This window comes from Rossellomorea aquimaris TF-12, assembly GCF_001648555.1.
Taxonomy (GTDB): Bacteria; Bacillota; Bacilli; order Bacillales; family Bacillaceae_B; genus Rossellomorea; species Rossellomorea aquimaris.
On sequence record NZ_LQXM01000025.1, the window covers coordinates 229,949 to 287,619 of the forward strand.

Consider the following 57,671-nt stretch of genomic DNA (forward strand, 5'->3'; position numbering starts at 1 on the left):
AGAGATCGGCCATTTAAGTTAATATGAAAAAAGAACCTTTAATCCATATGCGGATTAAAGGTTCTTTTTTATTGGAAAGAATGCATTAACTATATGCCAACTCTTGCTCTTTATCACTTAAGCCAAGTGTCTTAGCAGTTGATGATTGAATTTCATGAATAAGCTCTGGATTTTCCATTAAAGACAAACCATAAGAAGGAATCATTTCCTTCAGTTTTGGTTCCCACTCCTTCATATGCTGAGGGAAGCATTTATCTAATACCTCTAGCATAACGTGAACGGCCGTGGAAGCACCTGGAGAAGCGCCTAGCAGTGCAGCGACTGAGCCATCTGCAGCGCTCACCACTTCTGTACCAAATTGAAGAGTTCCTTTCCCTGCATCTGTATCTTTAATCACTTGCACACGTTGACCCGCTACAACAATATCCCAATCATCGCTATTGGCGTTCGGGATAAACTCTCTTAATTCTTCCATACGCTTTTCATTCGATAGCAGTACTTGTTGAATCAGATATTTTGTCAATCCCATCTCCTTCAGGCCTGCAGCGAGCATCGTGAAAAGATTATTTGGTTTGACAGAACCGATTAAATCTAAATTCGAACCCGTTTTTAAGAACTTCGGTGAGAAGCCGGCAAATGGGCCAAACAGTAACGATTTTTTGTTATCGATAAACCGTGTATCAAGGTGCGGTACCGACATTGGAGGCGCACCAACCTTGGCTTTCCCATACACTTTGGCGTGATGCTGGGCTACCACTTCTGGATTGTTACATACCATGAATAGTCCGCTTACAGGGAATCCTCCAATTTGTTTGGATTCAGGAATTCCGGTTTTTTGCAGTAATGGCAGACTTCCGCCGCCACCACCGATAAAGACGAATTTCGCCGTATGATATTCGATTCTGCCGTTTTCTATATTATGCACTTTTACTTCCCATGAGCCATCAGAAGTACGTTTAATATCCTCTACACTATGCTTGTAGTTAATCTCAACGTTTTCACTCTTTAAATGGTCAAACAACTTCCGAGTTAACGCACCGAAGTTGACATCGGTTCCAGAGTCAATTTTGGTCGCTGCTATCGGTTCATTCGAAGTACGACCTTCCATAATCAGTGGAATCCATTCCTTCAGCTTTTCAGGATTATCTGAGAATTCCATGCCTTGAAACAAGGGATTGTCTGACAGCGCTTCCAAACGATTTTTTAAAAAAGCTACATTTTCTGTCCCTTGTACTAAGCTCATATGAGGGATAGGCATGATAAAGTCCTTCGGATTGCCAATCAGATTTCGGTTTACAAGATAAGACCAAAACTGTCTTGAAAGCTGAAACTGTTCATTAATTTTTATCGCTTTGCTAATGTCGATGGATCCGTCCGATTTTTCGGATGTATAGTTAAGCTCGCACAGTGCAGAATGACCCGTCCCAGCATTATTCCATTCGTTCGAGCTTTCTTCTCCTGCATTTGCGAGTTTCTCAAACACTTTGATTTCCCATTCGGGTGCTAACTCTTTCAGCAAAGATCCCAAAGTCGCGCTCATGACTCCGGCACCAATTAAGATAACGTCTGTTTTTGTCTGTGAATTACTCATTATAACCTTCCTTATCCCTTATATTTGCAGGTGCTCCTGCTCAGGTGTCACAAAAAGCCAGGCGCGACCTAGGAATACACCTTTTCTGTCTTAATTATAACTATATCATAGTCTATTATAATTATTTATAGATTAAGAAAACTACTATTATCTGATAATTATAAACTATTTTGAGCTAGGAAAAAAGGAAAAGTCCTTTCACTGGCAATAGAAATACGCCCTAATTTTTGATTTACTATATATTTCGTGTCTTCTATCAAATTTTCAAAAATCAGGTTTCTAGTCCACACCCTTTATAAAATTCATGAGTACTTTATAAGGACAAGGAGATGACGAATACTATGAACAAAGAGTACTTGTCCGAAATGATTACTAAAAGGATTAACAAGTATTTTGAAATAAAGAGAGAACACATTCGAAAGAATAGATGGATTAAAATCAAAAAGGTTAAACTATTAAATGATACTACCGTTGTATGTGAGTTTGAATCTTCTGATACTATTGAGGATGTCATTCTGGAAGATTTTTTTGCTGAGTATGATCGAGATATCACACATGTCCCCAAAAGCATTCTTGTAATCCCCGCCTTATCAAACCTTTGCACCATTGCATGGGTGTTAAGGGCTAACATATTGTTGGATGAACTCGATCTGGATTTTTATCAATCCTTAAATACGATAAAAAAATCCTTTCAATCACTTTATCCTACTATTAAATTTGAAGGGGATATCTTCCCAAATAAACTAGTAAGGAATCGAGAATATACAAAGAATAAGAGTTTAGTATTATTTAGTGGAGGAATTGATTCAACAGCCACATTTGTAAGAAACCGTTCTGAACAACCTTTATTGCTAACTGGATGGGGGCCGGATATTAACTTAAAAAAAGAAACAACCTGGGATCATGTAAAAGAAAGAATGATATTCTTTAGTGAGAAGCATCAATTGGAATACAGCTTTGTAAAATCCAATATGAGTGTGTTTTTTCGCCGCTTACCCCTTACCAAAAAGATTAACCGAACGAGTAAAACCATGCTTTACTGGTATCCCCATATTCAACATGGGATTGCACTATTAGGTCTAACTGCTCCACTAACGTATGCAAACGGAATAGAAAAAGTCTATATAGCCTCTAGTAATTCTGCAGAATTTCCCCTTCCATACGGGTCACACCCAACGATTGAAAATAATACCCAATGGGGTGAAACGACTTGCATTTATGATGGATACGAATACAACAGGCAAGAAAAAATCATGATTATAAAAGATTTCATTGATATGGTGGACCCAGACTTACAAATAAGAGTCTGCTTTATTTCACCAACCGGCGAAAACTGCAGCAAATGCTCTAAATGTAAGGACACTATTACAGGAATCGTGTTGGAAGGACTAAACCCTAATAAGCACGGGTTTAGTATGGACGAGCAAATATTTGACTCTATAAGAAACAACTTTGAAAGTGGTCGTCGAAAACTTACATCGGGAATGTACTATCGGTGGATCGATATACAAAGAAGAGCAAAAACTCATTTAGAACAGGTACCAGAAGAATACAAAGGTTTTTTTGAATGGCTTGTAGAAGTTGATTTGGAGGATTTTAGAAGTGGAAATTGAGAAGATTATAGGACGATGGAAGAATACCAGGAAGGATGATCTTTGACCTGGTATTCTTTTTAATGGTTTAATTGTTTACTTTTAGAGTTTCATTCATACGTGTACTAGATAATACGCCTGCAAGAAAAGGTAATAAGGCAACTAGTCCAATTGCCCATGTTACCCCCATTGCATCTGCTATAATACCTGCAATTAGAGCACCAAATGCGTAGCCACTATCTCTCCAAAATCTATATACTCCCATAGAGGATGCGCGCCAATTAGGTGCAGCAACATCACCGATAGCAGCTTGTAATGTTGGATAGACCATGGCAGTTCCTAAACCTAATAGAATTGCTCCAGTAACCCATAAGTAAAAATGATTAACTATTAGAATGAACCAAAGTGCAAGTGCTTGTGTCCACATTCCGTAGGTGATTAATTTCTTTCTACCAATCTTATCACTTAGGACCCCTGTAAATAATTGAAACAATCCCCATGCAGCAGGATACAGCGCCACTATTGCACCTATTTCGCTAACACTTAACCCTACAGTAGTAAAATAGATGGGAAAAAGCCCCCATGCCATTCCATCTTTTAAATTGGTAGATAGTCCTGAGAAACTGATGATGGAGAGATTTTTATTTTTCCATGTTGTGAAATGAAAGACCTCCATCGAGGATAAGCCTTTTTCACTTTTTATACTTGTTGAATCTCTTTGAATTTGAATTTTAAGATGATGCCCTGTATCTTTTACGATCAACGTTAATACGATTCCAACAATGACAATACCAATACCTATATAAAATGGTTCCGGTCTTAATGAATAAGACGAAGCTACATACCCTGATACTGCTGCTAATATTGCCACACCAGAATACCCTGCAAATTCATTTAATCCTACCGCTGTTCCTCTTTGATTTGCCTTAGAGATATCTATTTTCATATTGACAGTCATAGACCACGTTAATCCCTGATTAATCCCTAAAAGAATATTGGCAAAAACGATAATCCACCATGCCTGTGCAAATATAATCAATATAGGAACAAATAAACCTATGATCCAACCTATTAACAGCACTTTTTTTCGACCAAATCTATCGGCTATCTGTCCTGCAAAATAATTTACAATCGCTTTAGAAAAACCAAAACTAATAATAAATGATAGTGCAGCACTAGTTGAAGCTAATCCAAACTGCTCTTCACCTAATATCGGCAGAACGGTTCGTTCGATTCCTACCATCGAACCGACAAATAGGTTCGTTACTACGAGCAAAAGAAACTGAAATAGATTCTCTCTTATTCCAATCTTAGGTTGCTCCATTCTATTCACCTCCACAATCCACTCAACCATTATGACTATTTCTACTCTTTGTTTTACCACTATTCGTAGTAAGGTTCAACAAAGTACACCTTAAAAAGAAATTTTTTCCATTAGTGTGTATAATTAAAATATATACTACATTTTTGTGCGGACGGTATCATGAATGAGAATGCTTCCGCTAACTTACTAAACTAGTGAATACTAAAGAAATTGGTTTATTGAAGGGAGAAATAAAATGGACACTACATTGCTTCAGAAAATCGGACAAATCGGCGTACCTGTTAAAGACTTGAATAGAGCACTAGATTTTTATCAAGAGAAACTAAGTCTCTCTCTTTTATTTAACACGGACAGCATGGCATTCTTTGAAAGTAACGGGGTGAGACTTATGTTAACACTCCCGGAAAAAGAGGAGTTTTCTCACTCTAGCTCAGTGATTTATTTTCAAGTAGACAATATTAAAGATGCCTATCATACCTTATTAGAAAAAGAAGTAACCTTTATGGATGAACCGCATGTTGTTGCCAAGATGGAACAATCAGAAACCTGGATGACCTTTTTTAAAGACACAGAGGGTAATACTCATGCGCTAATGAGCGAAGTACACGTTTAATAAAATCAACAGGAGGTCGTCCATATACGGACGACCTCTTTCTCTTAAATTCTTCTCAAAGGTCCCTATTATTTGTAATCATATGTTAAATAAAGGACGAAATGACCACTCTATCAGCCTACCCCTTTCTATTTTTTTCACATAAAATAATACAACCCATAAAGAAAGGAGTATGTCATTTGATATTCAAGATAATAAGAGGGTATTTGTCAGCGTTAAAACGACGACTAAAGGCCTTTATCATTCGAGTCAAAGCAGCGTTATTCTACAAAACACTTCCGGTCCAGAGCCACCCCAATAACGGAGACGAGAAAAGATATTCGGATAAAATAGCTAATTTTTCAAAAGGCTTACCTCATAATAAACTAGGTGAGGTAGATGTTGATGCTTATCACAAGTATATTCAGATATTGAAGTCTGGCGATCCCGATGATTTTGAAAACCTTCCACTTGCCGGTGAAAGGAAGCTGGTTAATCCTCAAGCTGCTTATGCATTTGAAATGGCTGGACCAGACAGTCACCAATTGGTTCTACCACCAGCTCCGTCCTTCAATAGTTCAGAAATTGCTGCTGAAATGGTCGAACTATACTGGCAAGCACTTACACGAGATGTTCCGTTCAACAACTATGACTCAAACCCCTTAACGATTGCAGCCGCCAAAGAGCTTTCTAGGTTATCAGATTTTCAAGGTCCTAAAGTTGAAGGTAAAGTCACCACGAAAACACTATTCCGAGACAACCTTCCAGGAGCGTTGACTGGCCCCTATATTTCACAATTTCTTTGGAAAGACATCCCTTATGTATCCTCAAAGATTACCCAACGCTATCGCACAACGAAAGCAAAGGAAGACTATTTAACCGACTACGATGATTGGCTTGCCGTTCAGAATGGCTTCATACCACCTGGACCTAATTATGATCCTACCCTCCGGTATATTCGAAATGGACGAGATATGGCTGAATTCGTTCACAACGATTTATCCATTGAAAGTGGATTAAACGCTTGTTTGATCCTCCATAGTTATGGGAGTGTTGCACTGGATAAGAATAACCCTTATCTCCACTCTGACACACAAGTAGGATTTTCTACATTCGGAATTCCCCATATATTGAATTTTGTAACCAAAGTAGCCCGCCCTGGTTTAGAAATGGCCTGGTTTCAAAAATGGCTTGTCCACCGACGCCTTCGCCCTGAAGAATTCGGCGGACGTATCCACAACAAACTGACAAGAAAAGCTGATTATCCTATTCATCGTGATGTACTATGTTCAAAAGCATTAAAAAAAACCTATAAAAAATACGGCTCCTATCTATTGCCTCAAGCCTACCCTGAAGGCTGTCCTACCCATCCATCCTACCCCGCCGGCCACTCAACATTTGTCGGAGCCACAGTGACCATTTTGAAGGCATTCTACGACGAAACTTTCGTGATTCCTGATCCGGTGGTAGCAACAAGTAACGGCTGTTCCTTAGTACCCTATGAGGGTCCACCTCTCACTGTTGGTGGCGAATTGAATAAGCTGGCGTATAATATTGCGATTGGACGGGATGCAGCCGGTGTTCACTATCGTGCTAGTGGTATCCGTGGCTTGGAACTTGGGGAAAAAGTAGCCATTGGCATCCTACGCGATTATAAGGACACGTATAATGAAAATTTCAAGGGATTTACTTTAACAAAATTCGATGGTACTACGATCACAATTTAATAGGTTGCAATAAATAGACTCAAGCAGACATCTTGGCAGGATGTCTGCTTGAGTTTGTTTGATTTTACCTTGTTATGATGTTTTTGGTTTCGATGATCAGATCTTGAGTATTTGATCCGCTTTAATCAAAGTTCGAACTTTGTTCAATATTTCACATAGTATTTATTATGAAAGATGATAAGATGAAATTGTAATGATGATGACTTAAATTTGGTTCAAGTACTCCCCATAAAAATAGGGAAAGAAACTCATTAAAACTCTAAAACACAAAAGGAGAAATCACATTATGAAAGCAGTAATCGTTAATCCAAAAGCTAAATCAAATATTGAAGTTATTGAAAAAGAATTGCGACCTTTGAAATCTGGAGAAGCCTTAGTTGATGTAGAATACTGTGGTGTATGTCATACGGATTTACACGTTGCATCCGGTGACTTTGGAAATGTCGAGGGTCGAATCCTTGGTCATGAAGGAATCGGTATTGTTTCTAAAGTAGCTAATGATGTGACTAGCTTAAGTATAGGAGATAGAGTCAGCATCGCATGGATGTTCCATGCTTGTGGCAGATGTGAGTATTGTACAACAGGCAGGGAAACATTTTGCCGAAACGTCCAAAATGCGGGTTACAGCGTGGACGGAGGAATGGCTGAACAATGCATCGTAAAAGCTGATTATGCAGTAAAAGTACCTGATGGACTAGATCCCGCTCAAGCTAGCAGTATCACATGCGCCGGTGTCACTACTTACAAAGCCATCAAGGTCTCTGACATTAAAGCAGGTCAATGGATTGTCATATATGGCTGTGGTGGACTAGGAAACCTTGCTATCCAATATGCTAAACACGTCTTTAATGCAAAGGTTATCGCTGTGGACATCAATGATGATAAATTAGCCCTGGCTAAAGAAATTGGGGCAGATATGATCATCAACCCTATCACACAAGGGGATGCTGACAAAATTATTCAAGAACAACTTGGTGGAGCTCATGCCGCAGTGGTAACAGCCGTTTCTAAAGCAGCGTTCAATTCAGCAGTCGATGCAGTACGAGCGTGTGGGAAGGTGGTAGCTGTAGGATTACCATCAGAAACCATGGACCTGAATATTCCACGACTTGTCCTGGATGGCATTGAAGTAATCGGATCTTTGGTGGGAACCCGTAAAGACCTAGAAGAAGCTTTCCAATTCGGGGCAGAAGGTAAAGTCGTACCCATTGTCCAAACTCGTTGCTTACACGAAGTAAAAGATGTATTTGAAGAGATGGAGCAAGGGAAGATTCAGGGTCGTATGGTGATTGATTTTAAACAACACGAGTGTAAATAATTAGGTTGAAAGAGGCTGGATTACTTGAGAAAGGTGGAGTGATTCAGCTTTTTTTGGTTTGAATATTTTTTGATTTAGAGGCGTAATTTGGGAGGGTTTAATGAGGACTTTCCCCATTTTTTTTGGTCCATAATTATACCTAAAATTACCCATACAAAAAACCTTCCTATACAATGAAAGGCTTACGGTCACGTTTTGAAACCCGTATTGATGGAACAACTTCCATGCTCCGTTTATCGATATATAAACTTCCATCTTTTGTAATACACTTCAGTCCCCTTGCACTTTTCCCTAAATACCATTAAAGTATATACTGGTTGAATTCCACCCACATAGGGAATGGATAATACTAGTCATCTCACTTTTAAATTTTGGGAACATGCTTCCCTTAAGGAAAGGGTTTAAATATACTATGAAAAATAATTTTTGGCATGAGTTGCCTCGGCCGTTTTTTGTTTTGGCACCGATGGAAGCCGTGACCGATGTCGTTTTTCGTCATGTCGTAAGTGAAGCGGCGAGACCTGACGTATTTTTTACAGAGTTTACAAATACGGAAAGCTACTGTCATCCAAAAGGAAAAGACAGCGTAAGGGGGCGACTGACGTTCACTGAAGATGAACAACCGATCGTCGCCCATATTTGGGGAGACAAGCCTGAATACTTCCGTGAAACGAGTATCGGTGTAGCAAAAATGGGCTTTCGCGGAATCGATATCAATATGGGTTGTCCTGTGCACAATGTCGCAGCGAACGGGAAAGGCTCAGGTCTGATCCGCCGCCCAGATGTCGCAGCGGAAATCATCCAGGCAGCCAAAGCAGGAGGACTTCCTGTCAGCGTGAAGACCCGCCTCGGTTATACCAAAGTGGAGGAATGGCACGACTGGCTGAAGCACCTCCTGGAACAGGATATCGTCAATCTATCCATCCACCTTCGTACCAAGAAGGAAATGAGCGACGTCGATGCTCACTGGGAGCTGATTCCAGAGATCGTGAAACTCCGTGACGAAGTCGCTCCTCATACATTACTGACGATCAACGGAGACATCCCTGACCGTCAGAAGGGACTCGAACTCGCAGAGAAATACGGAGTGGACGGCATCATGATCGGACGGGGGATCTTCCATAACCCGTTCGCTTTCGAAACAGAGAAAAAAGAACATACCAGCCAAGAGCTGCTTGATCTCCTAAGATTACAGCTGGATCTTCATGATAAGTATTCAGATGAACTGGAGCCGCGTCCTTTCAAACCACTACGCCGCTTCTTTAAGATTTACGTACGTGGATTCCGGGGAGCAAGTGAACTACGAAATCGTCTGATGGAATCAGTATCCACCGACGAAGTTCGTGCTTTGCTTGATGAGTATGCAGATAGAGTAAGAGAAGAGGAAGGGTTTTCTGTGTCAAATTAAAGACTCTCTCTTTTTAAAAAGGGGTCATCCCCCCAGTAAGTTAACACTTACTGGGGGGATGACCTTTTTCTCTTATTACAACTTTTGGGCTTTATTTATGGTACGGTTCCCCCCGATTAATCCGAAAAGCCCGATAAATCTGCTCAACCAAAATCAATCGCATCAACTGATGAGGAAACGTCATCTTAGAAAACGAGAGGGTCTCGTTTGAACGCTTAATGACATCATCACTTAAACCTAACGATCCACCAATCACAAATGCCACTTTGCTTTTACCATACGTAGCGAGCTTGTCCAGGTTATCCGCCAGTTCTTCTGATGAACGCATTTTTCCTTGTATCGCCAGGGCAATGACGTGGTGATCAGGAGAGATTTTTGCTAAGATTCGTTCTCCTTCTTTATTTTTCACTTGTTCCATTTCGAGATCGCTTAATACTTCAGGTGCTTTCTCGTCAGCAAGCTCGATTATTTCTATTTTAGAATAGGATCCAAGACGTTTTACGTACTCGCTGATCCCTTGTTTTAAGTATTTTTCTTTTAATTTACCTACCGTTATAATTGTGATATTCACTATCCACACTCTCTTTACAAACAATTTACAAACACGTTATCCACAGAAATTATCCACATATCCACATTCTCAATCCATATATCGTATGAGAATATTAGTTCGCCACAATATATATTGCGTTATTCCCACAATATTCACAGGTTGTGGATAACTGTTTTTCCTTGGAAAGCTCCGTTAATTGAGGCGCTACCTCATGCTCATCGACAATAATATCCATGGCAAGCTCTACATGCTCTAAACAACAGTAAATCATGTGATGTCCTCCTCTATTATGATGAGTTTTATCGATTATTCTTTTATCCACAGGTAATCATATCACGTAAAGAAAAAGCAGGAAAGAGTGCTCTCCTTTCCTGCTTTCCACTTATCCACATCTTATAAACGAGATTCATCTGTCAATTTCATATTTACTTCTTTCACTTCACCATTTCGATAGATCTTTACTTTCATCTGATCATTTACTTCTTTTTTGTTGTAAAGATGCTTTCGTAAATCAATGACATTCTCTATTTTTTCACCATCTAGTTCGACAATTACGTCCAGTTCCTGTAATCCGGCTTGAGCAGCAGGTGAATTAGGAACGGTTTGACGAATCATAACCCCGTAATTAATGTCTTTTGGTAGCTTTAATGTTTCTTGTTGATGGTATGCAGAGATTTGATTTACATCTTCCAGCGAGACACCCATTGCAGGTCGTTTTACTTCACCATATCTTTCAAGGTCTTCAATAATAGGCTGAGCGTAATTAATTGGAATCGCAAGTCCAATTCCCTCTACGGCTTGTTGAGCAATTTTCATGGAATTGATCCCAATTAGCTGCCCTGAAATATTCACTAATGCTCCACCACTGTTACCCGGATTAATCGCCGCATCTGTTTGTAATACTTCTGCCTGCCAATCTTGCATTCCGTCCTGGTTAATATCAACCGGGATCGTTCTCTCTAGCCCTGATACCACTCCTTGAGTGACTGAACCGGAAAATTGAAGACCTAGAGGATTTCCAATGGCAATGACAGGTTCACCAGCCTTCAATTTGCTTGAATTACCGAACTCAACAATGTCATCTTTTTTTATTTTGCTTCCATCGATTTCAATTACGGCTAAATCAGTCCAAACATCTGCTCCACGCAGCTTCGCTGGTAATTTTGTCCCATCTGCCAGGGTCACTTCTAATTGGGAGGAGCCTTCCACAACGTGATTATTTGTCACAATGTATACCTTATCTCCTTCTTTTTTATACATGACTCCAGAGCCTGTTGAGCCACCTTGCTCTTGGCCTTCACCTTGGCCCCAAAAACTCGTCGATTGAATATTGGTGATTCCTACAACAGAATCTCCTGCTTTCTCAACAGCTTTCGTGACGTCAGTCGTAACATCAACTGATACACTTTTTGTCGTACCATTGTGATAGGCTTCATCCGTTTCCTTTAAGTCTTGATCTGGTTCTATTGAATACGGTAATATATTTAAGTTTGTTAATTGAGGAATCGCTACAATGACCAAAATAGCTCCAAGTATAACTCCTAACAAGCCGGCGAGGAACATTCCTCCGCGGTTCCCTTTTTGTCTACGTCTACCTTCATTATGATAATCTTGGTCATAATATCCCATGTACTTTCATCCTTTCTCACTACTATTCCTTTTATTATTTTCTCTATACAAGCTTTATTATAGTCAGGCTAAATTAAAAAATGATGAAAAAAAGTTAAGAATTTCATAATGTTGATGAATATGTAAGATGTGATATCGGGGAAATATACTATTTTCTATACAAAAAGGTGAAGACAAAATTGCCTTCACCTTCTTTTTTCCTTTAAAAGAAAAAGAATAAACATTTGAATAGGCTCAAATGGCAACTAAAGGAGTTGGCACTTTTGGATCCGTATCAAATAAATCAATTTGTTCTCCCACTTGTATTCCTTTTGACTCGAGGGTTTGAGTGACACTCATTCTTGCTAAATCCTTCATATTGTTATCTAGACTTAAATGAGCTAAGTAAATACCCTTTGTCTTATCGCCCATCACTTCACTCATAGCAATGGCTGCGTCCTCATTCGATACATGCCCCACATCGCTTAGAATACGACGCTTAATACTCCAAGGATAGCGACACATCCGCAGCATTCCCACATCATGATTACTTTCAAATACATACGCATCTGCATTTGAGATAATCCCTTTCATTCGATCACTTACGTATCCAGTATCTGTGACAAGGACAAGCTTTTTCTCTCCTTGATGAAATACATAAAACATCGGCTCTGCAGCATCGTGGGAAACACCAAAGGATTCAATGCTCAATCCACCAAAATGCTTGGCTGTTTCCATATCAAAGGAAAATTTCTGAGCACTATCAATTTTCCCTACTAAACCGTCCATGGCATTCCAAGTCCGATCATTTGCATAAACAGGCAGCTTATACTTTCTTGCCAAAACACCTATCCCTTTAATATGGTCACTATGCTCATGAGTAACCAATATTCCAGACAAATCTTCAATCTTGCGGTCTATTTGACTAAACAAGCCTTCCATTTGTTTTCCGCTCAAGCCTGCGTCAACAAGAAAAGAATGTTCTTCTGATTCTACAAATATCGCATTTCCTGTACTGCCGCTAGCTAGTACACTAAAATGCATTGCCATACTTCTCACTCCAATGATCATTCTTTATCTGGTCTTGTAAATTCTATTATTTCCCCTTCAAAAGCATTTAAAAATAAATCTTCTTTGTTGTCCCCATTTTTAACTGTGAAATGCCATGTCGGTGTAAGAAATTGAGACTCTGCTTTTGGTAAGAGAGTGGAATAACCCAGTTCAACATTTTCCACCTTACTCCCAGAGGCAATTTTATTATTTTCATAAAAGATCTGGAGAGCCTGAATAGGGGTATAGACACTTTTCTTTTCTCCACTAAATGCTTTGACATCTTCAAGCATCGTTTGTTTGTAGGAAACAATTTCATTTTCCTTTGTGAGATTTAGAGTGACTTCTCCATTAATGTTATGAAATAAAAATTTATCTTTATAGGTTTGGTAATAAACAATGGTTTGGTCCTCTTCATTGTATTTCCAAAACCTATACTTCTCTCCATCTATAATAAAGCTTGTCATAAAGTCTTTCAATTCTTCAGGAGACCGTTTATCACTTAAGGGATAAGGCTTGCTTAAGGTAGAATGAATCGTATTGTCATTGACGATGTTGATCTCTTGTTCCTCAAACTCGTCTATATCAGCAGTAGTGAATTTCTTCGTTTTTGCACTAATATACGCTTCTTTTTTTAGATCCTTTGAAAATGACGGATATTCAATTTTATCCGCTTTCAGAATATCTTCAAAATTAGTTCGCCCTAAGGTTTCCGGATTACTATTCGATAATTTATTAATAAATAGTGAAAGTAAAAATATATCCAGAATAAGAAAAACAACAATAAAAATACTTTTTGTTTTACTCCAATCCATTTTCAAGCCCCTCCGTTTCATTTAGAGGTAGGCGTATCCATGTACCACTGTATTTATAGTACCAAGAAGGTTCAAATACAACGAATTTTTTATTTAATGGATTCGTATCTTTTGTTAGTTTATATCCGATCATTATATCTTCAATTAAGTCCGGCTCAAGTGAATCGTCTTCCAATAAAGAATTGAGAATAGAGGCACCTGAGGGAAGAGTAACTTCCTTCTCATCAGAAACAACAGAAGGCTCTAACTTGAAATATGGGCGGGAATATTCATTAATCGCTTCTTTTCCCCATTTTTGGGATATCTCAGCCATTCCATAATCATTAAAGACAGGATGGTTTTTAACGAAAAGTCGATATACGATCTTATTCTCTTGAGGACTTATTGAAAAATATTGATATTGATCGGTCCATCCGCCATGTTCATTTACAAACTCAATACTCTTTTGAAAAAGGCCTCCAGGAGATGATGCTCCATTTGTTTCAGCAGAGGGAGTGACAAAAGAGAAGGTATTGTTTTCTTTGAATACCTCCATTAAGCTATTTGTATTTGTATAAGTTTCACCCGTTTTAGTGAAGTCTTTCTTTACATTGTTAGGATCATTGAATAATGCTTGTTTAAAATCCTCTGGTGGAATGATATCCGTATAATACGAAAAGCTAATGTATTCTTCGGAATTTTTCGGAAGTATAATGGTTCGATTATTTAAAGGATGTTTAATGTATTGATCGTATCTGTAAATAGCATTTTTCACAAATGTATCTTCTAAGGTTTGAATACTCCCTAAATCTACACGACTTTCAAGAAATACCTTCTTTCCTTGTCCATAGGATACAAAATAGATAGTTCCTGTGTCAGAGTTGGAAACACTTAAGTCAAGAACAATTCGATTAAATGAAACATTAGGGGTTTTTTTATCCTCAAGGTTAATAACTCTGCCATAAATCGAGAGGGGGACATTGTCAGTGAAAACCAGTTCAACTTTGTTTTCACCATGAATGATTCTTTCTATCTCTGTTTGAGAATATTCACTAGAACGATCTTTTAAATCAAACAGTGTCCAGCTAGATAATTGCGTCAACACTTTATCCATCTCAATCTCACTTGAGGTACCAAATATTTGATTCCGGTGGTGATAAAAAAGCTTATAAGGCTTTATGAGTTCCTGTTCCTTTTTTTGAGCACTAATAGAAACATCATAAGCCTCATCGCTGTCAATCGTGTCATATCCAGGCTGATATGTCCAAAGGTTCCAAGTAAGAAAAACACTTATCCCAACCAGTAGTGTAAGTATAATGGATTTTATTTTTTCGTATTTCATGACCAATCATCCTCTTGTGTGGGATCATAAGGGAGGGTAAAAGTAATCGTCGTACCTTTCCCTTCGTTACTTGAAGCCCAAACATCTCCACCGTGTGCTGAAATCATTTCTTTTGCGATGGCAAGTCCTAAACCAGTTCCACCCATTTGTCTAGTCCGGGCCTTATCCACTCGATAAAAACGCTCAAATACTTTATCTAAGTTTTCCTTCGGTATTCCTAAACCTTGGTCAGAAACACTCACTTCAATAAATCCATTCTTTTCTATCACTTTAAACGTAATCATTCCGCCCTCTGGTGAATATTTCAAAGCGTTTGAAATGATATTATCTAATACCTGAGTGATTTTATCCTGGTCCACCTCTACAAACATAGACTGTTCTGGTAAGACACGCTTAAATGTAACATTTAAGTCCTTGGTCATATCAAAGCGGTCAATGATACGATGGAAAAACAGTATAAAATCTACCCAATCCTTATTGAAACGATAATCTTTACTGTCCATTTTAGACAATTGCAGGAGATCATTTACTAATCGAATCATTCGCTCCGTTTCATTTTGCGTTACGTCTAAAAATTGTGGTGCAATGTTTTCATCCTGCCAAGCGCCATCGGCTAATGCTTCTAAATAGCTTCTCATGGTCGTCAATGGCGTTCTTAATTCATGGGAAACATTCGCTACAAATTCACGTCGTTCAAGGTCAATTTTCTCTTGTTCAGTGATATCATGTAAAACAGTAATTAAACCGTTAACAAATCCTGTTTCTTTTTGAATAATAGAGAAATTCGCACGTAAAATATATGGTTTTTCCTTCGTACTATAATCTAAAATAATGGAATCTTGCTCATTTGAAAGATCCTCAAAAGTATACTCCTCATCTAAGCCCAGTAACGACACAATGGGTTGAGATAACACTGTTTCACGTGAAACATTCAACATGTTTGCAGCCGGATCATTAATAAGAATGACTCTTCCTTTTCGATCCGTGGCAATAACTCCATCCGTCATATAAGAAAGGACAGAAGATAACTTTCTTCGCTCCCCTTCAGTCGTTGCTTGAGCTTCCTGAAGACGCTTCGTTAGATTATTAAATGTGATGGCCAGCTGCCCAATCTCATCGTAGCCATACACCTTAACTTTTCTGGAGAAATTTCCTTTTGCCATCGCCAGTGCTTGTTTTCTCATATCTGAAATCGGTCTGGTGACGGTTTGTGCCAGTAAAACACCCAATATAGCTGTAATAGCTAAGGCGATTAATGTCCCATTCGTGAAAATTTTATTAATTTCATTCATTTGGTCATATACAGTTTCTATTTTTGCAACAAGATAAATAGCCCCAATGACCTCATTATTTGAGTTTATTGGCGCTGTATATACCCAAATTCGATTTCCCGTTTGATTATCAAGGTAAATATCATCATAATCAAATCCCGTAGCTAAAACGGCTTTCACAAGCTTATCCGCTGTCACTTGACCGATTAAACCTTGATTATTAGGCTCTGATGTTCCAATGATACGATTTCGGCTATTAATGACACGAATCTCGGAAATGTCAGATGTAACACTATCATCAAGTATTTTCCCAATTTCCTCTTCCTCAGTAGGGTCATCTTCAGCACGGTCTTTTTTAAGCATTTCTTCTCGAATTGAATATTCAAGTAAATCGACCCTACTTTTAATAGAGGTTTGGAAATTATCTACGAGCTTTTGTTCTAATTCTCTTACAAAATAAACGCCAATAATCTGCATTGCTAATAAAATCAGCAATACGTAGATCATGACAAACTTCAAATGTATCGAGCGTGATAAACCCACTTTCTTCATTACAGATTACTCCTGTTCAGGATTTCGCAAGTAATAACCGACTCCTCTACGTGTTACGATCCAAGTAGGGTGACTAGGATTATCTTCAATTTTCTCACGAAGACGTCTTACGGTTACATCGACAGTACGAACATCCCCATAATAGTCATAGCCCCATACAGTCTGAAGCAAGTGTTCACGAGTCATGACTTGTCCAATATGTTTAGCAAGATAATGAAGAAGTTCAAATTCACGATGAGTTAACTCAATCGTTTCTCCACGCTTAGAAACAACATAAGCATCTGGATGAATCGTTAAAGAACCAACGGTTATCTCATTGTTTTCATCCTCAGCATTTTGCTGTGCTGCACCATGCTGATGTCTTCTTAAGTTAGCTTTTACCCTGGCAATCAGTTCACGGGTACTAAAAGGCTTTGTGACATAATCATCAGCCCCAAGTTCTAACCCTAATACCTTATCAATTTCTGAGTCTTTAGCTGTTAGCATAATAATAGGCATTTCATATTTCTTTCTAATTTCACGACAAACTTCCATTCCATCCCGATTCGGAAGCATGATGTCCAGGAGAACTAAATCCGGCTTAATTTCTTCTGCCATTTTGACTGCTTCGTCGCCATCATATGCACAATGAACTTCATAGCCTTCTTTTTTCAAATTGAACTGTAAAATATCTGCAATTGGTTTCTCATCGTCAACGACTAAAATCTTCTTATCCATGTCTTTTGATCTCCTTTAGAAAATGTAATATATCTTATAAAGTTGTGATTAGTATAGGATTCTTTCTTTAAATTTATCACTTTCTTCACATTAATTCATCTTTTACTCTATCATAACCTTAAATAATGTAAATTGTTCTATACTTACTCATCCAAATCTATTCTTAATAATAAAGGGACTGACATGTAAGATCCATCATCTTCTCTCTTGTCAGTCCCGTTTTACATTCCTATATGCGATTAAAGTACATCTAATGGATTAATAAGTGATCCATTCTTATATACCTCTATATGAAGATGAACGCCAGTAGATTCACCTGTTGTTCCCATAATCCCAATCTTTTGACCCTTTTCAACTGTTTGTCCAGGCGAAACGGAGATTGAATCTAAATGAGCGTAAATTGTTTTATACCCATTTTGATGGTCAATGACCACTTTATTTCCATATCCACCGCTGTCCCATCCGGCAGACACTACTACACCATTGTCTACTGTTTTAATCGTTTTATTACTTGGACGTGCGATGTCTATTCCTTTGTGCATTTTCCCCCATCGTGGTCCTTGCTTAGAAGAAATATATCCTCCATTTGTAGGCCATGCGAAGCTGCCTGATCCTCTGGACGGAGTTTCCTTTGTTCCTTTAATGACAATATATTTAACTGGGTCTTTTAATTTCTTTTCTTCTTTTACGGTCTTTTCTACTTGAGTACCATTTACCTCAGTCGTTTCCAAGGTTACTGATTTCTCACCCTCTTGACCTTCCTGTTTCACCTTCGTGTCACCTTTATTCATTGAAGAATCTTCGACGACTTCTTTTTCATACGCAACTTTTTCTACTTTATTCACTTCTCTTTTCACAAGTGTGTGAACTAAAGGCTCATAAACGGTTACGTTTAACTCAGATCCAATATTTAGGGCTTGATCTTCCTTCAGGTTATCATTTAATTCTACTAACTTTGCTGTTGTTAGTTCATACTTGTCAGCAATTGTTCCAAGAACATCGCCTTCTTGTACTTTATACTTTTTCTCTTCTAACGTCCCTTTTAAAAGAAGATCCGTCGCCTCTTTTGCAGAAATAATTTCACTAGGGTCAACTTCAGCTTTTTCACTTTCTACTTTTTCTTTAAAAGAAACTTCTAACAAACGAGTTTCATTTTCTTTTAAAGCGGGTAAGGATGTTAATGAAGTATTCTTTTTTCTATCTTCTAATTCTTTTAGTTCTTTTTCTGATACGTATTCAAGCTTAAGTGAATTCAACGCTTCTTCAGCAGCTTTCTCGTCTTTAACATAAGCAACCGGCTTATTATTCACAGTTAAAGCATATGCATTGGCTTCTACTGAAATGGAATTCTTTATTGTATTAAGAACGTTTTGATTGTTCGTTTTAGCCGTAAAAACATTTTCAGGTATGTATGTGATGTCATTTTTCAACACTACCTGATAATCAGAGTACTTTTCTTTTGCTTTATTCAACTTCTCATCAAGCATTGACTGAATTTCGTCTTGGCTTGTTACAGCACCTACATATTCACTATTCATATAAACATGAAAAATAGTTTGTACATCCTTATCAGATGATGTATTGGCTGCCGCAGGTGAGAACGTTAAAGTTGTTAGTGCTAATGTAGTGATGGCCACTCTTTTCATCAGCTGTGTTGATTTATGTCGAATATTTAATTTGAAATTTGGTGTTAAGCTATCTTTCCCTCGCATTTAATTGCCTCCTATAAACTAAAGCAAAAATCCCATTAAATGGTAGTTCTTTATGCCTAATTTAGTAAAAATTCTATTAAATTCGTACTTTATTAATTTACCATAATTCGACGAAATACGGGGAAAAGTATTAGTATTGTAATGAAATTGTATAATTAGTCAGAATATCAATGAATCAATTTACCGAGATTTAACGGTTGAAACGGGATAAATACTAGGAATAAAGGTGCATGCGTGGTGAAAGTAAACGTAGTTTGAAAATGTGGGCAATTTGTACGATTCTGTTACAGGAATGTTACAAATCAATACATAATAAAAAAGTACCACGAGAGTCAAAGTCATCGCAGTACTTTTTGTAGGATGGCTCAGGACGGAATCGAACCGCCGACACATGGATTTTCAGTCCATTGCTCTACCAACTGAGCTACTGAGCCATATAAGCAATATGTAAAAAGAAGAAATGGCGGTCCGGACGGGACTCGAACCCGCGACCTCCTGCGTGACAGGCAGGCATTCTAACCAACTGAACTACCGGACCAAAGTTTTTGCGAAGCAAATAACTTTCATTAGTTTGCACTAGCAAAATACTAATTATCTATAAAACAATAAAAATGACCCATACGGGATTCGAACCCGTGTTACCGCCGTGAAAGGGCGGTGTCTTAACCGCTTGACCAATGGGCCACGTTGAGAAAATGGTGAGCCATGAAGGACTCGAACCTTCGACCCTCTGATTAAAAGTCAGATGCTCTACCAACTGAGCTAATGGCTCTTGAACACTTCTTTCGTGACAACGAAGTTAATAGTATCACAGTAGTAATCATAACGGCAATAGTTTTTTGTGTTTTTTGTCGAAAAATATTTCTTGGGGAATAATTTATGGAGAGGGAGCACCTGGGTTTGTGGGTGCTCCTTCTCTTTTTATCACATGGTATCCATAGTCAATGTATATACAGTACCTTTATTCACACCACTTTTATTTGCATGAACGGATTTCATCAATCTTGTAGCAAGGGAGGGAGATGAAATTAAAAGAAAGTTTCTTAATTGGCTACTTGTTATCATATTTCCTAATAGAAGGGAATAATCATTAAGAGCTTTTAGGTGAGAGTCTTTTGTTTTATTAGTGCAATTACTACACTTCCAATAACCATAGATTCTAGTAAGGGGGAGGTGGTTGCAGTTCTCACAATAAATACCTTTTACTAAATCTTTCTCGGAAAGCTTATAGACTTCTAGAATAGAAGAGTTAAGTGGAGTAGTACGTTTTATTATTTTCCTGGAGATTATTTTAATCTCTTTTTCACATAAGACTGGATTACAATAAAGCTGATCTAGTTCTGAAATTTTTTGAGTGAGGGAGGTTGAACGGATAATGATTTGGTTTAAACTTTTATCATTCGTACGAAGAACGGTTTGAGGATTACTCATTACAACAAGTCCATGAATAGGAAGCTCTGAAAGCTTATTAAGTTGTAACCATTCTCTAAATTGATTTGCTTGACGATTAATCTGGATGATTGGATCGGGAAATGCTTTCTCTTGTCCGTTTTTCGTTTGAACTAGTTGATTAAAGACACCGTCAAAATTCAACGTTCCTACCATATTTTTTATTTCCAGAATCAATGCATAATGACTGGTTAAAATTAAAGTATCAATTTGGAAGAATCGTTCTCCGTCAAAGAGTCTAATATCGTGAAAAATATGATAGTCCTCGTTAGATAGGAAGCTTAAATAATAATCAATGGACTTTTCTCCATTATAACCTGATAGATGTTTAGCAAGATCTTGCTTAATAATGGGGATTTTGGGATGCGGTTCAGGAAGTCTCCTCAAGAGGGCTTGAAGTTTTAAAATTTTTAAGGGGATTTCTCTTTCTTTAACAATCATGACATCACTCCAATGTTATAAATTTATTAATATATTCTTTATTTTAAACGAAATTCCTTCTCTTTTATAAAATATATTAGATCTAGAGTGCCTCACTACATAATTTAGTCATAAATATCAATGAACACTTGCAAACAAGGGATGTTTTTAAAAAATATTATCAAGAATCAAAGTTTTATTTTCAACATTTCAAACTTTATTTTCAACAATCGGAAGTTTATTATCAACTTCTCTTTTTTTCTTTATTTTATCTGTAACTTCTATTGCTTATTTTTAACAAAACCAATTTATTATCGACCACACCTTAATTATTATCAACTTCTCTTCACATCCACTACAAACACAACAAAAAAGACCCATCATCAGAGTACACTCCCCTCCAATAACAAGTTTCTTTCTCATAACTAAAGAGATATCATCAAGAATCAACGCTTTATTTTCAACAATCACAAATTTATTATCAACTTCGCTTTTCTTCTTGATTTTACCCGTAACTCCAATTACTTATTATCAACCTTTCCCCCATACACGCTCCACCCCCAAACAAAAAAGACCCATCATCAGAGCACTCTCCCCTCCAATAACAAGTCTCCTTCCCATTATTAATAAGTCAAACTAGCCGCTACAATTAATCCCACAACAATCGCTGCTGAGAATAGGCTGAATCCGATGGCTGTATTTCCTTCCTCCACTTTCTTTGCTAAGTTCGTTCGTGGTGTGAGGACGAATTCGATCATCCAGTAGGCGATGACTTGGGTGGCGATTCCGATTAGTCCCCAGATGAAGGCATCTAGTAAGTTTACGCTATTAGCCCATACGGTATAGATGACGATGGCAAGACCGATGGCTTTACCCCAAAGCTTTAGTGCTACTGCCATGTTTCCTTCTTTGATTAAGTTCGCTTCTGAAAATTTTGTAGTAAAGGCAAAAACGACAATACCGAGGATCATCAATCCTAAGCCTGTTCCGACGTGAGCCAGAAAACTTAACAATGCTTCGCTTGTAATGATTTGCATATTATTCTCTCCTTTGTCATTCTTCCTGTAAGCCGACAGGTAAGAAGTATGATTCGTTATCTGTTATGATGTTTCCCGCTCTTATTCCAATTGCACCTGCCTGACCGTTGATAGCAAAACTACCTACCATGATATTGACCTCTTGCTTTCCATTCTCAGTTTGAATCCACACTTTTGGAAGGGAAATGAATTGCTGATAAACAGGTAAGGATTGTTTGTATGTTTCCTTTTTATCTTCATACATGATGTTTCCGTTTGCTTTATATATTTTAACCGTATCTCCTTCACGACCGAAGGCTGGCTTTTGAACATACGTGGTAGAGGATTGATGAAATGGTTCAGCATCTAAGTATGTCGGCAAGAAATATCGCCTGATCCACCGATGTTCTTTCTCTGTGAAAAAGGAACTTCCCTCTTCGTGTAAGCCCCAAATCAGCGCTTGAACTCCTTTGGATTGGATGAGAAAAGCAGAGGGCGGATTTAAAAGAGCGATCTGCTTCTGTTCGACTAATTTCATTAATTCCAGGCCTACTTTTTCACCTGTGATAGGATCCGTATCCTCCACCAGGTGTTCGATTGGGTAGGTTGGACGATAGAGAATATCAATCCGTTCTCCCTTAGGAGTGTATACCCCGATCTCTCCATCGGTTTTAATCTTTAATTGATCTAAACTGATATATTCTGAAGGAACACCTGCCAGTTCTTGAAGATATTTTGTTGTTAAATAGTCTTCTTCATGATCTTGGTGCGAGGTGAAAACGATTTTCGCATCTCCTTTTCGATTTAAAGATTTCCATGAAGAAAGGAGTGCTCTTTTTAGTTCTCTACTTAATTGCTCTTTAAAGCCGTCATTCGGATTCGATCGCGTGAAATACTGACAAACCTCTTCATTTACATGATAAAGCTCTTTTATAAAAGTAGGTGTATCACTATTAAATTCCAGTAGTTTGATTTCATCCTCTTTTACAACAAAGTCAAACCGTCCAATCAAACATTCCTGTGGAATCGATTTAAATCGAATGAACGATAAAGATTCTGGTGGAAACCCCAGTTCTAAAAGGGTGTCATCCTCTAATTCTCGAAGAAGGTGAATGGTTTTACTGTATAGATTGTATACTTTTTGAGTTGCTTCGTGGATGTTATGAACGGTCGCCCTAGAAAAATCTTTTATGTCCAACAAGGCATATTCTGAGCCATATAAATCTGGCCAGAATTCAGAAAACTGCTGATAAAAAAGGGCTCTCTCTTCCTTATGTGAGTGGGTCATATTATCCTCCAAAGCCCCCCTTAGTTCCACTTCCGATACCTGATTTATAGCTTTTTGAGTAGGATTTGTAGCTTGAGTAGCTCTTTAGTTTCGATTTATTTTTGAAAAGCTTTCCTGCAAAGAAGAAGTAACCAAAATGGGGTGAACGGCTGTCGTCACAATAATAGGTTCCACTCTCATCATCCCAGTCCCAATCATCACAATCTACATCGGTTGGTTCTGGAGGCAGCTCTTGATTCCCACATCCTGTTACGGAAATAGCAAGCACTGATGCGGCAACACCTGCCATCATTTTCTTTGTTTTGTTCATTGTTTACCCTCCTCTAGCTCATAGCCCGTTGCATTAACGTACAATATATAGACAAAGCGGTCCTCATCGATTTCCGCTGAGTCACGTTCCCACTCTACATCATTTATATAATAATAAACAGAACCAATTACACTTAGAATGTCCAAATGAAAATCATAACTCTCCGTTTTTAAGAGCGGATGATTTTTTCGTGGACTGAATTCACGAATTTCTAATGTAAGTCCTTCTGAAGGCAATAATGGATCAACAGGAGGTTCCTCTTCGAAAATTTCCACATAAATAACAAATAACTCATTTTCTTTGGCTGATGAAAGCTGACAATAGGTCACTCCGTTTTTCACAAAAAACTCGCATTCTCTTCTTGCGAGAATTTGTTCTAGCTCTATGTTTGGATAATGAAAGATCGGTTCAAAATGGTTCGATCCTTTTCTTACTCGATACTCCAATATCGGTTGTTTCATAATCCATCTCCTTTAGATCGATACTCATTATTCATTTAAACATACGAAGATATAAAGGAAAAGGTTTCATTTTCAGAATGAAAATTGGTATTCTTATACTATGATTTTTTTTGAAAAAGGAGGAGTTATGTGATTATTTTCCTAAAATTATGGAAGCAGATTTCCAAAATGGATTTCACCTTCATTCTTTTTTTATCTTTATTTGTCATCGTGCTTGGCACCGTCGGGATTCACTTAATAGAGCCTGATACATTCCCTACTATTTTTGATGCCTTTTGGTGGACCATGACAACGTTAACCACCGTAGGGTATGGTGATTTTTATCCATCGACTATAGGGGGACGCTGGCTTGGGATTTTCCTCTTTATTTTTGGAATTGGTCTGATCGGTCTATTAATCAGCAAAACAGTTGAAGGAATTACTACGTTTCATAAGCTTAAGAGGGAGGGGAAGCTCGTGTACAAACAGAAAGATCATTTTATTTACATCAATTGGTCTAAAAAAACAGAAAGAGCCATTTTAGAAATTCTCGCTCATATGCCTAAGGCAGAGATTTTATTAATTGATACACTACATGAAATTCCTATGGAGCATGATCAAGTGCATTTTATCCAAGGAGATCCAACAGATGAAAATGTTTTATTGAAAGCCAATATTCTAGAAGCCAGACGAGTTGCCATCTTCTCTGATTCGAAAATTGAAGATGCTTCTCTCGTAGATGGGAAAACGCTGCTGATTGCTTCTGCTGTTGAAGGGTTATCGAAGATTCATCAAAAAGAGATTCATACGATTGTGGAGGTTTCAGAGGACCGCCACATTCCTAAGTTTCAGCATATTGCCGTAGAGGACTTTATTTTGTCCAATGACTCTGTGTCATTGCTAATGGCAAAAGCAACAATTCATCCTGGAACCACCAATTTATTTAGACAGTTATTAAGTAAGCGGTACGGAAATAATATTCACGAATTAAAACCGAAAGCTCATTGGGAAACGATTAAAACTGCTTCTGAAGAGCTTTTATCTCAAGGAGCCATTCTTTTAGCCGTAAACGACAACATGGACTTTACGGATGCCATTAATCGCCCACTGCATTCTAAAGACACCCTTTATGTAGTCTGTCATGATGACGTGTATACTCGATTAAAGGCTTGAGAAAACCAAAAAAGCTGCTCAGTCCATTATTGGATTGAGCAGCTTTTTTATTATTATCTCGGACTCCATACGCTACGAACAACATTTGTTTGTGAACGGTCTGGACCAACTGAGAAGATTGAAAGTGGAATCCCTGTTAATTGAGAGACTCTTTCTAAATAGTGACGAGCATTTTCAGGTAAGTCTGTTAATGTCTTACAACCTGTAATGTCTTCCTTCCAACCTGGAAGCTCTTCATACACGGGTTCACAGTCAGCCAGGATATTTAAGTTTGCTGGGAACTCTTCCATCACTTCGCCTTTGTATTTATAAGCAACACAAATCTTAAGTGTTTCAATGCCTGTTAACACGTCAATAGAGTTTAAGGATAAGTCTGTAAGACCACTTACACGACGAGCATGGCGAACGACAACACTATCGAACCAACCAACACGGCGAGGGCGTCCAGTCGTTGTACCGTACTCACGACCTACTTCACGGATTTGGTGGCCAATCTCATTGTCTAGCTCTGTTGGGAAAGGTCCGTCCCCTACACGAGTTGTGTACGCCTTTGATACACCTACTACGTGATTGATTTTCGTAGGACCTACTCCAGAACCGATTGTTACTCCACCAGCGACTGGATTAGAAGAAGTAACAAATGGATATGTACCTTGATCGATATCAAGCATAACCCCTTGAGCTCCTTCAAAAAGAACGCGGCGTCCATTATCAATAGCATCGTTTAAGACAACGGATGTATCGACAACGTAGTGCTTAATTTGTTGACCGTACTCATAGTACTCATCTAGAATATCTTCAATATTGAAGCCTTCTGTTTCATAGAATTTTTCAAATAAGCGGTTTTTCTCTTCCAAGTTACGAGCAAGCTTTTCTTCAAAAGATTGACGATCTAATAAGTCTGCAATACGAATTCCGACACGTGCTGCTTTATCCATATATGCAGGACCAATACCTTTTTTCGTCGTTCCTATTTTATTCGCGCCTTTACGTTCTTCATCAATCTCATCAAGTTTTAAATGATAAGGAAGAATGACATGTGCACGGTTGCTGATTTTAAGGTTGTCTGTTGTCACATTGCGATCGTGAAGATATTTTAACTCTTTTACAAGAGCTTTCGGATCGACAACCATTCCGTTACCAATAACGGATGTCTTCTCATTATAGAAAATACCTGAAGGAATTAAATGTAATTTATATGTTTCTCCGTCAAACTTAATCGTATGACCTGCGTTATTTCCACCTTGATAACGTGCGATAACTTCTGCATGTTCAGAAAGGAAGTCCGTAATCTTTCCCTTTCCTTCGTCTCCCCACTGCGTTCCTACTACTACTACTGAAGACATATTAAGCACCTCCGACGGGAATTAGTATTCCCTCTTTTTTCAAACAAACTCATTTTATCAACCCTATTGGTGAAAGTCAATCAAAACACGAACATTTAATCACTTTGTCATATTTATGTTCGTATAAAATAGGTTATTTTATGTAAAAGAATAAAATAGAATAGCATGAACCTTAATCTTTTGCTATTGTAATTTTATCCGTCAGAATTTTTAAAATTAAATATTGGAGGCACCACTGGAATGATTAGACGTTTTTTCTCTTATTATCAGCCACATAAGAAGCTTTTTTATCTAGATTTTTTCTGCGCTGTTTTGGTCGGATTATTAGAACTTGGCTTCCCTATTGCCGTTTCATGGTTTATTGATCGTCTTTTACCCGAAGGAAACTGGAGTACCATTCTTTCTGTTAGTGTCGGTTTATTTCTTCTCTACCTCATTAGCTCAAGTATGCAGTTCGTTGTTAACTACTGGGGACATAAGCTTGGAATCAATATTGAGACAGATATGAGAAGAGAATTATTCCACCACGTGCAAAGACAATCCTTCCGCTTCTTTGACAACACGAAAACAGGACACATTATGAGTAGAGTCACCAATGACCTTATGGATATTGGTGAATTAGCTCATCATGGACCGGAGGATTTTTTCATTGCCGTCATGACCTTTATTGGAGCCTTTTGGATCATGCTTACCATCAACGTCCAACTGGCACTTGTTGCCATTGTCATTGTTCCAATCTTAATTTGGCTTATTTCATACTCAAATATCAAGATGAATAAGGCATGGACACAGATGTATGGCAATATTGCCGATGTTAATGGACGCGTAGAGGATAGTGTATCTGGTGTTCGAGTTGTACAATCTTTTACGAATGAAGAATATGAAATGAAACGTTTTAATAAGAACAATCAATTCTTCCGCCAATCAAAGCTGAAGGCCTATAAGGTCATGAGTGTGAATTTATCGGGAATCTATATCACCACGCGAATGATGACCCTGATTATCTTAGTATACGGAGCTTGGTTAAGCTTCTCAGGTGCCCTTTCTTATGGAGAACTCGTGGCCTTTATTCTTTATATTAATGTTCTGTTTAAACCCATTGATAAAATCAGTGCTCTTCTTGAGCTTTATCCAAAGGGGATGGCTGGCTTTAAACGCTTTACTGAGCTGATGGACGAAGAGCCAGATATTGAAAATCGTCCCGACGCCATTGAAGTTGCCAACTTAAAAGGGGACATTGCCTTTCGGGGAGTCACCTTCGGCTATGAAGAACACCGAACAATTTTAAATGATTTAACGTTTTCCATTGAATCCGGCCAAACCGTTGCCTTTGTTGGACCATCAGGCGCTGGCAAAACAACCATTTGCTCACTGATTCCCCGCTTCTACGACATCGAAGAAGGCTCTATCACCATTGATGGAATCGATATACGAGATATGACAAAGGAATCCCTTCGCTCGAATATAGGAATTGTTCAGCAGGATGTCTTTTTATTTACGGGAACCCTTAAGGAAAACATTGCTTATGGAAAACTAGATGCCACTCAGGAAGAGATTGAAGAGGCTACCAAACGTGCCCACCTGACAGACTTAATTCACTCCTTACCAGAAGGATATGAAACGCAGATAGGTGAAAGAGGACTTAAGCTATCTGGTGGTCAGAAACAACGTCTTTCCATTGCTCGAATGTTTCTAAAGAACCCACAAATTTTAATCCTGGATGAAGCGACCTCTGCTCTTGATACGGAGACAGAAGCCATCATCCAAGAGGCTCTTACAGAACTGGCCAAAGATCGTACAACATTAGTGATTGCCCATCGTTTAGCTACCATCCGCAACGCTGATCGAATTCTGGTTGTCAATGAAACCGGAATTGCAGAAGACGGTACACACGAAGAGCTTTTATCCATTGAGGATGGGATCTTTACAAAGCTTCATGCTCATCAGCATGCTTCAATTTATTAATTGATTGAATTCAAAAAAGTCCAAGCATCTCTTCAAAAAGAGTTGCTTGGACTTTTTTCATGCACCTGAAGGAACGTTTTGATCATCAAATCGCCGCTCCAGATTTACGAACTTATTATATTCTTTGACGAAGGCTAACGACACATTTCCAACCGGGCCGTTACGCTGCTTCGCAATGATGATTTCGATTATATTCTTGTTTTCTGCTTCTTTGTCGTAGTAGTCTTCACGATATAAGAAGGCAACGATATCCGCATCCTGCTCAATACTTCCTGACTCACGAATATCAGACATCATTGGACGCTTATCTTGTCGCTGCTCTACTCCACGAGAAAGCTGAGACAAGGCGATAACTGGTACTTGAAGTTCACGGGCTAATCCTTTTAAAGAACGGGAGATTTCAGATACCTCCTGCTGACGATTCTCACCAGAACGGCCACTCCCCTGGATAAGTTGCAAGTAGTCAATGAGAATCATCCCAAGGCCATGCTCTTGAGCCAGGCGTCGGCATTTTGAGCGAATTTCCCCTACTTTAATCCCTGGAGTATCATCAATATAAATCCCTGCGTTTGAAAGACTTCCCATTGCCATGGTTAGCTTTCTCCAGTCTTCATCTGTTAAATCCCCAGTACGAAGATTTTGTGCATTGATATTCCCTTCAGCACAAAGCATACGCATGACTAGCTGCTCAGCACCCATCTCTAAACTGAAGATAGCGACATTTTCCCTTGCCTTTACGGCTACGTTTTGAGCAATATTCAGAGCAAATGCCGTCTTACCCATGGAAGGACGTGCTCCAACAATAATTAAATCATTTCGTTGGAAGCCTGCCGTCATATGATCTAAGTCAGCAAACCCAGTCGATATTCCTGTTACATCCCCTTTACGGTTTGTAAGGGTTTCGATATTGTCATAGGTTCTAACTAGAACATCCTTGATATTATGGAATGCACCAGCATTTTTTCGTTGAGCAACCTCCATAATGTTCTTTTCTGCTTCACTTAAAAGGCTGTCCACTTCATCTTCACGTGCGTACCCGTCAGAAGCAATGTCTGTTGCCGTACGAATTAATCGTCTTAATAAAGATTTCTCTTCGACGATTTTCGCATAGTACTCAATATTTGCAGCAGTAGGGACAGACCCTGCAAGCTCACTTAGATATGCAACCCCACCGACATCTTCAAGTTCTTTTGCAGACGCTAATTCATCTGTCACGGTAATCAAATCAACAGCTTTTCCACTGTCCCCCAAATTCAGCATGACATTATAAATTTTCTGATGAGAATGACGATAAAAATCTTCTGGAATTAATAATTCGGATGTAGTCGTTAATGCACTAGGCTCTAAAAAAATAGCCCCTAACACAGCTTGTTCAGCCTCTATATTCTGAGGAGGAACCCGATCTTGGAACATCTCATTCATCTATACATAACCTCCTATTAGAAAAGCAAATGGGGCAAGCAGAGGAGGAGTGGTTCCCCCAACTGATTGATTTGAAATGACCTCGAGCCTCTTATTAGCCCCGCCGCTAGACAATTTGAAAAACAAAACCATAGTTCTACCTATCTATATAAAAATAAGAAAATGTTATTTCACCGAAAAAATGTGATCAGGAAATAATCCAGATCACATTTTTACAACCTATATTCATTTTAACATGTTTTTAGCCAAATGAAGTTACCAAATTTCGTATATTTTTATTAAGATTCTTCTGTTACATGAACCTTTAACGTTGCGGTAACATCCGTGTGTAACTTAACCGGTACGTTTGTATAGCCAAGTGTACGAATAGCATCGTTCATTTCAATTTTACGTTTATCGATTTTTAATTCGAATTCTTTCTTTAATACTTCAGCAATTTGTTTACTCGTGATTGATCCGAACAAGCGTCCACCTTCGCCTGATTTCGCCTTCATCTCAACCGTCAGATCTTCTAGCGTTGCTTTTAATTTTTTGGCTTCTTCCAGTTCCTCTTGAGCAACTTGTTGTTCTTTTTTCTTTTGACCCTCAAGCTGACCAATGTTTGCGTTAGTTGCTTCTACAGCTAGTCCTTTTTTAAGAAGGAAATTATGAGCATAACCGTCTGCGACATTTTTCACTTCGCCTTTTTTTCCTTTACCTTTTACATCTTTTAAGAAAATTACTTTCATGATTCTTTTCTCCCCTCATAATAATCATTTAATGCTTCTTTTAATTGTTCTTCAGCTTCATAAACTGAAACATCTTTTATTTGAGTGGCTGCATTCGTTAAATGTCCGCCACCTAGTAAGCTTTCCATAATAATCTGTACATTGACATCACCTAATGAACGAGCACTTATGCCAACTGTATCTGTCTCCCTTTTCGAGATGACAAAGGAGGCGATGACTTCATCCATCGTTAGTAAGGTATCAGCTGCCTGGGCAATCAAAACGGGATCGTAAATCTCAGCTTCATCTGCTTTCGCAATAGCAATCCCTTCTCGATAGAATTCTACTGATTCAATTAATCGTGCTCGCTTTATATACGTGTCTACATCCTCTTTAAGGAACTTCTGAACTAAAACGGTATCTGCACCTTGCGCTCTTAAGTAGGACGCAGCATCAAAGGTTCTCGAGCCTGTGCGGAGGGTAAAACTTTTCGTATCGACAATGATCCCAGCTAATAAAGATGTTGCTTCTAACATGCTAATTTTCTCATGTTTTGGCTGGTACTCTAAAAGCTCTGTCACAAGTTCTGCCGTTGAAGAAGCGTAAGGCTCCATATACACAAGTAATGGATTTTTTATAAAATCCTCTCCACGTCGGTGATGATCAATCACGACAACTTTCTCAACCTTGTTTAAAAGCTTTTCATCAATAACCAACGAAGGTTTATGAGTATCCACGACAACGAGCAACGTATCATCAGTAGCCATTTCAAGAGCTTCCTCTGGTGCAATAAAACGGGAGTGAAGATCTGAATTATTTTTAATTTCCTTCATCAATCGTTTTACGCCGTTATCGATTTCATTGAAATTCAAGACAACATAGCCTTCTCGTTGATTCATTTGCGCCACTTTACGAATTCCGATTGCGGCTCCAACAGCATCCATGTCTGGGTGCTTATGTCCCATAATAATAACCTTGTCACTCTCAATCATGATTTCCTTTAATGCATGTGAAATGACTCGGGCACGTACTCGAGTACGTTTCTCCATGGGATTTGTTTTTCCGCCATAGAATTTAACTTTTCCATTGGTCTGTTTGATAGCTACCTGATCTCCACCGCGACCAAGTGCTAAATCCAAGCTAGATTGAGCTAACGTACCCAATTCAGGAAGGGATGATACCCCTGTTCCAACCCCAATACTAAGAGTAAGAGGAACATTTTGCTTAGAGGTTGTATCCCGAACATCATCAAGAATACCGAATTTTTCTTTTTCTAATACTTGAAGAATTTTTTCGTTTATCACAGCGATAAAACGTTCAGAAGAAACCCTCTTCAAGAACACTCCATACTCTTTTGCCCATTTGTTCAGAATAGACGTGACGAGACTGTTTAAACTACTCCTCGTTTGATCGTCCATTCCTTGTGTTAATTCATCATAGTTATCTAAAAAGATAATTCCAATATTCGTGCGTTCGTCATGATATTGCTTCTCTATTTCCTTTTGTTCTGTTACATCAAAAAAATAAAGAAGCTTCTCTTTTAATTTTAAAACAACATGATATTTTCTCTCATTTATCGTGACAATCTCAGAATCGACTTCTTGCTTAATTAAAGGAACCAGAGACTCTGCTACATCGTAAAGAGACCTTCCAACGACTGTGTCTTCATTAAAACAGGAAGCGAGAAACGGGTTTGTCCATTCTATGTAATATTCATCGTTTATGAGCATAATTCCAATAGGCATCTCCATTAGGGCTTCTTCTCCAACTCGTTTCACCCTGTAGGATAAAGTGGAAATATACTCTTCTGTTTCTTCGTGTGATCTTTTCTCAAAATAGAAAGCAAGATAATACACGATTCCAAAGACAATCAACCCAATTAACGATATAATCCATTTGTAAAAGGCGATGGATACTAACAAAAGAGCTGTTAATATAGCAAGACCGTACAATGGGTAGCGGATCATTCGCTTATTAAAATAAGATGGCATGATTTCAGCTCCTGGAACTTAAATTTCAACTATCTATGACTTCCGTTGTAGGCGTTGTCTTAGATCAAACCCTAAGTCAATTATACCTAAAATTCGCACGAGATAAAGAAGAGGAATAGAAATGATTGTAATTAATATCAAAATACCTTTAGACCATCCCTTGGTATAACTATAAAAATAGAGGAATGACAAGCCTTGAACTGCCATTAAAGATTGTAATACATACAGCACATTAATTAGCGCTGTGTAAATGTATGTTCCTTTTTCAGGTTGTAAAACAATCGTTAGTACTAGAGTAACAAGATAGTACCAAAGTATACTCTTAGGCAGCTTCCATTCCCTAAATGGTTGAAAAGCAGGAACATCAACTCCTAAGCGCTTCATAATAGGAAAATTAATAATCATAAAGAATAATGCAAGAAAGACAGCCATTCCTAAAAATAATGTAGGCATTAAAGTCTGAATAAGACTGACAGAGCTTTCGAGGCTATCAATGATTTCTTTATCCGGTTGTTGACCCAATTTCTCAAATAAAGAATGGTACATCGTTTTTGATTGCTCTAAACTATCCTCTACAATATTCATATTAAAGAATGCAATAGAAATAGCATACCATACGACAATATTGAGAAGGAGTGTAAGACTAGAAGCCATTAACAATCTCATTTTATCAAATTTTGCTTTTATACCCCAACCAATCACAATTCCAGTCGTTCCAATTGCAAAGGCAAGTGGAAGGGTAAGGATTCCCCCCAGTAAACCTGAAATAAGGATAACTCCAACAAACAAAAATAAAGCCTGAGGTAACGGATGCTTAGCACTATACATCATGACTGGCAGTGGCAATAGAAAAAAAGCGACTGAACCAATTAGTGGAACATAAAGACTTAATAATAGTAAAACAGTGTAGATGGCGAGCATTAGCGCACCTTCTGTTAGTACACGAGTATTTTTCACTCAAAACTCTCCCTACCGTAAATTCAAAAGTTGCAATAGCATTATCATATCAATTTTACGTACGAATTTCATCTTTACTACTCACAGGAAAAATGAAAGGCTCAACAAAAAGGATAATTCTGTGAAAGAATCTTGTCTAATCTAGTATATACATAATAATTGAATGAATATGTGTTCCAATTAGATAATGAATGCTTAACTGCTGCATCACTCTCTTAAAACTTTCTATGTAAGCACCTTTTGAAAGATAGACTCTTAGGTGTTGTTATCCTAATACGAACTAAAAAAAGCAGTAGAGAACAAGTCTCTACTGCTTTCATGTCTTAATTATTACTCACCAGTAACATATGGAAGTAATGCCATTGTACGAGATCTTTTGATCGCACGAGTCAACTTACGTTGGTACTTAGCATTTGTTCCAGTTACACGACGTGGAAGAATTTTTCCACGCTCAGAGATAAATTTCTTAAGAAGATCAACATCTTTGAAATCGATATGTGTAATTCCGTTTGCTGTGAAGTAGCACACCTTACGACGTCTACGTCCACCTCTACGTCCTCCTGCCATTTGTTTTCGCCTCCTATCTGTTTCTATTTTGTGTTGCTGGTATGATTCGCTTAGAATGGTAAATCGTCATCGGAAATGTCGATCGGTTGACCGTCATTTGCAAATGGATCTTCATCTACGCGTGTATGGTTATTGTTGTTATTGCGTTGTTGATTCTGATTCTGACTATACGGATTGTTTTGGTCTCGTTGACCTCCACCCGAATAGCCCGGACTTCCTCCACGATCTCCTTGATTCGCACTACGTGGCTCTAAGAACTGAACGCTTTCTGCTACAACTTCCGTCATAAACACTCGACGTCCATCTTGTCCTTCGAAATTACGCGTTTGAATACGACCGTCAACGCCAGCTAAGCTGCCTTTTTTAAGAAAGTTTGCTACATTCTCTGCAGGGCGACGCCATACAACGCAATTAATAAAATCTGCTTCTCGTTCTCCTGATTGATTCGTAAAACTACGATTCACTGCAAGGGTAAACGAAGCAACAGCTACTCCACTTGGAGTATATTTTAATTCAGGGTCTTTGGTTAAACGCCCTACTAATACAACTCGGTTCATCATCAGAATCAACCCCTTCCTTCTAGTCTACTGTTTCACGTGAAACAGGTATAGAAGTGTTTATCTTAAAACGTACGGATTATTCTTCTTCTTTAACAACGATATGACGGATAATATCATCGCTGATTTTAGCTAAACGATCGAATTCGTTAACTGCATCAGAAGTAGCGCTCATCTTAACTAGTTGATAGAAACCATCACGAAAATCGTTGATTTCATACGCTAAACGACGTTTACCCCAATCTTTTGACTCGATGATTTCCGCGCCATTTGTAGTTAAAACGTTATCGAAACGCTCAACAACAGCTTTCTTTGACTCATCGTCAATGTTTGGGCGGACAATGTACATAACTTCGTACTTTCTCATCTGAATGTCACCTCCTCGTGGTCTATGCGGTTCTTTCTTTGCGAAAGAACAAGGAGCAATGCGTTCATTACTCACGAAATAAAATTATAGCATAACTTCTCTACTATTGCAATATATCGTAGGATAACTGATAGTTTTATTAAAAATACGCTGTTTATTTCTCTTACTACTCAATAAGTGAAAGTCGATAATTATATGTAATAAAAGCATGGTTTCGATAATATCGGATAGATTTCAATAATAGAAAAAACGTATTTGATAATAAAATCGTGACTTTATCAAACCTTTTTTGTCAAAATAAAGAAAAAAGACCGGATTTACACCCAGTCTCTTACAAAAACTTATACATTAAAACGGAAGTGAATAACATCTCCGTCTTTTACGAGATATTCCTTACCTTCTAAACGAACTTTACCAGCTTCACGGGCTGCTCCCATTGTACCTGCTGCAACTAGGTCGTCATAGGATACGGTTTCCGCACGAATGAATCCTCTTTCAAAATCTGTATGAATGACACCAGCACATTGAGGAGCTTTCATTCCTTCACGGAACGTCCAAGCACGTACTTCTTGTACACCTGCTGTAAAATACGTAGCCAGTCCAAGCAATGAATAGGTTGCACGAATAAGCTGGTCTAATCCGGACTCTTCGATGCCTAACTCTTGCAGGAACATCGCTTTTTCTTCGTCATCAAGCTCCGCGATTTCCGATTCAATTTTCGCACAAACTACAATCACTTCAGCATTATCTTGTTGAGCAAATTCACGAACCTTTTGAACGTATTCATTATCAGAAGGATCCGCGATTTCATCTTCACTTACGTTCGCCACATATAATACAGGCTTCGAAGTCAGAAGGTGAAGTTGTTTAACAAGCTTCGTTTGTTCCTCAGAGAATTCAACTGTACGAGCTGGCTGCTCCGCTTCAAGGGCATCCTTAATTTTCACAAGAATATCATGCTCGAATACAGCTTCTTTGTCTTTTTGCTTAGCCATTTTTTGAACTCTGGCTAAACGCTTATCCACTGTCTCAAGGTCAGCTAAAATAAGCTCTAAATTAATTACTTCAATGTCAGCGATTGGGTCTACTTTCCCGGAAACATGTGTAATGTTGTCATCGGCAAAACAACGAACAACCTGACAAATTGCGTCTACCTGGCGAATGTGAGACAAGAACTTATTACCTAGTCCTTCACCCTTACTGGCACCCTTTACAATTCCGGCGATATCTGTGAATTCAAAAGCAGTCGGAACCGTTTTCTTCGGTTCTACAAGCTCAGTTAATTTATCCAAGCGATGATCAGGAACCTCAACAATTCCTACGTTGGGATCGATTGTACAGAAAGGGTAGTTAGCAGATTCAGCACCTGCTTTTGTAATTGCATTAAATAATGTTGATTTACCTACGTTAGGCAATCCAACAATACCAGCTGTTAAAGCCATTTTGGTCACTCCTCATATATATTCATATCTATAGTAAATAGGTTATCATCTAAAACTTAGTCAATGGTCGAACCTTTCACAATTATAGAGATAATAGAGGAAAAAGACAAGTAAAGGTTGTGGGATGTTGGGGACCTCTTTTAACCCCCTACCTGTATAGGTGGTGTACTGTATGTTGAGTTCACATTTTTTCACATTTCAGCTGTTTTTTCGCACATTCTTTCTTGATTTCCGCACATTTCTTATTCACTAGACTCTTAATCCTAGTTAAATCATCGCGAATACCCCAGCCAAACAAAAAAGGACATCCAATTGAATTGGATGTCCTTTTAGTAAGAAAAGAAAGCATTGATGGGATTAGATTAAGGAAAAAACGGGTAAAAAAGAGTAATTATTCTTCTGTATTACTAATTACTTTTTTCATTTTTTTAGAAAAATCTTTCCTTGGAATCATGACACTGTGGCCACACCCTACACATTTAATTCGAATATCCATTCCCATGCGAATCACTTTCCAGCGGTTTGTTCCACAAGGATGAGGTTTTTTCATTTCAACAATGTCATTTAATGAGAACACTTTTTGTTCCATTGGCTTTTCCTCCTCATTCGCTTTCAAGTCTTTTTTGTTTTTCTTCAAGAGGCTGAACCTCTTCTTCTCTCGAATACATCACCATACGAGGGAATGGAATTTCAATACCGTGTTGATCAAGACATAGCTTAACCTCTTTACGGATCATTCTTGCAATATACCAGTGTCTCATAGGAGTTGTTTCCGCCACAACCCTCATCACTACATCAGATGCCCCTAATGTTTGAACACCTAGAAGCTCTGGAGGATTAACGAGATCCTCATATTTCTGAGGAAGGGTTAAAAGGAGTTCGTGCATTACTTTTTCTGCCTCTTCAATATTTTCCTCATATGCAATGCTCACATCAACGACAGCAACACTATTATGAATAGAATAGTTTGTTACCTCTGTTATATTACCATTGGGGAAAATATGCAATTCTCCCGTCCAACTTTTTATTTTCGTTGTACGGAGGCCGATTTCTTCGACGCTTCCTTCGGCTGAACCAATTCGAACATAGTCACCCACTGAGAACTGATCCTCGAAAATAATAAAGAATCCTGTAATAATGTCACGAACGAGATTTTGTGCTCCAAACCCAATCGCTAAACCGACAATACCCGCTCCGGCAATTAATCCCTTCACATCAATGTCGAGTGTCGAAAGAATAGTCATCATACTAATAAAATAAATAACATACGATAATACATTTTCTAATAGTTTTAATAGAGTCGCTTCTCGCCGCTCTGAAATCTTCAGTGGTGATCGAGAGCGAACTTTAAATACATTACGTATCGCTGATTTCCCTAATCGTAATGCAATATATGTAATGACAATAATGGCGACAATTTTTATTGAACCCTGCCCGATGGCAAGCCACATATCATTGTCTATCAGTTTATCTACTGCTTCCTTTGCATCATCTTTTATCTTATCATCCATATGAATTCCTCCACTTGTCGTTCATTAAGAAGTAATCCTTATTCTATCAAGTTTCCCATTAGATGGGTAGCATTAACCTCATATTGTAATAAGTTTGTGAAATTGTTTATTTTATGAAAAATGCCTTGGAACTATGTATGAAAAAGAGTAATGCTCCGTATACTGATAATACCCAGAAAAGCGAAGGAACTTTGTTCTCATACTTAATGGTTCCTTCTAATTTGATTGTTTAACCATTTATTCAAAAGGAGTGGAAGCAATGAATCTTAAAAAAGGATTATTTGAACGAAAGCCTGAACCCTTTAGAGTTCTTCATGATGAAGAACTCGCGTCACAGGAGCTTTCTATTCATTTATCTTCCATGCTTCCAACTCTTTATCGAACAAAACCCATCGTATTTGTATGCATAGGAACAGACCGGTCAACGGGTGATTCTTTAGGTCCACTAGTTGGTACATTATTAGAAGAACAAGCCGTTAAACCATTTCATGTGTATGGCACGTTGGATGAGCCGATTCACGCAGTTAATCTGGAAGAAAAGCTCTTTGAAATATCAAAAAAGCATGTAAATCCATTTATTGTTGGTGTAGATGCATGTCTCGGACGCTTGAAGAGTGTAGGAGCGATTCAAATATGTGAAGGTCCTTTAAAGCCGGGAGCAGGAGTTAACAAGGAACTACCAGAAGTCGGACAAATCCATCTTACGGGCATAGTGAATGTTAGTGGATTTATGGAATTCTTTGTTCTTCAGAATACTCGTCTAAATCTAGTCATGAAAATGGCCAAAACAATCACCGAAGCCATTGTGTTAGCAGGGCAAAACGTCGAACGGAAAAATGCCATTAGTGTAGAGAAATGGAGAAAAGAGCTTCAATAAACAAAACGGAGAAGGTAGATACCTCTCCGTTTTGTTTCGTAATATTAAATATACAGTGGATAGGCATGGATTATTCCAACAACGATTCCAACCACAATGATTCCTGGAAGCAGGTTCGCTACTCTAATTTTTGTAATCCCTATAAGGTTCAAGCCGATAGCAAAAATCATAATTCCTCCTGTTGAGGTCATTTCTACTATGTAAGCATCCATTAGCTGTTGTGGAACCCATTGATGAATTTGAGTCGCAAAGAGGGCAATGAACCCTTGATATAGGACAACTGGAATAGCAGAAAACATAACCCCTATACCTAATGTTGTAGTAAGGATTAAAGAAGTGAAGCCATCAATAATCGATTTCGTAAGAAGTACATTATGATCCCCCCTAATCCCACTGTCTAAAGCCCCAATTACAGCCATTGCTCCTATAACAAAGATAAGCGTTGCCGTGACAAAGCCTTGAGAAATAGACGTCTCTTTACGACTTCCTAGCTTTTTTTCTAACCAATTTCCGATGGCATTTAATTTGTCCTCTAAGCTCATCCACTCTCCCCACGCGGCTCCTAAAGCTAAACTGATAATGACTATAAGGAAATTTTCGCTCTTTAATCCCATTTGTAAACCTAATACGACTACAGCTAATCCAATAGCTTTCATAATCGTACCCTTCATTTCCTCTGGAATACGGTGAAGTACCTTTCCAAGTAGAGTCCCAATGATGATACACAATCCATTTACCAGCGTTCCCAATAATACCATGACGTTCCCCTTATCTCTGTATGAAATTCAAGAAGCAGCTACTAATTACTACTCTTTATACAAGAGAACTGGCTTCCAAGGGGCTTATCTTTCCTTGGAAGCCAGTTCTTATTCTCAATACAAAACTCTCTGGAATTCATGATGAGCATACTATTCCTGCTGTAATAACTCTAGAATACGCTCCAAGTCTTCTTTAGAAAAGAACTCCAACTCAATTTTCCCTTTTTTCTTAGAGTGTTTAATTGTAACAGTTGTACCAAATCGTTCCCGAAGGATAGATTCTTGTTCTTGAATGAAAACATCTTTACGTTTTTCTTCTTTCTTTGTTTCACGTGAAACATTTTCATTCATTTCCTGGATGATTTTCTCTAATTGACGTACATTAAGGGACTCTTTAAGAATTCGGTTTACAACCATGGAAAGGTTATTCTTTTTCTTAAGTCCGAGAAGGGCTCGTCCATGCCCCATTGTTAGCTTTTCTTCAGAAATAAGCTCTTGAATGGGTACAGGTAAGGACAAAAGGCGAATATGGTTCGCAATATGAGGTCGACTCTTCCCTAACCGCTTCGCTAATTCCTCTTGAGTAATCTTTAACTTCTCTATTAACATCTGGTAAGCTGCGCCTTCTTCAATCGGTGTTAAATCTTCTCGCTGAAGATTTTCTAAAACGGCAAGCTCCATCATTTGTTGATCATTTAATTCCCGAATAACCACAGGAACCTCGGTAAGTTTCGCAGCTTTAGCAGCTCGATAACGACGTTCCCCTACAACGATTTCATATCCTTTTATTGTTTTACGTACAATAATGGGCTGAAGTATTCCATGCTCTTGAATAGATTCTTTTAATTCATCAATCGCTTGAGGATCAAAGATTTTTCTTGGCTGATAAGGATTCGGACGAATCTCTTTAATCTTTATTTCTTGAATGGTTTCTTCGTTTTGAGTTGTTTGGACATTTGCAAATAAAGCATTTATACCTTTACCTAAACCTTTAGCCATTCGCCGCCACTTCCTTTGCTAGTTCTAAATAAACTTCTGCTCCCCTAGACTTAGCATCATAAATGATGATAGGTTCACCGTGACTAGGTGCTTCACTTAAACGAACATTACGTGGAATAATTGTGCGATACACTTTATCTTGAAAATACTTTTTAACTTCTTCAATAACTTGAATTCCTAGATTTGTTCTGGCATCAAGCATCGTTAATAAAACACCATCAATCATTAAATCGTGATTGAGATGCTTTTGTACTAATCGAACGGTACTCAATAGCTGACTTAATCCTTCAAGTGCGTAGTATTCACATTGAACTGGAATAATGACAGCATCTGAAGCAGTCAGTGCATTGATCGTTAACAAGCCTAACGATGGAGGACAATCGATGATGATGAAATCAAAGTCATTCTTTACTTTTTCTAATGCTTTTTTCAAACGAACTTCTCTGGAAATTGTAGGAACGAGTTCTATTTCTGCTCCCGCTAAGGAGATTGTTGCCGGTACAATCGATAAATTTTCTACTTTTGATTGTTTAATGGTTTCTTTCACATCAACATCGTCTACTAATACATCATAGATACATTGATGGACGTCCCCTTTTTCTACTCCTACGCCACTAGTGGCATTCCCTTGTGGATCTATATCTACTAACAAAACCTTTTTTCCTATATAAGCAAGACAAGCTCCCAAATTCACTGATGTTGTGGTCTTCCCAACACCACCCTTTTGGTTTGTAATAGCTACAATTCTGCCCAAGGTTGTCACCTACCTTTTGACTTCCTAAGATTGGTCAAATTTTCTTTACATTATTCTTATATTCTATCAAAATTCCCAAGTAAATGTCTGTTTCTTTTAAAAAAAGAGAGTAATAGTTGATTTCCGCTCCAGGTTGCTCGCTTTCCGCGGGGCGGGCGGTGAGCCTCCTTGTGGGCGCCTGTGGGGTCTCACCTGTCTAGCTCCGGTGCTTATGCGCTAGAGGTCATAAGCCCCTAAGCAAATCCCCTCCGCTTATCCGACCTTCCCGCTATTCCCGCAGTAGTCGAGCACCTTCCGCTCTAATCAACCTTTGCGATATAAGCCTTAAAAAAGACTCTATTTAAAGACATAAGGAGACATATTAACAAACATCTTCCATTCTGCTCATACAAAAAAGTGAGAAACGATTCCGAAATGTTTCTCACTTTTATACTATGAATCTATTTTTTTTTAGGTATACGAATAGTGAATTGATAGAATTCTTCATGTTCTTCTTCTTCAGAATCCAGGTTAATTCCGCTATCAGACACCATGGATAGAGATTGACGTATGGTGTTCACAGCAATTCGCATATCCTTACTAAATGCTTTACGTCTTGGTTTAGGCTTTTGAGAAGTGCCTTCTTGCATTTTCACTACTCGATCCTCTGTTTGCTTCACATTAAGTCCTTTTTCTATAACTTCTTCTAGAAGCTGAATTTGCTTTTCAGGGTTCTTTAATGGAATTAACGCTCTCGCATGACGCTCTGTAATATGCTTATCTAATACTGCTACTTGGATTTCTTCTGGAAGCTTTAGGAGACGAAGCTTATTCGCCACAGTAGATTGTCCTTTTCCTAAGCGTTGAGCAAGAGCTTCTTGGGTTAGATTATGCAGCTCTAAAAGCTTTCCGTAGGCAATCGCTTCTTCAATAGGAGAAAGCTCTTCTCTTTGTAAGTTTTCGATTAAAGCGACGGAAGCTGTTTCTGTATCACTAAGGTTTTTTACAATTGCCGGCACTGTATCCCAGCCAAGTTTTTGAACCGCTCTATAACGTCGTTCTCCTGCAATGATTTCAAACTGATCTTCTTCGAATTGTCGAACCACAATCGGCTGGATAATGCCGTGTGTGTGAATGGTTCTGGATAACTCTTCTATTTTCTCATCATTGAAAACCGTTCTTGGTTGAAAGCGATTTGGGACGATTTGGGAGACGGGGATCTTCTTAACCTCATCTCGATCTTCCACTACACTTGATTCTTCAGATTCAACATCTTGCTCCTTTTCACCTAGGCCAAAAAATCGAGAGAAAGGATGCTTCATCTTCCTACACCACCTTTAAGAAACTCCCTATATTTATATTCTTTAAAATATGACAAGTTCCTGCCTTATCTATAGACATTTTCTCACATATGATGACATTTAGTAAGTCCATATCCCTAAGTAGGCAGGAGAAGCACAATTTGCACTTCCTATTCTAACGGTAATTTATTTGGTGTCCCAGGCTTTCTGGGATACTTATTCGGAGTTTCTTTTACTTTTTTTATTTTTACGATGTTTCGTTCACTTTCCTCTTCAGGTAACACAAAGGAGTATATTTTTTCTGTTTGACCACCCAGTAATGTTATGGCTTTTTTCCCAACAGATAACTCTTCCTTCACATTAGAAGCTTTCATGGCAACAAAATGGCCGCCCTTTTTTACAAGGGGTAAACATAATTCACTTAAAACAGACATTCGTGCAACAGCTCTTGCTGTAACCATATCATATTTCTCTCGATGATCTTTGTTTTTCCCAAAACTCTCCGCACGATCATGATAAAAATTCATGTTGTCTAAACCTAATTCGTTGGATAAATGGTTTAAAAACGAAATACGTTTGTTTAAGGAATCAACAATCGTTATATGTAAGTGAGGAAAGCATATTTTGATTGGAATACTAGGAAAACCCGCTCCTGCTCCTACATCACATATATGTGAAACGTTAGAAAAATCAACATAAAAAGCAGCACTAACAGAGTCGTAAAAATGTTTTAAATACACTTCTTCTTTGTCTGTAATAGCCGTTAAGTTCATTTTTTCATTCCACTCAACTAAAAGCTCATAATATCGCTCGAACTGATCTAATTGCTGAGAAGAGAGGGAAATCCCCTTCTCCTCCAGCATATTTTGAAATTCAATTACATTCATTTATTTACCCTTCCTTTACCTCTATTGATCACCTGATACTTTGGCAATTTTCCCTTGTTCGATATAGACGAGTAAAATAGAGATATCAGCAGGATTCACTCCTGCTATGCGTGAAGCTTGTGCTAAAGAAAGAGGCTGAACCTCTATCAGTTTTTGTCTAGCTTCTGAAGCTAAACCACCAATTGCTTCATAATCAATATTTTCAGGAATCCTTTTGTTTTCCATCTTCTTCATTTTATCGACCTGTTGAAGAGATTTTTCAATATATCCTTCGTACTTCACTTGAATTTCAACCTGTTCTTCTACATCCGAGTGAAGTTCCACATCGCTTGGGGTTAATAATTTAATGTGGCTGTAATTCATTTCAGGTCGTTTCAATAAATCAACTGCCAGAATACCATCTTTCAGTTCACTGCCGCCTGCACTGCGGATCACAGATTGAGTTTCCTCGGTAGGCTTAATTCTTATCCCTTCAAGACGTTTCTTCTCAGCCTCAATGGCTTCTTTTTTCTCAGTGAATCGTTGATATCGATCGTCTGAAATCAATCCTATTTTCTTTCCTATATCCGTTAGACGAAGGTCGGCATTGTCATGACGTAACAATAAACGATATTCAGCGCGAGAAGTTAACAAACGATACGGTTCGTTTGTGCCTTTTGTTACAAGGTCATCAATGAGAACCCCAATATAGGCATCAGAACGGCTCAAAATGACTTCATCTTTATCAAGTGCACGGCAAGCAGCGTTGATTCCTGCCATTAACCCTTGTCCAGCCGCTTCTTCATAACCAGATGTTCCGTTGATTTGCCCTGCCGTATAAAGATTTTTTATCTTTTTCGTTTCAAGAGTCGGCCATAATTGAGTTGGTACGATAGAATCGTACTCAATCGCATAGCCTGCTCTCATCATTTGCACTTCTTCTAACCCTGGAATCGTTTGAAGAATTTTTTGTTGTACATCCTCAGGTAGACTTGTCGATAAACCTTGAACGTATACTTCCTGAGTGTTTCGACCTTCAGGCTCTAAGAAAATTTGATGACGTGGTTTATCATTGAAACGAACCACTTTGTCTTCAATTGAAGGACAATAACGTGGACCTGTCCCTTTAATCATTCCGGAATACATTGGAGAACGATGTAAGTTATCATCAATTAGTTGATGGGTCGTTTCGTTTGTATATGTTAACCAGCACGGGAGCTGATCCGTAATATACTTTGTCGTTTCGTAGCTAAAGGCTCGCGGAACATCATCACCAGGCTGTATTTCTGTTTTAGAATAGTCAATAGAAGCGCTATTCACACGTGGTGGTGTACCTGTTTTAAAACGCACTGTATCAAATCCAAGCTCATGTAAATGGTCAGAAAGCCTAATAGAAGGCTGTTGGTTATTAGGACCGCTCGAATATTTTAGATCTCCTAAAATAATTTCTCCGCGTAAGAAGGTACCTGTAGTTATTACAACCGTCTTAGCACGGTATGCCGCTCCCGTCATAGTAACGACACCTTTACATTCGCCATCTTCTACAATTAACTCCTCAACCATTCCTTGAAGAAGACTAACGTTCGGTTCATTTTCGATTGTACGTTTCATTTCATGTTGATAAAGGAATTTATCTGCTTGCGCTCTTAATGCTCGCACAGCAGGACCTTTCCCTGTATTTAACATTCTCATTTGAATATGTGTTTTATCTATATTGCGCCCCATTTCTCCACCAAGAGCGTCAATTTCTCTTACAACAATTCCTTTTGCTGGTCCACCAACTGATGGATTACATGGCATAAAAGCAACCATATCTAAATTAATGGTAACCATTAATGTTTTAGCTCCCATACGTGCAGAAGCTAAACCCGCTTCAACACCAGCATGTCCAGCACCAATGACAATGACATCATATTGTCCTGCGTCATATTGCATGGTTTGTATTTTCCTCCTTGTAGGGAACTAAAGCTTTTGCTCCCACAGTTAATGATGTTTATTTTCCTAAGCAGAATTGAGAAAACAGTTGATCAATCAGACTTTCATGAACACTTTCACCAATGATTTCACCTAAAAGCTCCCATGTTCTGGTTAAATCAATTTGAGCAATATCAATAGGTGTTCCCATTTCTACACTATTAATTGCTTCATTTATAGAAGAAGAAGCTTGATTTAATAATGCGATGTGACGACTATTGGATACATAGGTCATATCCCCGGCTTCTAAGGAGCCTGCAAAGAATAAGGATGAAATCGCTTCTTCAAGCTCATCGATTCCTTGCTCTTCAATCAGCGAAGTTGTGACTAACTGATGATTTTCGGCAAGTTCTCGAACTTTCTCTATATCCATTTTTTGAGGTAAGTCCGTTTTGTTTACAATGACAATCACGTCCATGCCTTTTACTGCTTCAAACAGCTGTTCATCCTCAAATGTCAGTTCATCAGCATAATTTAATACAAGTAAAATTAAATCTGCTTCTTTTAATACTTGTCTGGAACGCTCTACACCGATTCTTTCAACAATGTCTTCGGTTTCTCGAATTCCAGCTGTATCAACTAATCGCAATGGCACTCCACGAACGTTAACATATTCTTCAATGACATCACGGGTTGTTCCTGGTATATCCGTAACAATGGCTTTGTTTTCATGAACAAGACTATTTAGTAAAGAAGATTTCCCTACATTGGGGCGTCCAATTATAACCGTTGACAGTCCCTCACGAAGAATTTTTCCTTGTTCTGACGTACGGATTAATCGATCAATTTCATCTCGTACTCTCTTCGACTTCTCTAGTAATACTCGATGTGTCATTTCTTCCACATCATCATACTCAGGATAATCGATATTCACCTCTACTTGAGCCAGTGTTTCTAAAATTTCCTGACGCAATGTTCTTATTAAATTTGAAAGGCGACCTTCCATTTGATTAAGTGCGACATTCATGGCACGGTCTGTTTTCGCACGGATTAGATCCATGACTGCTTCAGCTTGTGAAAGGTCGATTCGACCATTTAGAAAAGCTCGCTTCGTAAATTCTCCCGGCTCTGCTAAACGTGCGCCGCTCTTAAGGACAAGCTGCAACACTTTATTCACTGAAACCAATCCACCGTGACAATTGATTTCGATAATATCCTCACGTGTAAACGTTTTTGGACCCTTCATTACTGAAACCATTACTTCTTCCACTACTTGATCAGTTTTCGGATCGACAATATGCCCATAATGAATGGTATGAGAAGCAAAATCCTTCATAGAGCTTCCTTTCATTCCTTTAAAGACTTTATTCCCGATATCAAAAGCTTGATCACCACTTAAACGTACAATTGCAATGGCTCCTTCTCCCATAGGAGTGGAAATAGCAGCGATTGTATCAAATTCCATTGTATTCACCTCTCTTTTTTTCTTAGTTGATCTATTTATATGAACGATATAGTAGAGAGCAAAGTTTCCCCAAATTATTAGAATATCACAATCCTATTTAATACTAAAGAAGGGAAACCGGCCAACAAGCTCCAAATAATGTTATCCACAAACACGTTTCTTCATCATTATTATTTTAACTTATCCACATGTGAATAACAATAAACCGACCTTAAAAGAAACAACCTCTAAAATTAGAGAGTTTTTAATACGTAAATAAATGTGAAAGATATTTTATCGAAAATCGCAGAATCATTTTAATAGAGTGCTTTAATGAATAAAAAAATAACGATCCCCACAGGAATCGTTACTTTTTACTCTATTTCGGCGAGATCACTATATATCGATTTGGTTCTCTTCCTTCAGAAAACGTATCGACAGTCGTAGATTCAACCAGAGCTGTATGAATTACTTTTCTTTCATATGATGGCATCGGTTCTAACGAAACTGAACGATTTGTACGCAATGCTTTTTCCGCTAAACGTTGTGCTAGAGTCGTTAACGTTTGCTTTCGTCTAGCTCGATAGTTTTCAGCGTCCAAAACGATGTTTAAAAATTGTTCTGACGTTCGATTTGCTGCCAATTGAGTTAAATGCTGAAGTGCATTTAATGTTTGTCCTCTTTTACCAATTAAAAGAGCCATTTTTTCCCCAGATAATTGAAACTCTATGTCTCTTCCATTCTTCTTCACTTCAATGGTTGGTTCTACTCCCATTTCACGCGCGACAGATAATAGAAAATCCTGTGCTTCCTTTACTGGATCGATTGCTTTTTTAACTTGAACGATTGCCGGTCTTCCACCAAACAAGCCGAACAAGCTTTTTTTACCTTGATCAATGATGTTAATTTCTGCATCTTCTTTGGTGATCTTCAGTTGAGACAAGGCTGATTCAATGGCTTCTTCCACCGTTTGACCAGTCGCTTCTACTTCTCTCACTTTTTCTTTCCTCCCGAATTCCCACCAGCTTTTGCCGTTTGTGCTTCTTTAATTTCAGGGCCTTTAATAAAGTACGTTTGAACAATCATAAATAGATTCCCAACTACCCAATAAAGTGATAATGCTGCCGGAAAATTAATAGCAAAAATGATAATCATGACTGGCATAATATAAAGCATCATCGCCATTTGTGGATTTTGATTTGCTGTACCTGCCATCATTAATTTTTGTTGAATAAACGTTGTGATACCCGCTACTAAAGGTAAAACATAAATTGGATCCGGATTTCCCAGGTCAAACCATAAGAAGTTATGATCTTTAATCGCTTCTGTTCTCACAATCGCATGATAGAAACCAATTAAAATCGGCATCTGAATGATAAGAGGAAAACACCCTGCTAAAGGATTTACTCCGTGACTTTGGAATAAAGCCATCGTTTCTTGTTGAAGCTTTTGTTGAGTTTGTGCATCCTTAGAGCTATGTTTTTCACGAAGCTTTTTCATTTCCGGTTGTAAAGCTTGCATAGCTTTAGAGTTTTTCGTTTGTTTAATCATTAATGGCAGGATCGCTAAACGGATAATTAAGGTAACAATGATGATTGCTAAACCATAAGATCCACTAAAGAAATCTGCAACTAATGTAATTAATTGTGATAAAGGATATACAATATATTCATTCCATATTCCGCTACTTTCAGGGGTAATCGGCTGATTATATTCCGTACAACCTGAAAGTAGAGCCATTAGCCCAATGATTGCCATTAGAGCTATTAATCTTTTTTTCACCCTCAATTTCCTCCCAACTAATATGCTTCCAATAATATTTAAGGACGTGTTCCCTCAATCTCTGCTAAAAAAGTACAATCTCTCGTATTGTAACATTTTTTTTAGATTATGTGATGACGAAACCTGTCTTAATCGTGAATAGTTTTTTACTTTTTACTATCATATTTGCCAAAAGAAGACCTTTTCAATACTTTTCCTCTTTTTAGCACATGGGTAAGACTACTCTTAACCTCATGAAAATTCATTTCGGCCGCCGGTTTTCTGGCGATGATTAAATAATCGTAGTTTCCTTGAACATCTTCTTTTAACTCTAAAAAAGATTGTCTAACATAACGTTTGATTTTATTTCTACAAACGGCATTTCCTATTTTCTTACTAACAGAAATTCCAATACGGAAAGGTTGAGGCTCTTCTTTTTTTAATAGATATAAAACGAATTGCCTATTGGCATACGACGTTCCTTTTTTAAAAATCTCCTGGAACTCTTTATTCTTTTTCACTCTTTGATCTTTACGCATTGGCCACACCTATTTTTCAATTTTGATTTTCATTGGCTTATTTATATGAAATTATATGCCATGTTCCTACTAATTCAAAATACAAATAAGCCAAATGAATCCTTTTCCATATATAACGGAAAAAAAAGACCACTGAGTCAGTTCAGTGGCCTAAGCAGATAATACTTTTCTTCCCTTGCTACGACGACGAGCTAAAACATTACGTCCGTTTTTTGAGCTCATACGTGCACGGAAACCGTGTACTTTACTTCTTTTACGATTATTTGGTTGAAACGTTCTTTTCATCTATGACACCTCCCTGAAGGATTCATCTTTATAAGTTAAAGACATACTCCACTATTATAAAGACGTCACCTATAAAAAGTCAACAGTGAGATTATTTTTCTTTAGAACGTTCTACAAGATCTGCACCATTTCTATAAAAAAATGGCCTGTGGATAGTATTCGACACCATTTGAAATTATCCACAACACATATTGACAAGTTTTTCACAAGTTCATGTCTTGTGGACAATTTCATTCCACAAGCTCCCTGGGTTGTGGATAATATTTAAAAAGCATTGCACCTCTAAGGATATTTTGATATGATTATTGTGTTTTCACTCTTAATAACTACGATCATGAATTTGATTTATCCACAAAATGTGGATATCGTGTGGGTAACTTATTCAGATGGTTTGTAAAACGTTGTCCACAGGTGGTGGATATTGTCGAAAAACCAAACTCTTTCCTTATTATATATATTTTCCACATTCATTAAATTGTATTTTTATTAAATAGAGAGAATGAAGAACGTTTATCCGACGTATATGTTGTACAGAAGTTATACAAAAGAGAAAAGGAGGGAGTATACTTGGAGAATATCGGAGATCTTTGGAGTAAAGCCTTGGAAAATATCGAAAAGAAAATCAGTAAACCTAGTTTTGATACTTGGTTGAAATCGACGAAGGCTCATTCCATTCAAGGGGATACTCTTGTCATTACAGCTCCAAATGAATTTGCTAGAGATTGGTTAGAAGGACGGTATTCTCAATTAATCTCTGGGGTTTTATATGATATTACAGGCGAAGAACTCGTTGTAAAATTTATTATTCCTCAAAACCAGGAACCAGAAGAGTTTGATATTCCGGTACCACCGAAAAAATCTTTAAAAGATGATGATAATCAAGATTTAAATCAAAATATGTTGAATGCTAAATATACTTTTGACACATTTGTTATCGGATCCGGAAACCGATTTGCCCATGCAGCTTCCTTAGCTGTAGCAGAAGCACCGGCTAAAGCCTACAACCCTTTATTCATTTATGGGGGAGTTGGTTTGGGAAAAACTCACTTAATGCATGCTATCGGTCATTATGTATTAGAGCATAATCCAGCTGCTAAAGTGGTGTATTTGTCTTCTGAAAAATTCACAAATGAATTCATTAACTCTATTCGTGATAATAAAGCCGTAGACTTTCGTAATAAATATAGAAGCGTAGACGTTTTATTAATAGACGATATTCAATTTTTAGCTGGAAAAGAGCAAACTCAAGAGGAATTTTTCCATACCTTTAATACATTGCATGAAGAAAGCAAACAAATTGTTATTTCCAGTGATCGTCCTCCAAAGGAGATTCCTACATTAGAAGACCGACTTCGTTCTCGATTCGAATGGGGACTAATTACAGACATTACACCTCCAGATCTCGAGACACGGATTGCAATCTTACGAAAAAAAGCAAAGGCAGAAGGATTAGATATTCCTAATGAGGCCATGCTTTATATTGCCAATCAAATTGATTCTAATATTCGTGAGTTAGAGGGAGCATTAATTCGAGTAGTTGCTTACTCTTCTCTGATTAATAAAGATATAAATGCTGATCTTGCAGCCGAAGCATTAAAAGATATTATTCCAAGCTCAAAGCCTAAGGTCATTACCATACAAGAAATTCAACGGGTAGTTGGAGAGCACTTCAATGTCAGACTTGAAGATTTCAAAGCGAAGAAGCGTACGAAATCCATAGCCTTTCCTAGACAGATTGCTATGTACCTTTCTAGAGAAATGACGGATTCTTCTCTCCCTAAAATTGGGGAAGAATTCGGAGGAAGAGATCATACTACGGTCATTCATGCTCATGAAAAAATTAGTACAATGCTCGGAGCAGATGCTTTACTTCAGCAGCAACTCAAAGAAATTCGCGATTCTTTAAAATAATTAGTACAACCGATAAGTGAATACTGTTGATAACTAACACCAACTAGCACACAGTCTGTCCACATGTGGATAGGCTGTGTTTCCGTTCGATTCACACACTTATCCACATATCAACAGGCCCTACTAGTACTATTACTATTTTAAATAAATTATTAATATATGTTTCAGTCCATAAAATTATGTGCAAATTGGAGGAAAAAATCATGAAATTTGTTATTCAAAGAGAGGCTCTTGTTCAAAGTGTTCAAGATGTAATGAAAGCCGTAACATCAAGAACGACGATTCCCATTCTTACAGGAATTAAAATTATCGCTACTGAAGAAGGTGTAACCTTAACTGGAAGTGATTCAGATATTTCAATTGAATCCTTTATTCCTAAGGAAGAAGAAGGCTCAGAAATCGTTGAAATAATGGATAATGGTGGAATAGTCCTTCAAGCGAAGTTTTTCAGTGAAATTGTAAAGAAATTACCGAAGGATACTGTTGAAATAGAAGTTCAAAATCATTTTCAAACCGTGATTCGCTCTGGTAAAGCAGAATTCAATTTGAATGGTTTGGATCCAGAAGAATATCCACACCTTCCTCAAATTGAAGAAGGAAACGGAATTAAAGTTTCTACGGATCTTTTAAAAACAATGATTAGACAAACAGTATTCGCAGTGTCCACCTCAGAAACACGCCCTATCTTGACAGGTGTAAACTGCCAGATTGCAGACGGGGAATTAAGCTGTATTGCAACAGATAGTCACCGACTAGCAATGAGAAAAGCTCCAATCGAAACAATTCACGATGCGTCTTACAATATTGTTATTCCAGGTAAAAGCTTAAATGAGTTAAATAAAATTCTGGATGATACAGATGAACCGGTAGAAATCGTCATCACTGAAAACCAAGTTTTATTTAAAGCAAAGCATCTTTTATTCTTCTCTCGTTTACTAGAAGGGAATTATCCTGATACAAGCCGTCTGATCCCTTCTGATACAAAAACGGAGCTTACTCTTAACACGAAAGAATTTTTACAAGCAATTGATCGTGCCTCTCTATTAGCAAGAGAAGGAAGAAATAACGTGGTTAAACTTTCAACCCTTGAAGGTGGAATCATTGAAATTTCCTCCAATACACCAGAGATTGGTAAAGTTATAGAAGAGGTTCAGAGTGAATCAGTTGAAGGGGAAGATTTGAAGATTTCCTTTAGCGCAAAATACATGATGGATGCACTAAAAGCCATTGAAGGAACTGAAATCTACGTGAATTTCACTGGAGCTATGAGACCTTTCGTCTTAAAACCTCTACATGATGATTCAATCCTTCAATTAATCCTACCTGTAAGAACGTATTAATTATTATTTCAGAAGCCAATGCCTAGAAGAGAAAGGCATTGGCTTTTTTTATGAGGTTGCTTTTTGTTTGTCAACTACTAGTTTCTTCTCGAAAATAGTAACAATATCTTTCCGAAAACAGCTTTTAAAAAACAGTTCCAAGTCTTACTAAACAGCATTCATTATCATTAGTTGTGACTTAACCAAGTTTAGAGTAAAATAAGATATTAGAGACTTATACGGAAAGTAGTGATTTTAGTGGCGAAGCAGATCACAATTGAAACGGAAATCATCACTCTGGGACAATTCTTGAAGCTGGCTGAAGTGATTCAGTCTGGTGGAATGGCGAAATGGTTCCTAAGTGAATATGAAGTTTACATAAATGGAGAGCAAGACCAAAGAAGAGGCAGAAAGCTTTCGATTGGTGACAAAGTTGAAATTCCAGAGGTAGGAGTCTTTGTTGTTGCGGGAGAATAATAAAGGGTGTTATTTCCATGTACATTGAACAATTAGAATTGAAAAACTATCGTAATTACGAATCGATTGAAGTCAATTTCGAAAATAAAGTAAACGTCATCCTGGGTGAAAATGCTCAAGGTAAAACGAATATTATGGAATCCATCTATGTCCTGGCTATGGCTAAATCTCATCGGACATCAAATGATAAAGATTTAATCCGTTGGGACGAGGAATATGCTAAAATAAAAGGTAGGATTCAAAAGTATAATGGCGCATTACCTTTAGAGCTGATTCTTTCGAAAAAGGGAAAGAGAGCCAAGAGTAATCACCTTGAACAACAGAAGCTTAGTCAATACGTTGGGAATATGAATGTCGTGATGTTTGCGCCTGAAGATCTCCATCTGGTAAAGGGCAGCCCACAAGTTAGGCGCCGTTTTATTGATATGGAAATTGGTCAGGTCTCTCCTGTTTATTTACATGATATCAGCCTTTATCAGAAAATATTACAGCAGCGCAATCATTATTTGAAACTGTTACAAACTAGAAAACAAAAAGATCAAACGATGCTGGATGTTTTAACAGAACAATTCATTGAAGTCGCTGTAAAAATAACAAAAAAGCGATTTGAATTTGTTCAATTACTTGAAAGCTGGGCAAAACCAATTCATTCTGGAATTTCAAGAAACTTAGAAACCTTGGAAATCAGATATAAACCGTCTTTAGAGGTATCAGATGATCAAGAATGGTCAAAAATGGTAGATATATATCAACAGAAATTCGATGGTATTCGAGAAAGAGAAATTGATCGAGGGGTAACGCTGATCGGACCTCATCGGGATGACCTTCAATTTATCGTTAATGATCGAGACGTTCAGACATTTGGATCTCAGGGACAACAACGAACAACAGCTCTATCTGTTAAGCTTGCTGAAATTGAGTTAATCCATTCTGAAATAAAAGAATATCCCATTCTACTATTAGACGATGTACTATCAGAATTAGATGATTATCGTCAATCACATTTATTAAATACCATTCAAGGAAAAGTTCAAACCTTTGTTACAACTACAAACGTAGATGGTATTGATCATCAAACCTTGAATGAAGCCACAACCTTTGAAGTAGAAGCGGGATCAATGAAAAGACTGAAATGAGGTGTTTCCTTGTACATTCATGTTGGAGAAGATGTCATGGTTCGAACAGATGAAATCATCGCAATTATTGATCGAGACACCGTACAATTTTCAGAAGAAATTCAGCATTTTTTGAAAAATAAAGAAAAACACCTTTGTAATCTTGCAAAGGGTTCATATAAATCTCTTGTGATTACGTTTAATCAATTGTATCTTTCACCATTAGCATCAAGTACGTTAAAGAAGCGATCAAAGAAATACTCAAACTATGAGAATTTATTATAGAATATAAAGCCCTGAAGGTTAGAAAGTGTAGGTGAATCGATATGGCTATGGACCAAAAACAAGCACAAGGTCAATCCTATGATGAAAATCAGATTCAGGTTTTAGAAGGATTAGAGGCCGTTCGTAAAAGACCAGGAATGTACATCGGGTCTACAAGTGGAAGAGGTTTGCACCATCTAGTATGGGAAATCGTTGATAATAGTATTGATGAAGCTCTTGCTGGCCACTGTAATGAAATTGAAGTCATTATTGAAGAAGATAATAGTATCACCGTTACCGATAATGGACGTGGTATTCCAGTTGGTATTCATGAAAAAATGGGTCGTCCTGCCGTAGAGGTCATCATGACGGTTCTTCATGCTGGTGGTAAATTTGGTGGAGGAGGATACAAAGTATCCGGTGGACTTCACGGTGTTGGAGCATCCGTAGTAAACGCCTTATCTACTGAACTTGAAGTAAACGTTCATCGTGACGGGAAAGTTTATTATCAAAAATTCGAAAAAGGTGTTCCGAGCTTCGATCTGAAAGTAATTGGTGAAACAGATAAAACAGGAACGATCATTCACTTTACACCCGATCCTGAGATCTTCACTGAAACCATTGAATATGACTACGATACGTTGGCAAACCGTATTCGTGAGCTAGCTTTCTTAAATAGAGGAATTCAAATTAGTATTGAAGACAAGCGTGGAGAAGGTAAAAGAAGAGATTATTTTTACGAGGGCGGAATTAAATCCTATGTTGAACATTTAAACCGTTCTAAAGAAGTCATTCATGAAGAACCAATCTACATTGAGGGAGAGAAAGATGATATTACAGTTGAAATTGCCATTCAATACAATGATGGCTTTGCAAGTAATATTTATTCTTTCGCGAACAATATCCATACTCATGAAGGTGGAACACATGAATCTGGATTCAAAACAGCTCTAACTAGAATTATTAACGACTATGCCCGTAAAAATCATGTTTTTAAGGATAATGATGCTAATCTTTCTGGTGAAGATGTTCGAGAAGGATTAACAGCGATTATTTCCATAAAACATCCTGACCCTCAGTTTGAAGGACAAACAAAAACAAAACTTGGAAATTCGGAAGCAAGAACGATAACAGATGCCCTATTCTCAGAGCATTTAGAAACGTTCTTACTTGAAAATCCAGTCGTGGCTAGAAAAGTAGTGGAAAAAGGACTTATGGCAGCACGTGCTCGTTTAGCTGCGAAAAAAGCGAGAGAGTTAACTCGACGTAAAAGTGCTTTAGAAATATCAAGCTTACCTGGTAAATTGGCCGATTGCTCATCGAAGGATCCAAGTATTAGTGAAATTTACGTAGTTGAGGGAGACTCAGCCGGTGGATCAGCTAAACAAGGTCGAGATCGACATTTCCAGGCAATCCTTCCATTACGAGGAAAAATCATTAACGTAGAGAAAGCCCGTTTAGATAAAATTCTTTCAAACAACGAGGTTCGTGCTATTATCACAGCACTGGGCACAGGAATTGGTGAAGATTTTGATTTAGCGAAAGCCAGATATCACAAGATTGTTATCATGACCGATGCCGACGTTGATGGTGCTCACATTAGAACACTATTATTAACGTTCTTCTATCGATACATGAGACAGATTATAGAAGCAGGCTATATTTACATCGCTCAGCCACCGTTGTATAAGATACAGCAAGGTAAGAAGATTGAGTATGCATACAATGATAAAGAGTTGGATCGTATTCTTGCAGAAATTTCGCCAACACCTAAGCCAGGAATTCAACGTTACAAAGGTCTTGGTGAGATGAATCCAGAGCAGCTTTGGGAAACAACTATGGATCCTGAAACAAGAACCTTGCTTCAAGTAAGCCTGCAAGATGCTATTGAAGCAGACGAAACCTTTGAAATCTTAATGGGTGATAAAGTAGAACCAAGACGTAACTTCATTGAAGAAAATGCAGCTTACGTGAAAAACTTGGATATTTAAAGAAATGTGGAAGGGCTTTGGTTAGAGGCGACAAGCATAAGGCAGGATTGACTTATGACATCGAGCCTCTAAGCCCTGGAGCTGGACAAGAAGAAAAGTGAAGCAACAGAATAGATGCTTGTCTTCTATTCTGTCTTTTACATAGCGGACAAGGCAAAGAATGAGAAAGGTATAAATCTTTCTTAAAAGGAGGTCCCTTTTACTATGGCAGAAACACCAAGATCTAATGTTAAAGAGATTAATATAAGTAATGAAATGCGCTCATCTTTCCTCGATTATGCGATGAGTGTTATCGTTTCTCGTGCACTACCTGATGCTCGTGATGGCTTAAAGCCTGTACATCGACGTATTTTATATGCGATGAACGACTTAGGTATGACGGCTGATAAAGCCTACAAAAAATCAGCACGTATCGTCGGTGAAGTAATCGGTAAGTACCATCCACATGGTGACTCAGCCGTTTATGACACAATGGTGCGTATGGCACAAAATTTTAACTATCGTTACATGCTTGTCGACGGTCACGGAAACTTCGGTTCAGTTGATGGAGATGCGGCGGCAGCAATGCGTTATACAGAAGCTCGTATGTCAAAGATTTCAATGGAACTTATTCGTGATATTAACAAAGATACCATCGACTATAAAGACAACTATGATGGCACAGAAAGAGAACCTGAAGTATTACCTGCTCGTTTTCCTAACCTGCTAGTAAATGGATCTTCTGGTATCGCCGTAGGAATGGCAACAAATATTCCACCTCATAATCTTGGAGAGGTTATAGATGGAATTCTTGCATTGAGTAAAGACCCTGACATTACGATTCCAGAATTAATGGAATTTATTCACGGGCCCGATTTCCCTACAGCTGGATTAATCGTTGGAAGAAGCGGAATACGTCGTGCATATGAATCTGGTAAGGGTTCGATTACTATGCGTGCTCGTGTTGAAATTGAGGAACGAAGCAATGGGAAAGAAACGATTATTGTTCATCAAATTCCTTATCAAGTAAATAAAGCCAGACTTATTGAAAAAATAGCT

General features: G+C 38.0%; 54 protein-coding genes and 4 tRNA genes (2 of these 58 running past the window's edge). 16 read left to right on the forward strand and 42 right to left on the reverse strand.

Annotated features, from left to right (window positions below; all coding sequences use genetic code 11):
• Window positions 1-17, forward strand: the final stretch of a protein-coding gene (locus IQI_RS07690) for an MFS transporter (protein ID WP_064092063.1). Its footprint begins 1,177 nt before the window's first position; 17 of the gene's 1,194 nt are visible here — the last part of the coding sequence; the start codon falls outside the window, past its left edge; its stop codon occupies window positions 15-17.
• Between the two features lie 68 nt (window positions 18-85).
• Here IQI_RS07690 and IQI_RS07695 read toward each other — a convergent pair whose 3' ends face one another.
• Window positions 86-1,591: a malate:quinone oxidoreductase gene (locus IQI_RS07695; protein ID WP_064092064.1), complete on the reverse strand. Its 1,506-nt coding sequence runs from the start codon at window positions 1,589-1,591 to the stop codon at window positions 86-88.
• A gap of 341 nt (window positions 1,592-1,932) precedes the next feature.
• Between IQI_RS07695 and IQI_RS07700 the strand changes: the two genes are divergently transcribed.
• Entirely contained in the window at window positions 1,933-3,204 is a 1,272-nt protein-coding gene (locus IQI_RS07700) for a hypothetical protein (RefSeq protein WP_064092065.1), read from the forward strand.
• A gap of 67 nt (window positions 3,205-3,271) precedes the next feature.
• Here IQI_RS07700 and IQI_RS07705 read toward each other — a convergent pair whose 3' ends face one another.
• On the reverse strand, window positions 3,272-4,507 hold the full coding sequence (locus IQI_RS07705; protein ID WP_064092066.1) for an MFS transporter: 1,236 nt from the start codon (window positions 4,505-4,507) through the stop codon (window positions 3,272-3,274).
• A 235-nt stretch (window positions 4,508-4,742) separates the two neighbouring features.
• Here IQI_RS07705 and IQI_RS07710 point away from each other — a divergent pair, with 235 nt between their 5' ends.
• The 4 genes from IQI_RS07710 (at window position 4,743) to IQI_RS07725 (ending at window position 9,552) form a co-directional block, all read left to right on the forward strand.
• A complete protein-coding gene (locus IQI_RS07710; protein ID WP_064092067.1) occupies window positions 4,743-5,120 on the forward strand; it encodes a VOC family protein in 378 nt (125 codons plus the stop codon).
• Between the two features lie 179 nt (window positions 5,121-5,299).
• On the forward strand, window positions 5,300-6,826 hold the full coding sequence (locus tag IQI_RS07715) for a vanadium-dependent haloperoxidase (protein WP_064092068.1): 1,527 nt from the start codon (window positions 5,300-5,302) through the stop codon (window positions 6,824-6,826).
• 286 nt (window positions 6,827-7,112) lie between these two features.
• Window positions 7,113-8,144: an alcohol dehydrogenase AdhP gene (adhP, locus tag IQI_RS07720; protein ID WP_064092069.1), complete on the forward strand. Its 1,032-nt coding sequence runs from the start codon at window positions 7,113-7,115 to the stop codon at window positions 8,142-8,144.
• 412 nt (window positions 8,145-8,556) lie between these two features.
• Complete coding sequence (locus IQI_RS07725) at window positions 8,557-9,552, forward strand: tRNA dihydrouridine synthase (protein ID WP_064092070.1); 996 nt, start codon at window positions 8,557-8,559, stop codon at window positions 9,550-9,552.
• A 91-nt stretch (window positions 9,553-9,643) separates the two neighbouring features.
• Here IQI_RS07725 and rlmH read toward each other — a convergent pair whose 3' ends face one another.
• From rlmH to IQI_RS07815, 18 genes are all read right to left on the reverse strand, one after another.
• On the reverse strand, window positions 9,644-10,123 hold the full coding sequence (rlmH, locus tag IQI_RS07730; protein ID WP_064092071.1) for a 23S rRNA (pseudouridine(1915)-N(3))-methyltransferase RlmH: 480 nt from the start codon (window positions 10,121-10,123) through the stop codon (window positions 9,644-9,646).
• 94 nt (window positions 10,124-10,217) lie between these two features.
• A complete protein-coding gene (locus IQI_RS07735) occupies window positions 10,218-10,376 on the reverse strand; it encodes a CxxH/CxxC protein (RefSeq protein WP_064092072.1) in 159 nt (52 codons plus the stop codon).
• Between the two features lie 122 nt (window positions 10,377-10,498).
• Window positions 10,499-11,734 (reverse strand): S1C family serine protease, encoded by a 1,236-nt coding sequence (locus tag IQI_RS07740; protein ID WP_064092073.1) that lies wholly within the window; start codon window positions 11,732-11,734, stop codon window positions 10,499-10,501.
• Between the two features lie 234 nt (window positions 11,735-11,968).
• Window positions 11,969-12,763 (reverse strand): MBL fold metallo-hydrolase, encoded by a 795-nt coding sequence (locus IQI_RS07745; RefSeq protein ID WP_064092126.1) that lies wholly within the window; start codon window positions 12,761-12,763, stop codon window positions 11,969-11,971.
• Window positions 12,764-12,780: 17 nt separating this feature from the next.
• On the reverse strand, window positions 12,781-13,578 hold the full coding sequence (locus tag IQI_RS07750; RefSeq protein ID WP_064092074.1) for a two-component system regulatory protein YycI: 798 nt from the start codon (window positions 13,576-13,578) through the stop codon (window positions 12,781-12,783).
• Window positions 13,565-14,899 (reverse strand): YycH family regulatory protein, encoded by a 1,335-nt coding sequence (locus IQI_RS07755; RefSeq protein ID WP_064092075.1) that lies wholly within the window; start codon window positions 14,897-14,899, stop codon window positions 13,565-13,567. Before IQI_RS07755 ends, IQI_RS07750 begins: the two co-directional genes overlap by 14 nt.
• On the reverse strand, window positions 14,896-16,722 hold the full coding sequence (walK, locus tag IQI_RS07760; protein WP_064092076.1) for a cell wall metabolism sensor histidine kinase WalK: 1,827 nt from the start codon (window positions 16,720-16,722) through the stop codon (window positions 14,896-14,898). The genes IQI_RS07755 and walK overlap by 4 nt, the downstream gene beginning before the upstream one ends.
• Window positions 16,723-16,728: 6 nt before the next feature.
• Window positions 16,729-17,439 carry a response regulator YycF gene (gene yycF, locus IQI_RS07765; RefSeq protein WP_064092077.1) on the reverse strand — a complete coding sequence of 237 codons (711 nt, stop codon included), beginning with the start codon at window positions 17,437-17,439 and terminating at the stop codon, window positions 16,729-16,731.
• A gap of 239 nt (window positions 17,440-17,678) precedes the next feature.
• Window positions 17,679-19,151: a M23 family metallopeptidase gene (locus IQI_RS07770; RefSeq protein ID WP_064092078.1), complete on the reverse strand. Its 1,473-nt coding sequence runs from the start codon at window positions 19,149-19,151 to the stop codon at window positions 17,679-17,681.
• 361 nt (window positions 19,152-19,512) lie between these two features.
• A tRNA-Phe gene (locus tag IQI_RS07775) sits at window positions 19,513-19,585 on the reverse strand.
• Between the two features lie 27 nt (window positions 19,586-19,612).
• Window positions 19,613-19,689, reverse strand: a tRNA-Asp gene (locus IQI_RS07780).
• Window positions 19,690-19,763: 74 nt separating this feature from the next.
• Window positions 19,764-19,835 (reverse strand) — tRNA-Glu (locus tag IQI_RS07785).
• 12 nt (window positions 19,836-19,847) lie between these two features.
• Window positions 19,848-19,923, reverse strand: a tRNA-Lys gene (locus tag IQI_RS07790).
• Window positions 19,924-20,075: 152 nt separating this feature from the next.
• Window positions 20,076-21,041 carry a nuclease-related domain-containing protein gene (locus IQI_RS07795; RefSeq protein WP_064092079.1) on the reverse strand — a complete coding sequence of 322 codons (966 nt, stop codon included), beginning with the start codon at window positions 21,039-21,041 and terminating at the stop codon, window positions 20,076-20,078.
• A gap of 602 nt (window positions 21,042-21,643) precedes the next feature.
• Window positions 21,644-22,057 (reverse strand): DUF350 domain-containing protein, encoded by a 414-nt coding sequence (locus IQI_RS07800; RefSeq protein WP_064092080.1) that lies wholly within the window; start codon window positions 22,055-22,057, stop codon window positions 21,644-21,646.
• 16 nt (window positions 22,058-22,073) lie between these two features.
• Window positions 22,074-23,324: a glutathionylspermidine synthase family protein gene (locus IQI_RS07805; protein ID WP_064092081.1), complete on the reverse strand. Its 1,251-nt coding sequence runs from the start codon at window positions 23,322-23,324 to the stop codon at window positions 22,074-22,076.
• A gap of 1 nt (window position 23,325) precedes the next feature.
• The gene (locus IQI_RS07810) at window positions 23,326-23,634 is read right to left on the reverse strand and encodes a hypothetical protein (RefSeq protein WP_064092082.1); all 309 of its coding nucleotides are present in this window, start codon (window positions 23,632-23,634) and stop codon (window positions 23,326-23,328) included.
• Entirely contained in the window at window positions 23,631-24,095 is a 465-nt protein-coding gene (locus IQI_RS07815) for a hypothetical protein (RefSeq protein WP_064092083.1), read from the reverse strand. Before IQI_RS07815 ends, IQI_RS07810 begins: the two co-directional genes overlap by 4 nt.
• 129 nt (window positions 24,096-24,224) lie before the next feature.
• Between IQI_RS07815 and IQI_RS07820 the strand changes: the two genes are divergently transcribed.
• The gene (locus IQI_RS07820) at window positions 24,225-25,247 is read left to right on the forward strand and encodes a potassium channel family protein (RefSeq protein ID WP_082892627.1); all 1,023 of its coding nucleotides are present in this window, start codon (window positions 24,225-24,227) and stop codon (window positions 25,245-25,247) included.
• 53 nt (window positions 25,248-25,300) lie between these two features.
• Here the strand turns inward: IQI_RS07820 and IQI_RS07825 are convergent, their stop codons facing one another.
• Window positions 25,301-26,593: an adenylosuccinate synthase gene (locus tag IQI_RS07825; protein ID WP_064092084.1), complete on the reverse strand. Its 1,293-nt coding sequence runs from the start codon at window positions 26,591-26,593 to the stop codon at window positions 25,301-25,303.
• A 240-nt stretch (window positions 26,594-26,833) separates the two neighbouring features.
• Between IQI_RS07825 and IQI_RS07830 the strand changes: the two genes are divergently transcribed.
• On the forward strand, window positions 26,834-28,558 hold the full coding sequence (locus IQI_RS07830; protein ID WP_064092085.1) for an ABC transporter ATP-binding protein: 1,725 nt from the start codon (window positions 26,834-26,836) through the stop codon (window positions 28,556-28,558).
• A gap of 57 nt (window positions 28,559-28,615) precedes the next feature.
• On the opposite strand, the gene dnaB is transcribed toward IQI_RS07830, so the two are convergent.
• The 10 genes from dnaB to IQI_RS07880 form a co-directional block, all read right to left on the reverse strand.
• Window positions 28,616-29,980 carry a replicative DNA helicase gene (gene dnaB / locus IQI_RS07835; RefSeq protein WP_064092086.1) on the reverse strand — a complete coding sequence of 455 codons (1,365 nt, stop codon included), beginning with the start codon at window positions 29,978-29,980 and terminating at the stop codon, window positions 28,616-28,618.
• 278 nt (window positions 29,981-30,258) lie between these two features.
• A complete protein-coding gene (rplI, locus tag IQI_RS07840; RefSeq protein WP_064092087.1) occupies window positions 30,259-30,708 on the reverse strand; it encodes a 50S ribosomal protein L9 in 450 nt (149 codons plus the stop codon).
• Window positions 30,705-32,678: a DHH family phosphoesterase gene (locus IQI_RS07845; RefSeq protein ID WP_064092088.1), complete on the reverse strand. Its 1,974-nt coding sequence runs from the start codon at window positions 32,676-32,678 to the stop codon at window positions 30,705-30,707. Before IQI_RS07845 ends, rplI begins: the two co-directional genes overlap by 4 nt.
• A 33-nt stretch (window positions 32,679-32,711) precedes the next feature.
• Window positions 32,712-33,635 (reverse strand): YybS family protein, encoded by a 924-nt coding sequence (locus IQI_RS07850; RefSeq protein ID WP_082892628.1) that lies wholly within the window; start codon window positions 33,633-33,635, stop codon window positions 32,712-32,714.
• A 330-nt stretch (window positions 33,636-33,965) separates the two neighbouring features.
• The gene (gene rpsR / locus IQI_RS07855; RefSeq protein WP_064092089.1) at window positions 33,966-34,202 is read right to left on the reverse strand and encodes a 30S ribosomal protein S18; all 237 of its coding nucleotides are present in this window, start codon (window positions 34,200-34,202) and stop codon (window positions 33,966-33,968) included.
• Between the two features lie 50 nt (window positions 34,203-34,252).
• Entirely contained in the window at window positions 34,253-34,762 is a 510-nt protein-coding gene (ssb, locus tag IQI_RS07860) for a single-stranded DNA-binding protein (protein ID WP_064092090.1), read from the reverse strand.
• A gap of 76 nt (window positions 34,763-34,838) precedes the next feature.
• Window positions 34,839-35,126, reverse strand: a complete 288-nt coding sequence (gene rpsF / locus IQI_RS07865; RefSeq protein ID WP_034764776.1) for a 30S ribosomal protein S6 — start codon at window positions 35,124-35,126, stop codon at window positions 34,839-34,841.
• 341 nt (window positions 35,127-35,467) lie between these two features.
• Window positions 35,468-36,568 (reverse strand): redox-regulated ATPase YchF, encoded by a 1,101-nt coding sequence (gene ychF / locus IQI_RS07870; RefSeq protein ID WP_064092091.1) that lies wholly within the window; start codon window positions 36,566-36,568, stop codon window positions 35,468-35,470.
• 391 nt (window positions 36,569-36,959) lie between these two features.
• Entirely contained in the window at window positions 36,960-37,157 is a 198-nt protein-coding gene (locus tag IQI_RS07875) for a DUF951 domain-containing protein (protein ID WP_064092129.1), read from the reverse strand.
• Window positions 37,158-37,170: 13 nt separating this feature from the next.
• Complete coding sequence (locus IQI_RS07880) at window positions 37,171-38,079, reverse strand: mechanosensitive ion channel family protein (RefSeq protein ID WP_064092092.1); 909 nt, start codon at window positions 38,077-38,079, stop codon at window positions 37,171-37,173.
• 259 nt (window positions 38,080-38,338) lie between these two features.
• Here IQI_RS07880 and yyaC point away from each other — a divergent pair, with 259 nt between their 5' ends.
• On the forward strand, window positions 38,339-38,956 hold the full coding sequence (gene yyaC / locus IQI_RS07885) for a spore protease YyaC (RefSeq protein WP_064092093.1): 618 nt from the start codon (window positions 38,339-38,341) through the stop codon (window positions 38,954-38,956).
• Between the two features lie 44 nt (window positions 38,957-39,000).
• On the opposite strand, the gene IQI_RS07890 is transcribed toward yyaC, so the two are convergent.
• The 11 genes from IQI_RS07890 to rpmH all read right to left on the reverse strand — a co-directional run bounded on the left by IQI_RS07890 (window position 39,001) and on the right by rpmH (window position 49,556).
• On the reverse strand, window positions 39,001-39,714 hold the full coding sequence (locus IQI_RS07890) for a DUF554 domain-containing protein (RefSeq protein ID WP_064092094.1): 714 nt from the start codon (window positions 39,712-39,714) through the stop codon (window positions 39,001-39,003).
• Between the two features lie 150 nt (window positions 39,715-39,864).
• Window positions 39,865-40,713, reverse strand: coding sequence for a ParB/RepB/Spo0J family partition protein (locus IQI_RS07895; RefSeq protein WP_064092095.1), 849 nt, complete (start codon window positions 40,711-40,713; stop codon window positions 39,865-39,867).
• Window positions 40,706-41,467 (reverse strand): ParA family protein, encoded by a 762-nt coding sequence (locus IQI_RS07900; RefSeq protein ID WP_064092096.1) that lies wholly within the window; start codon window positions 41,465-41,467, stop codon window positions 40,706-40,708. Before IQI_RS07900 ends, IQI_RS07895 begins: the two co-directional genes overlap by 8 nt.
• Before the next feature lie 440 nt (window positions 41,468-41,907).
• Complete coding sequence (gene noc / locus IQI_RS07905; RefSeq protein ID WP_064092097.1) at window positions 41,908-42,768, reverse strand: nucleoid occlusion protein; 861 nt, start codon at window positions 42,766-42,768, stop codon at window positions 41,908-41,910.
• Window positions 42,769-42,917: 149 nt separating this feature from the next.
• Window positions 42,918-43,634, reverse strand: a complete 717-nt coding sequence (gene rsmG / locus IQI_RS07910; RefSeq protein ID WP_064092098.1) for a 16S rRNA (guanine(527)-N(7))-methyltransferase RsmG — start codon at window positions 43,632-43,634, stop codon at window positions 42,918-42,920.
• Between the two features lie 21 nt (window positions 43,635-43,655).
• Window positions 43,656-45,548, reverse strand: a complete 1,893-nt coding sequence (gene mnmG / locus IQI_RS07915) for a tRNA uridine-5-carboxymethylaminomethyl(34) synthesis enzyme MnmG (RefSeq protein ID WP_064092099.1) — start codon at window positions 45,546-45,548, stop codon at window positions 43,656-43,658.
• Between the two features lie 58 nt (window positions 45,549-45,606).
• Window positions 45,607-46,992, reverse strand: coding sequence for a tRNA uridine-5-carboxymethylaminomethyl(34) synthesis GTPase MnmE (gene mnmE, locus IQI_RS07920; protein WP_064092100.1), 1,386 nt, complete (start codon window positions 46,990-46,992; stop codon window positions 45,607-45,609).
• A gap of 358 nt (window positions 46,993-47,350) precedes the next feature.
• Window positions 47,351-47,968: an RNA-binding cell elongation regulator Jag/EloR gene (jag, locus tag IQI_RS07925; RefSeq protein ID WP_064092101.1), complete on the reverse strand. Its 618-nt coding sequence runs from the start codon at window positions 47,966-47,968 to the stop codon at window positions 47,351-47,353.
• Window positions 47,965-48,753 carry a YidC family membrane integrase SpoIIIJ gene (gene spoIIIJ / locus IQI_RS07930; RefSeq protein WP_064092102.1) on the reverse strand — a complete coding sequence of 263 codons (789 nt, stop codon included), beginning with the start codon at window positions 48,751-48,753 and terminating at the stop codon, window positions 47,965-47,967. The genes jag and spoIIIJ overlap by 4 nt, the downstream gene beginning before the upstream one ends.
• 146 nt (window positions 48,754-48,899) lie before the next feature.
• Entirely contained in the window at window positions 48,900-49,271 is a 372-nt protein-coding gene (gene rnpA, locus IQI_RS07935; RefSeq protein ID WP_064092103.1) for a ribonuclease P protein component, read from the reverse strand.
• A 150-nt stretch (window positions 49,272-49,421) separates the two neighbouring features.
• Window positions 49,422-49,556 (reverse strand): 50S ribosomal protein L34, encoded by a 135-nt coding sequence (gene rpmH, locus IQI_RS07940; protein WP_064092104.1) that lies wholly within the window; start codon window positions 49,554-49,556, stop codon window positions 49,422-49,424.
• Window positions 49,557-50,123: 567 nt separating this feature from the next.
• On the opposite strand from rpmH, the gene dnaA reads away from it, so the two are divergent.
• From dnaA to gyrA, 7 genes are all read left to right on the forward strand, one after another.
• On the forward strand, window positions 50,124-51,467 hold the full coding sequence (gene dnaA, locus IQI_RS07945) for a chromosomal replication initiator protein DnaA (RefSeq protein WP_064092105.1): 1,344 nt from the start codon (window positions 50,124-50,126) through the stop codon (window positions 51,465-51,467).
• Window positions 51,468-51,670: 203 nt separating this feature from the next.
• Entirely contained in the window at window positions 51,671-52,807 is a 1,137-nt protein-coding gene (dnaN, locus tag IQI_RS07950) for a DNA polymerase III subunit beta (protein WP_064092106.1), read from the forward strand.
• A 237-nt stretch (window positions 52,808-53,044) separates the two neighbouring features.
• The gene (gene yaaA / locus IQI_RS07955) at window positions 53,045-53,263 is read left to right on the forward strand and encodes a S4 domain-containing protein YaaA (protein WP_064092107.1); all 219 of its coding nucleotides are present in this window, start codon (window positions 53,045-53,047) and stop codon (window positions 53,261-53,263) included.
• Between the two features lie 17 nt (window positions 53,264-53,280).
• Window positions 53,281-54,399 (forward strand): DNA replication/repair protein RecF, encoded by a 1,119-nt coding sequence (gene recF, locus IQI_RS07960; RefSeq protein ID WP_064092108.1) that lies wholly within the window; start codon window positions 53,281-53,283, stop codon window positions 54,397-54,399.
• Window positions 54,400-54,408: 9 nt separating this feature from the next.
• Window positions 54,409-54,663, forward strand: coding sequence for an extracellular matrix regulator RemB (gene remB / locus IQI_RS07965; protein ID WP_064092109.1), 255 nt, complete (start codon window positions 54,409-54,411; stop codon window positions 54,661-54,663).
• 47 nt (window positions 54,664-54,710) lie between these two features.
• Window positions 54,711-56,633, forward strand: a complete 1,923-nt coding sequence (gyrB, locus tag IQI_RS07970; protein ID WP_064092130.1) for a DNA topoisomerase (ATP-hydrolyzing) subunit B — start codon at window positions 54,711-54,713, stop codon at window positions 56,631-56,633.
• A gap of 204 nt (window positions 56,634-56,837) precedes the next feature.
• Window positions 56,838-57,671: the beginning of a DNA gyrase subunit A gene (gene gyrA / locus IQI_RS07975; protein ID WP_064092110.1), read on the forward strand. The gene runs 1,689 nt beyond the window's last position; the window shows 834 of its 2,523 coding nt (coding positions 1-834); its start codon is at window positions 56,838-56,840; its stop codon lies beyond the right edge, outside the window.

Bases quoted from the DNA above. Each gene is read 5' to 3' on its own strand.
- IQI_RS07695 (WP_064092064.1), bottom strand. From the start codon at position 1,591: ATGAGTAATTCACAGACAAAAACAGACGTTATCTTAATTGGTGCCGGA.
- IQI_RS07700 (WP_064092065.1), top strand. From the start codon at position 1,933: ATGAACAAAGAGTACTTGTCCGAAATGATTACTAAAAGGATTAACAAG.
- IQI_RS07705 (WP_064092066.1), bottom strand. From the start codon at position 4,507: ATGGAGCAACCTAAGATTGGAATAAGAGAGAATCTATTTCAGTTTCTT.
- IQI_RS07710 (WP_064092067.1), top strand. From the start codon at position 4,743: ATGGACACTACATTGCTTCAGAAAATCGGACAAATCGGCGTACCTGTT.
- adhP (WP_064092069.1), top strand. From the start codon at position 7,113: ATGAAAGCAGTAATCGTTAATCCAAAAGCTAAATCAAATATTGAAGTT.
- IQI_RS07725 (WP_064092070.1), top strand. From the start codon at position 8,557: ATGAAAAATAATTTTTGGCATGAGTTGCCTCGGCCGTTTTTTGTTTTG.
- IQI_RS07735 (WP_064092072.1), bottom strand. From the start codon at position 10,376: ATGATTTACTGTTGTTTAGAGCATGTAGAGCTTGCCATGGATATTATT.
- IQI_RS07740 (WP_064092073.1), bottom strand. From the start codon at position 11,734: ATGGGATATTATGACCAAGATTATCATAATGAAGGTAGACGTAGACAA.
- IQI_RS07745 (WP_064092126.1), bottom strand. From the start codon at position 12,763: ATGGCAATGCATTTTAGTGTACTAGCTAGCGGCAGTACAGGAAATGCG.
- IQI_RS07750 (WP_064092074.1), bottom strand. From the start codon at position 13,578: ATGGATTGGAGTAAAACAAAAAGTATTTTTATTGTTGTTTTTCTTATT.
- IQI_RS07755 (WP_064092075.1), bottom strand. From the start codon at position 14,899: ATGAAATACGAAAAAATAAAATCCATTATACTTACACTACTGGTTGGG.
- walK (WP_064092076.1), bottom strand. From the start codon at position 16,722: ATGAAGAAAGTGGGTTTATCACGCTCGATACATTTGAAGTTTGTCATG.
- yycF (WP_064092077.1), bottom strand. From the start codon at position 17,439: ATGGATAAGAAGATTTTAGTCGTTGACGATGAGAAACCAATTGCAGAT.
- IQI_RS07770 (WP_064092078.1), bottom strand. From the start codon at position 19,151: ATGCGAGGGAAAGATAGCTTAACACCAAATTTCAAATTAAATATTCGA.
- IQI_RS07795 (WP_064092079.1), bottom strand. From the start codon at position 21,041: ATGATTGTTAAAGAAAGAGAAATCCCCTTAAAAATTTTAAAACTTCAA.
- IQI_RS07800 (WP_064092080.1), bottom strand. From the start codon at position 22,057: ATGCAAATCATTACAAGCGAAGCATTGTTAAGTTTTCTGGCTCACGTC.
- IQI_RS07805 (WP_064092081.1), bottom strand. From the start codon at position 23,324: ATGACCCACTCACATAAGGAAGAGAGAGCCCTTTTTTATCAGCAGTTT.
- IQI_RS07810 (WP_064092082.1), bottom strand. From the start codon at position 23,634: ATGAACAAAACAAAGAAAATGATGGCAGGTGTTGCCGCATCAGTGCTT.
- IQI_RS07815 (WP_064092083.1), bottom strand. From the start codon at position 24,095: ATGAAACAACCGATATTGGAGTATCGAGTAAGAAAAGGATCGAACCAT.
- IQI_RS07825 (WP_064092084.1), bottom strand. From the start codon at position 26,593: ATGTCTTCAGTAGTAGTAGTAGGAACGCAGTGGGGAGACGAAGGAAAG.
- IQI_RS07830 (WP_064092085.1), top strand. From the start codon at position 26,834: ATGATTAGACGTTTTTTCTCTTATTATCAGCCACATAAGAAGCTTTTT.
- dnaB (WP_064092086.1), bottom strand. From the start codon at position 29,980: ATGAATGAGATGTTCCAAGATCGGGTTCCTCCTCAGAATATAGAGGCT.
- rplI (WP_064092087.1), bottom strand. From the start codon at position 30,708: ATGAAAGTAATTTTCTTAAAAGATGTAAAAGGTAAAGGAAAAAAAGGC.
- IQI_RS07845 (WP_064092088.1), bottom strand. From the start codon at position 32,678: ATGCCATCTTATTTTAATAAGCGAATGATCCGCTACCCATTGTACGGT.
- rpsR (WP_064092089.1), bottom strand. From the start codon at position 34,202: ATGGCAGGAGGACGTAGAGGTGGACGTAGACGTCGTAAGGTGTGCTAC.
- ssb (WP_064092090.1), bottom strand. From the start codon at position 34,762: ATGATGAACCGAGTTGTATTAGTAGGGCGTTTAACCAAAGACCCTGAA.
- rpsF (WP_034764776.1), bottom strand. From the start codon at position 35,126: ATGAGAAAGTACGAAGTTATGTACATTGTCCGCCCAAACATTGACGAT.
- ychF (WP_064092091.1), bottom strand. From the start codon at position 36,568: ATGGCTTTAACAGCTGGTATTGTTGGATTGCCTAACGTAGGTAAATCA.
- IQI_RS07875 (WP_064092129.1), bottom strand. From the start codon at position 37,157: ATGGAACAAAAAGTGTTCTCATTAAATGACATTGTTGAAATGAAAAAA.
- IQI_RS07880 (WP_064092092.1), bottom strand. From the start codon at position 38,079: ATGGATGATAAGATAAAAGATGATGCAAAGGAAGCAGTAGATAAACTG.
- yyaC (WP_064092093.1), top strand. From the start codon at position 38,339: ATGAATCTTAAAAAAGGATTATTTGAACGAAAGCCTGAACCCTTTAGA.
- IQI_RS07890 (WP_064092094.1), bottom strand. From the start codon at position 39,714: ATGGTATTATTGGGAACGCTGGTAAATGGATTGTGTATCATCATTGGG.
- IQI_RS07895 (WP_064092095.1), bottom strand. From the start codon at position 40,713: ATGGCTAAAGGTTTAGGTAAAGGTATAAATGCTTTATTTGCAAATGTC.
- noc (WP_064092097.1), bottom strand. From the start codon at position 42,768: ATGAAGCATCCTTTCTCTCGATTTTTTGGCCTAGGTGAAAAGGAGCAA.
- rsmG (WP_064092098.1), bottom strand. From the start codon at position 43,634: ATGAATGTAATTGAATTTCAAAATATGCTGGAGGAGAAGGGGATTTCC.
- mnmG (WP_064092099.1), bottom strand. From the start codon at position 45,548: ATGCAATATGACGCAGGACAATATGATGTCATTGTCATTGGTGCTGGA.
- mnmE (WP_064092100.1), bottom strand. From the start codon at position 46,992: ATGGAATTTGATACAATCGCTGCTATTTCCACTCCTATGGGAGAAGGA.
- rnpA (WP_064092103.1), bottom strand. From the start codon at position 49,271: ATGCGTAAAGATCAAAGAGTGAAAAAGAATAAAGAGTTCCAGGAGATT.
- rpmH (WP_064092104.1), bottom strand. From the start codon at position 49,556: ATGAAAAGAACGTTTCAACCAAATAATCGTAAAAGAAGTAAAGTACAC.
- dnaN (WP_064092106.1), top strand. From the start codon at position 51,671: ATGAAATTTGTTATTCAAAGAGAGGCTCTTGTTCAAAGTGTTCAAGAT.
- recF (WP_064092108.1), top strand. From the start codon at position 53,281: ATGTACATTGAACAATTAGAATTGAAAAACTATCGTAATTACGAATCG.
- gyrB (WP_064092130.1), top strand. From the start codon at position 54,711: ATGGACCAAAAACAAGCACAAGGTCAATCCTATGATGAAAATCAGATT.